Genomic DNA, 57,671 nt, shown 5'->3' with positions numbered 1-57,671 from the left:
TCCGGCCGATAGGCATTGCAGGCAGCCGGGAAAAGCGAATCAGGGTTATTTCACCAAGGGAGAGGAAATCCGTGCTTCGATATATTTTGAAACGCCTGCTCTTCATGATTCCTCTGCTTATCGGGATTTCGATCATCTGTTTTTTCGTGATGCACCTGGCACCCGGCCTGCCCACCGATCTGGAAACCCAGATGAACCCCAGAGCCTCCGCAGAAGCAAGGGAAAGGCTGAAGGCCCTCTACGACCTGGACAAGCCCCTTCATCAGCAATATCTGATCTGGGCGAAAAAGCTCCTCGTCTTCGACCTGGGGACTTCGTTTTCCGCCGATCACCGTCCCGTGGCGGAAAAGATCATGGAACGGCTGCCGATTACCATTACGCTTAATGTCCTGTCCCTGCTTCTGATTTTTGTCATAGCCATCCCGCTCGGCGTGCTTTCCGCAGTCCACCAGGATACGTTGTTCGACCGGATCACCAGCATTTTCGTCTTCGTTGGATTTGCCACACCAACCTTCTGGCTTGCCCTCCTTCTCATGATTTTTTTCGGCATACAACTCGGCTGGCTTCCCGTTTCCGGCATCCGCTCCTTGAACTACGAATACCTTCCGCCGGGTGCGGCGCTCCTGGATTTCGGGAAGCACCTGATTCTTCCGGTCTTTCTTTCCGCCTTCGGCGGCCTTGCCGGTTTGTCCCGGTATATGAGGGCCAACATGCTGGAGGTGATCCGTCAGGATTACATCATGACGGCACGGGCGAAAGGGTTAAGCGAGCGGGCGGTCATCTACAGGCATGCCCTCCGCAACGCCCTTCTACCGGTCATCACGATCCTGGGCCTGTCCGTACCAGGCCTGATCGGCGGCAGTGTAATTTTTGAGACGATTTTCGCCATCCCGGGCATGGGCCAGCTTTTTTACATGTCCGTCATGGCTCGGGATTATCCGACGGTGATGGGGATTCTCTTTAGCGGGGCCATTCTGACGCTGATCGGCAACCTGCTGGCCGACGTCTGTTACGCCCTGGCTGATCCCCGGATTCGCGTGTCCTGAAAGGAATGTTATTCGAATGGGCAAGGATTTCTGGCGCCGATTTCGCAAAAACCGCCTGGCTCTTGCAGGGAGCGTTCTGGTGCTGTTTCTCTTTTTTGTTTCGCTCCTTGCGCCATGGCTGGCACCGTACGACCCCAATGCGATCGACTTGAAGAATATCCTGGCGCCGCCCTCCGCCGAGCACTGGTTCGGTACGGATCAGCTGGGCAGGGATGTGTGCAGCCGGATGATCTGGGGGGCGGGAATCTCCCTTAAGGTCGGCTTTGTGGCCACAGGCATCGCCATTCTGATCGGAACGATCCTGGGGGCTGTTTCCGGTTACTACGGTGGCTGGGTCGACTCTGTCATCATGCGGTTTGTGGACATCATGCTCTGTTTTCCCACGTTTTTCCTGATTCTTGCCGTTATCGCCCTACTTGAGCCCTCCATCTGGAACATCATGATCATCATCGGAATTACCGGCTGGATGGGGATTACACGCCTGGTCCGGGCGGATTTCATTTCGCTGAAAGAGCGCGACTTCATCCTGGCGGCACGGGCCATCGGGGCAAGCGATATGCGGATCATCTTCGGCCACATGCTTCCCAACGCCATGGCCTCCATTCTCGTGACGGCCACCCTTGGCGTTGCCGGGGCGATTCTGACGGAATCGGCCCTGAGCTTCCTGGGCATCGGAGTGCAACCGCCCACTCCAAGCTGGGGAAACATTTTAACCGCCGGAAAGGACAACATCGACATTGCCTGGTGGCTTTCCCTCTATCCCGGCCTGGCCATCCTCCTCACGGTGCTGGGCTACAATCTCCTGGGAGAGGGCATCCGCGATTCCCTCGATCCCCGGCTGCGCCGGCGTTGACACAGGCGGGGCCATCTTCCTGCTCCGGATCGAAGCGCGAAGCGGCCGGGCTCCCAATCGCAGAAGCGACAGGCCGGCGATTGCCGAGAAACAGCGGGCAGCGGCGTCCTGGTACTCCGCCTTGCTTCAGACCCCCGATGCGCTGAAGGTGGCATTGATCAGCACCTGGGCCTCTTCCCTGATCTGCTCAAGGTGCTCTCTGCCCTTGAAGCTTTCCAGGTAGATCTTGTAAATGTCTTCCGTACCTGAAGGTCTGGCGGCAAACCAGCCGTTTTCTGTCACCACTTTTAGACCGTCAATGGGGGCGCCATTTCCGGGAGCCTCCGTCAGGGTGGCAATGATGGGTTCTCCCGCCAGTTGGGAAGCGGACACCCGGGAGGGGGAAAGCTTCTTGAGAACAGCCTTCCGGGCGGGCGACGCGGCGACGTCCATGCGGTCGTAGAGGGAGATGCCAAAACGCCCGGTCAGTTCGGCATAGATTTCACCAGGATCGCGTTGCGTTCGAGCGAGGATTTCCGCCGCCAGAAGATCCATGATAAATCCGTCCTTATCCGTTGTCCAAACCGTGCCGTCCTTTCGAAGGAAGGTCGCACCGGCGCTTTCCTCTCCTCCAAAGCCGAATTCGCCGGAAAGCAATCCGGGAACGAACCATTTGAATCCCACGGGAACTTCAGACAGCCTGCGCTTGAGAGACGCGGCGATCCGGTCGATCATTCCGCTGGACACAAGGGTTTTGCCGATGGCGACCTTGCGGTCCCATTGCGGACGGTTCGAAAAGAGGTACCAGATGGCCACGGAAAGAAAGGCATTTGGATTCAGGAGGCCGGCGCTGCGGGTGACGATCCCGTGGCGGTCGAAATCCGGATCGTTTCCGAAGGCGATGTCGAAGCGGTCCTTCAGTTCGATCAGCCTGGCCATGGCATAGGGAGAGGAGCAATCCATCCGGATCTTGCCGTCCTTGTCCAGGGTCATAAAGGAAAAGGTGGGGTCCACGCGCGGATTGACCACCTCGATATCGAGACGATAGCGATCGGCGATGCGAGCCCAGAAGGACACCCCGGAGCCGCCCATGGGATCCGACCCGATCCTGAGGCCGGCGGCCGCGATAGCGTCCATGTCGAGGACATTGTTCAGGTCGTCGACGTAGGGCTGGATGTAATCATGTTGACGAACCGTTTCGCTCTTCAGGGCCTTGTTCAGGGAAATTCGTCGGATGGACCTGAGGCCGTCGCTCAGAAGGCCATTGGCCCGCTTTTCGATATCCGCGGTGACAGTCGTGTCGGCAGGCCCGCCATGCGGCGGATTGTATTTGATGCCCCCGTCGACAGGGGGATTATGGGAGGGCGTAATGACGATGCCGTCGGCAACATCCGAAGTGCGGCCCCTGTTCCAGGTCAGAATGGCATGGGAAATGACGGGAGTCGGCGTATAGCCACCATCCGCCTGGATACACACCAGGACCCCGTTGGCGGACAGGACTTCCAGGGCCGTGGCGAAGGCCGGCTCTGACAGGGCGTGTGTATCCATGCCGAGATAAAGCGGGCCGGTCAGCCCGATTTCCTTCCGGTAATCACAGATGGCCTGGCAAACGGCCAGGATATGATCCTCGTTAAAGCTCCCGTTTCGAGGCGTCCCGCGGTGGCCGGACGTTCCGAAAGCGACCCTCTGTTCCGCCTGGGACACATCGGGATGGTTTGTATAATACAAGGATACGAGCTTGGGAATATTGGCCAGCAGTGAAGGTGGGACCGGCTTTCCGGCCAAGGGATGAAGAGACATAAGGCACCTCCTGAGTAGTCGTTCTTTTTAAAACATATTAACTCACTTGACAGGGAGTCGCCAGATAAATTAGAGAGACTGCGACGTATTATGGAACGTTAGAGGAATAAGTTGCGGAAATGTAAAAAATATTATAGAAAACAGCCGAAAATACGGGCTCAGGATGGCTGATGACGGAGGTTTTGTACATGGAAAAAAGGTTGGAAGGCGTTCGGGGAGAGATTGACCGGAGAATTCTGGACAAAATGCTGATGCACAGGGATATTTCTCCCGAGGAACTCAGGGCATACACGGATTCTCTTCCCGATGTATCGGATAACATGGAAGAGATCATCGTGGAGATTACAGAGGAGTCGGAAAACGAGCGACATGATGATTGACTCTCATGCTCACCTTGAGATGAAGGACTTTGATGACGACCGGAAGGACGTCATCGCCCGGGCGAAGGAAGCCGGGGTTGCCGCCATTGTCACCATTGGAACGGATCTTGACGACGCTTGCAAAGCGGTGGAAATCGCCTCGCAGTACGAGTGCGTCTACGCAGCGGTGGGAATTCATCCCCATGAAGTCAAGAGGATTGACCCGAAGACGTATGACCGCATGCTCGATTTGGCGGCGAGACCCAAGGTCGTCGCCTACGGCGAAATCGGATTGGATTTTTTCAAGAATCGTTCTCCGAGAGAGGTGCAGATCCGTCGGTTCGGGGAGCAGCTGGAACTGGCGGAAGACTTGAACCTTCCCGTTGTGATTCACGATCGGGAGGCCCATCGGGAAACGATGGAGCTCCTGTCCGCGTGGAAGGGCTCCGGGAGAGGCGTCATCCACTGCTTTTCCGGCGACTATGCCATGGCCCGGAAATGCCTGGATCTGGGTTTTTATATCTCCATTCCGGGAACGGTCACCTTTCCCAAATCAGACACCCTGCGCGATGTCGTCCGCCGTGTCCCCGCCGAATCGCTTCTGGTTGAAACGGACGCCCCGTTTCTGACGCCGGAACCCCATCGGGGAAAACGAAATGAATCCGCCTTTGTGAAATACACGGCGATGAGGGTGGCGGAGCTCAAGAACATGCCCTTTGAGGCGCTGGCACAGATGACGGCGCAAAACGCCTGCAGGATTTTCAAGATCGATCTTGAATCGACAACGGGAAGGGACAGGAACGTAGAGTCTTCGAAAAAGTGACGTGTCTTACCCGCACGAAGAGGAAACATGAAAAAGAGAGCCGCGGTGATTTGTGGCGGTCAGATTCGCGATTATTCCTGGTTCCGGGAGAGGATTTCCGATCTGGATCCATGCAGGATCATCTGTGCCGACGTGGGGGCCGCACACTGCCTGAGGATCGACGTGGATCCGGAAGTGGTGATCGGCGACATGGATTCCCTTGATCCAGAGACGGCGGAGGATCTTGTCCGGCGGGGAACGAGAATATCCGGTTATCCCCCGGAAAAGGATGAGACAGACACACAGCTTGCGCTGCAGTACGCCCTGTCCCTGGAACCCGAGGAGATCCGGATTTTCGGCGCAATGGGTGGCCGGATCGATCACACCCTGGCCAACCTGTCCATTCTTAAAATCGCCCTGGATCAGGGGGTCCCCACACGGCTTGTTGACGAATGGTGCGAGATTCTCATGATTCGCGATTCCTGCGTCCTGGAAGGAGAAGCAGGCCAGACCGTGTCCCTTTTTCCTTTTTCTTCGGCGGTGACGGGGATCACCCTGAGAGGCTTTGCCTACCCCCTGGAAAACAACGCCATGGAAATCGGCCGTCCCTACGGGATCAGCAATGTTCTGACAGACCAGCGGGGATTCATTTCACTGGCCGATGGAATTCTTCTTGTCATCCATTATTACCGCAAGGGGCATTTCCCGGAAGGAGCCTGAGAAGACGATGGAAAGAAAACCGGCCCGCGTCCTTACCATCGCAGGATCGGACTCCGGCGGAGGGGCGGGCATTCAGGCGGACCTGAAGACCATTACCGTACTGGGCGGTTTCGGGATGAGTGTCATCACGGCCTTGACGGCACAGAACACCCTGGGCGTTCAGGGCATCTTCGAAGTGCCGATCCCCTTCATCGAACAGCAGTTTGATTCCGTTGCAACCGACATCGGCGTTGATGCCGCCAAGACAGGCATGCTGGTCAACTCCGCCGTCATTCGCGCCGTTGCAGCGAAAATCCGCCGATACGGAATTGAACGGCTGGTCGTCGATCCGGTCATGGTGGCCAAGGGCGGAGTGCGGCTTATCAGGGATGAAGCCCTGGACAGCCTGGTTTCGGAACTTATTCCCCTCGCGCTCGTCGTGACGCCCAACGTGCCGGAAGCTGAGGTTCTCGCCGGCATGGCCATCGGCTCCGTCGAGGACATGAAGAAAGCAGCCCGGAACATCCGGGAACTGGGTGTTCCCAACGTGATCGTCAAGGGAGGCCATCTGACTGGCCCGGCCACTGATATTCTTTTTGACGGCAGCAGGTTCTACGAATTCACGTCCGAGCGCATAGCCACAACGGACTGCCACGGGACTGGCTGCACATATTCCGCTGCCATTGCCACCGCCCTTGCGCGGGGAACATCACTGCTCGAATCGATCCGGGAAGCGAAGGCCTATATCTCCAAGGTGATCCGCTTTGCCTGGCATATCGGGCAGGGACACGGACCCACGAATCATGCCGCCCCCTTTTTGATGCCCTCGACCCGCTTCTTCCATTTATCGATCAAAGATGATATTCCGTGAGGAACGGCGGGCGCGGCAACGGTCGTTGGGGAAGCCATGACGTTTGTAATCGATGGCAGCGACGGAATACATTCGTGCAGACCGGGCATAGGAGAGATTCGATTCCGTGCTGGAAATCGATGATGCGTTTTTTTAAGGAGGAAAGAAGGAAACGATGACGCAGTTGGAAGCGGCCAGGCTGGGGATAGCCACCGAGGAAATGAAATTGTGTGCGGATAAGGAAGGGGTTACACCGGAAGTTATCCGACGGGGGGTCGAGGAGGGGAGCATTGTCGTCATCCGCAACAACCTCCACAACAGTATTGTTCCTCTGGCCGTGGGCAGGGGGCTTCGCACAAAAATCAACGCCAATATCGGAACGTCTCAGGATCATGCAGACGTAGCTCTTGAGCTGAAGAAAGTTGAGGCCTGTACGGCGTCGGGCGCAGACGCCCTGATGGATCTTTCCACGGGTGGAGATATCCGGTCGATGCGCCAGGCCATCATGAAAGCCTCCCCCATGGCGGTGGGAACGGTTCCCATCTACTCGGCGGCGGCGAATGCCATGAATCGCCGCAAGTCCATCATGGAAATGACGGCGGATGATCTGTTCCAGGCCATTGAAGAAAACGGCGAGGACGGCGTGGATTTCATTACCGTTCATTGCGGGGTGACACGCGAAAGCGTGGGGCGGATCGAGGCCCAGGGCCGCCTGCTGGGCATCGTCAGCCGGGGCGGTTCCATTACGGCTCGCTGGATGGATTACAACGATTCCGAAAATCCCCTTTACGCCCAATACGACCGTCTGTTGGAAATAGCACGCCGCTACGACATGGTCCTCAGCCTGGGTGACGGTCTCCGTCCTGGATGCCTGGCCGACGCGACGGACCGGGGCCAGGTACAGGAACTCATCGTTCTCGGGGAACTGTGCCGAAGGGCGCGCATGCAGGATGTTCAGGTCATGATTGAGGGTCCGGGACACGTTCCCTATTACCAGATTGAAGCGAACATCTCCCTGCAGAAAAGCCTCTGCGAAGGAGCCCCGTTTTATGTTCTGGGGCCTCTGCCGACGGACATCGCCCCGGGATACGACCACATTACCGCGGCAATAGGCGGAGCCCTTGCCGGGGCTGCCGGGGCGGATTTCCTCTGCTATGTGACCCCTTCGGAGCATCTGCGTCTTCCGAACCTGGAAGACGTCCACGAAGGGATCATGGCCTCCCGGATTGCCGCTCATATTGCGGATATCGCCAAGGGCTACCCCGGAGCCATGGAGAAGGATGCTCTGATGGCGAAGCATCGCAGCGAATTCAACTGGGAAGGTCAGATCGAACTTTCCATCGATCCCGGACGCAGCCGGTCATGGCTGGAACGGAGCGAAAGCGCGAAGGAGGAGGGCTGCACCATGTGCGGTGAGTTCTGCGCCATCAAGCTTGGGAAAAAGGATGCCCATCGCCAGTGAAAAAGGATATTCCGCTCCAAGCCTCGAAGGGGCGTCCGGCATTGTCCGCCGACTGAAGAGCGCCGGGTATGAGGCCTGGCTGGTGGGCGGCTGTGTCCGCGATTTTCTGCGCGGCGAGGAAGCGGTTGACTACGACATCGTGACCTCCGCCTCTCCGGAAGCCATGCGGAATCTCTTTTCCCATACGGCCGCCGTGGGGATTCGATTCGGCGTTCTCCTGGTTATTGAAAGGGGGAACACCTATCAGGTGGCAACCTACCGATCCCCTCACGGTTATCGGGAAGACGTCCGCAGAAGGGACTTTACGGTCAATGCCCTGCTGATGGATCCGGAAACGGGTCGGATTGTCGATGAGGTGGGGGGCCGGGACGACCTGAAGCGGAGACTGATCCGTGCCGTGGGCAGTCCCGAAGACCGCTTTGCCGAAGATCCGCTGAGGATGCTCCGGGCCGTGCGATTTGCCTCCAATCTCGGCTTTGCCATCGAAGAGAACACATGGCAGGCCATTTCGGATCATGCTGCCGAAATCCTGACCGTAAGCGCCGAACGTATTGCAGATGAACTGACCTTCCTACTGACCCGGGGCGGGGCGGGTTATGGCATGCGGCTGCTCGCGGACTGCAGCCTGCTTGCGCAGGTTCTGCCTGAAGTGGATGCCCTGCGGGGGGTGCGGCAGCCTCCGAAGCATCATCCCGAAGGGGATGTCTGGACCCACACGGTAACAATGCTCGATCTGATGCGTTGCCCCGCCGATGCCCGCCTCGCCTGGGGAGTTCTCCTGCATGACGTAGGCAAGGCGGATACGCAGACAGAAGACGACAGCGGCATTCATTTCTTCGGCCACGCCAGGCAGGGATGTGTTCTCGGGGAGAGCATCCTGCACCGTCTGAGATTTTCCCGGGCGGACAGGGAAACGATCCTGGATCTCATCCGCTTTCATATGAATTTCATGAATGTGCAGAATATGCGTCCCAGCCGGTTGAAGCGTTTTCTGCTGAAAACCGGTTTTGATCTCCATCTTGAACTTCATCGCCTGGATTGTCTGGCAAGCCATGGGAGCTTGGAATCCTATGAATATTGCCGGAAAAAGCAGGCGGAATGGGCCGATGAGCTGAGAACGCTTCCTCGGCTGCTTTCCGGGAAGGATCTCCTGGAGATGGGCCTTCCTCAGGGAGCCCTCATCGGGAAGGTGCTGCGCATCGTGGAGGAGGCTCAGCTCAACGGATCGATCAAAACCCCGGAGGAGGCCCACCGATTTGTAATTGACCACTGGTCCTCTGTTCCGACCAGGAAGGATGACTCATGTTTTCCCGACGATTGAAGTCCCTGACCCCTTATGTCCCGGGCGAACAGCCACGGGACCGCTCGTATCTGAAGCTCAACACCAACGAGAGCCCTTATCCCCCGTCTCCGCGCATCGAGGCTTTTCTGCGGGAATTCGACCCGGCGCTGCTACGCCTCTATCCAGATCCCTGGTCGCTGAACCTGCGCCGGAAAATGGCCGGGAAGTATGGACTGTCCGAGGATCACATTTTTGTGGGAAACGGTTCCGACGAAGTCCTGAGCTTTGTCTGGTACGCCTTTTTCGACGGCCGGTACGGCAGGCTTCTCTTTCCGGAATTCACGTACAGTTTTTTCCCCGTTTACTGTGACTTTTATGAAGTTCCCTACCGGAGGATTCCCCTCCGTCCGGATTTTTCCGTGGATCTTGAGGCCATGATCGAAAACGGTGGGGAGCCTTCCTGCGGGATCATCTTTCCCAATCCCAACGCGCCCACAGGCGTTGCCCTTGAACTGGACAGGATAAAGGCGCTGATGGATCGCTATCCTTCCGACCGGGTTGTCGTCATCGACGAGGCTTATGTCGATTTCGGAGCTCAAAGCGCCATTGGAATGATTGCCGATTACGAAAACCTCATCGTCACAAGGACGTGCTCCAAAAGCTTTTCACTGGCAGGTCTGAGGCTCGGATACGCTTTCGGGAATCCGGATCTGATCCGGGCCCTTTTCACGACGAAGGATTCCTTCAACTCCTACACGGTCGGCCGACTGACACAGTCCATCGGCGAGATCGCCATGGAGGACGAAGAGTGGATTGCAGAAAAAACATCCCGGATCGTTGAGACCCGGACTTTTTTCTCGGATGCGCTTCATGCGCAGGGCTGGGAGGTTCTGCCTTCCAGGGCGAATTTTGTCTTTGCCCGCAAAACAGGGCTTTCGGGACAGTATATTTACGAGACTCTCAAGAATCGAGGGATTCTGGTCCGCTATTTCAACGTGGAGGGAATCCGAGATTTTGTCCGCATCACCATCGGAACGAAGGAGGACATGACCCGTCTGCTGGAAGAGACGCCAAGGCTTTGTTGCACGGAAACCTGAGAATCGTGAAGCCTGTTGGTCAGCGCTACGCGGGCATCCGAAAGGCCTTCAGCACGATTGTTGAAGGCAGGCGGGCGATCGTCTGAAGAAAAATCCAGTGGGCATCTCCTGCAGGGAAGGGCTGGAAACGGACCGGACATGTGCCCGTGCCCGCGCAGCCCTTTACGCGATGGGGATTCTCCGGATGGACGATATGCCGCGATGGCACTTATCGCCCCCCCGTCCTTAAAAGCTCCAGTTCGCCTTGTTTCAGCGGGCCTGACTGGAGCGCGCGCCATTCGTTGTTCCTTCCGCTAAAGCATCTGTTCCTTGAGGGACGCCTGGGAATAGGAGCCGGCCTTGTATCCGCCGGTCTCCGGGCTTCTGGCCCTGCGGGATGAAGAGGCCGACGCTCCCGTTTTCTTCCTCCGATCCATGCGGTGAATCGTCTCGTCATCCACTTCCAGGTACCAGCCTGCTCCCCGGTAGCTTGTCACCGTCGTGAGGCGGAGGATCTCTTCGGCAAAGCGCTTCGTGAAACGGCCGCTGATCCACTCCAGGCTTTCCACCCGGATTTTCTTATCGCGGTCGCACATGATTTTTCTCTTTGGCACCTGAAGGAAAACACGCCTGCCGCAAAGGGGCAGATCCTGAACAGTCATGCTTCCCATGCTGTGAACCGCTGCGCTGTGGGTGGATCCACAACCGGAGCAGACCGGCGTTCCCGGATCGATCGGCTCAACCTGCATGTGGATGGATCGTGAATTGATCTGAATAATCCTGGCCACCTTGTAATTGGGAATGTTAAGAAGCTTTGCTATGGTTTCTAAGTCCATGGGTCCCATCCTTTCGGTTAATCGTTTTGACGTTCAGTGTTCTGCAGTCCCTCTGCCGTGCTATTTGTTGCCTCTGTCAACTTTTGGTCCGATTATACGGATCGCAAAAAAACCAACAATCAGGAAAGATCTTAATTACATTATTAAAATACACTGAGCTGCTCCTAAGGGTTAAGCCTTAGGACTGAGGGTAATCTTATAAAGAGAAGGGGGCGTCCGCAGGTCAACAGCGAACAGGCAGATCAGACGGAATAACTTAAAAATAGACATGAATTGAAGAGAATCAATTTCTGCCGTCAGAAAATTCGGGCACGTCAGGCGTAAGAGAAAAAGCTGGCCGAATCGGGACATTCACCTGAATCAAGACAAACCATGAAACGGCTGTATCGTGTCGGCGGTTCATTTACGGGGGCTCTGGGGGTATGAGAACCGTTGACAATTAACTTGAGCATGATTTGACAATCTGTTAGCTTTTGACCCAGACAAAGATCATTTTAAAAAAAGTAGGCGATGAAGGAAAAGGCGAACAGGAAGTCTGTTTTGGAAGTTGAAATGCGCCGAAGAAGGGCTCTTGGGGTCTTTTTCATCCTTCTTTTCTGCATTTCCTTTCTTGCCTCCTGCGGAGGACGCTCAGCGGCTCCTTCCCGGCCGGAGGTGCGGCCATGGCCTGCGGCAAAGAAAAAGGCGGCCTATCTGGGCTTCACCATTCAGGCCGGAGCCTTTTCCAATGTGGCAAACGCCGCCAGGATGACGGACAGCCTCCGCCTTCAAGGCCTGGACGCCTACTACTTCGTATCCTCCGCCGGTCTTTACAAGGTGCGCTTCGGAAACTTCGCCACCAAGCGTGCCGCCCTGCAGAAAGCGGAAACGCTCAGGACGGCCGGTGTCATCGAGGAATTCTACATCGTCAGCCCCGAGGAATATGCCGTTGCCAGGCGCACCTCTCTGGGAGACGACTATCTTCGTGAACAGCTGATCAAAACGGCGGGAGAGTTCATCGGGGTTCCCTATCTCTGGGGAGGCACGACCCCCGAAGAAGGTTTCGATTGCAGCGGGCTGGTCATGGCGGTTTATCAGCTCAACGGACTCGATCTTCCCCGCACGTCGCGGGAACAATATGCCGTCGGGGAGCCGGCGAACAGGAACTCCCTGCAGAAGGGCGATCTCGTTTTTTTCGCCAACGGGAAAAAGCATCCCATCTCTCACGTGGGGATCTACATCGGGAAGGGAAAGTTCATCCACGCTCCCGGACGGGGAAAAACCATCAGAGTCGACACCCTTTCCAGCCGATTCTACGAAAGCCGGTATATGGGCGGGCGCACCTATCTTTAGGACGCGTTTTGTGTTCGGACCGTCCAGGCTTCTGAGGGCCTCGTTTTCTCCGAAGGCGCCTTGTTTCCTCAACCGCCTTTCCGGAGTCCTGTAAGAAAGAGCTGCATGAGGGCCCTGCAGGGCATAACGGTTTTGTCTGTTGACTTTGAGGAATTTTTCAATAAGATAGAACCAACTGTGTCATGAACCTCGCATTTTAAATATCTTTTCAGGATAACGAAAGGTTGCCTGCCATGCTGGAACTCCGGAATTTGCACTTTGCGGTGGATGGGGATGACGGACCCGAAGGGGGGGAAAAACGGGAGATCATCAGGGGGATCAATTTCACGTTCGAGAAGGGAAAGTTCTACGCCATTACCGGCCCGAACGGGAGCGGAAAGACCACTCTCGCCAAACTGATCATGGGAATCAATCCAGCCTCTTCGGGATCCATTCTCTTTGATGGCCAGGATATCACCAATCTTTCCATTACGGACCGGGCCAAGGCCGGGATCGCATACAGCTTTCAGCATCCGGCCCGCTTCAAGGGAATCACCTTTCGGGAGCTCCTGAACCTGGCAACGGGCATCGAGGAGGAAGAACAGCTCGTTTCACTGCTCATGCGGGTAGGGATCTGTCCCCTGGACTTTCTCGACAAGATTGTGGACGCAAAACTTTCCGGAGGAGAGATCAAGAAGATCGAACTTGCCACCACCATTGCGCGCAATCCGAAACTGGCCATCTACGATGAACCGGATACGGGGATTGATCTGTGGACGATCGGGCCAATGGTGGATCTTCTGAAGCGGGAACAGAAGAACTACGGGACGACAACCATTGTCGTCAGCCACAACAAGGTCTTTCTGGAAGCTGCCGACGAGATCCTCATCATCAACGGAGGCCGGATTGTTTTTAAAGGGGTTCTGGGTGAAGCGATGAACCTGCTGAACGACATGAGTATCTGTAATTTCAAAAGCTGCTGCGAAGGAGACGACCAGAATGCTAGATGCTTTAGATAAGGAACTTTTAAAAGCCGTCGCCGATCTGGAGGATATCCCGAAGGGCGCCTATAATATCCGTAAAAACGGGAAACTGCTGACGCGGGCTAACAGCGCCAACATATCGATCGACAGCAACGCCGACGGCACAGGGATCGTCGTCGCGATCGCCCCGGGAACCGTCAACGAATCCGTGCATATTCCGGTGATCCTGAGCCAGGCCGGGCTCTATGATGTGGTATACAACTCTTTCCTCATCGGGGAAAATGCGGACGTCACCATCGTGGCCGGCTGCGGAATCCACTGCGGGACGGAAAGCCCCGAGGGGCATGCGGGCATTCATGAATTCCGGGTAGGTCGTGGGGCCAGGGTGAAGTATGTCGAGAAGCATTACGCGGCGGGAAAGGGATCTGGAAAGCGTTCCCTCAACCCCACGACAAAAGTATTTCTCGAGGAAGGCGCCCAGGTGGAAATGGAACTTACCCAGATCGGAGGCGTAGATGAGGCCGACCGCCTCAATGAGGCCACTCTTGAGGCCTCCAGCATGTTGATGATCATGGAAAGGGTCCTGACGGAGAAGGGCCAGACGGCCATTTCGAGAAACGACATCAAACTGGCAGGAACCGACAGCAGGGCGAATATGATCTCCCGCTCCGTTATCAAAGGCGATTCAAAGCAGAATTTCTACGCAACCATTGAAGCCCTGGCGAAGTGCTTCGGACACATCGAATGCGACGCCATAATCATGGACAACGGCACCAATGAAACCATCCCCGCTCTGAAGGCCATGCATCCGGACGCCGAGCTGACCCACGAAGCCTCCATCGGCAAGATCGCCAACGAACAGCTCATGAAGCTCATGAGCCTTGGGCTGAGCTATGACGACGCCGTGAACCGTATCATCCAGGGGTTCCTGAAGTAACGGTCTCTCTGGAAGATGTAGGGATAGAGGGGCTTCCGCGCTGCTACCGAACAGCCGGTGGATGAACAAAAAGGAAAAAAGGGGGAAGAGAATGGATGCCTTTCCAAACGAGCCAATGGGCTTTCGGGGAATCCTCTGGGGGCAGCGACTGGAAAGCCTGACCGGCCGGAACTTTACGAAAATCAGCGATGACGGGGACGTCAGCGCCTACCGCCTGGACAATGACCGCCTGAAGATGGCTCACGTGGAGGTAGACGATATCATATATTATTTTTTTCGGCATCGCCTGTACCGAGTCCATGTCCAGATCGAGTCCCATGAAAATTTCGCCAAGCTGAAAGAAATCTTTTTCGAAAGTTATGGCGAGGGCGTATCGGTAAGCCGGGATGAAACGGAAACCTATTACTGGGCCGGTGCGGAACTGGACCTTTCCCTGGAATACAATGAAGCGTCACGCGGCAGGATTGAATATTCCTTTCGCCCAATTCACAAGCAGGAAGAGAAAAAAGCCAAGCTGAAGGTCATACGCGAGTGGGATGAGGCGTAGTTGCCGTTAGGGCATTCGCGAAGTGTCCTCTCTCCTGCCTGGCGGGTAGCTCGTCTTTCAGCGGATGCCTTACGTCCACCTTCCAGGCGCCCTGCCGCCTGACGAGGATCAGGGTCAAACAACCATCGACCGCAACGCCGATCTACTGCTCCAGCCAGTTTGCAATCCGGGGAGACTCCAAAGAGAGCCAGCGGGGAGAAAGGCGGATTTCCAGAAATACCCTGAACAGGGAAACCATGATTTTCGTTGCCCCTTCCACCAGATAGATGCGTTCCAGAACCGCACCGTCCCTGTCTTCCGAGTCCTCCATCCGGTCGGTCATAACGGGAAGTTTCAGGGACTGAAAGTGGAAGCGGTCCGCCTTCAGAGTGAATTCCCAGGCATCCCCGTCCTTTTCGAGCTTGATCCTGGCTTCCTTGATTTTCTTCCCCTGCCGCAGGGCCTCTCTGCCCTCCGTGAGATCCGCATGCATCCCCTGACAGACCACCGTTTCGGCATATTCCCCGTCGCCCGACTCCAGGACCAGCCGGCGAACGAGGATCAGTTCCACATCGCCCGTTCCCGGAACGTAGACCGATCCGTTTCTTTCCTCACTTTTAAACCAGAGCCAGGTAAGGAATTCACGACCCATGGAGGTCCGGTCGACGGCCTGCAGGCCCGCCGTTTCAGGGGCATCAGCGAGGGCGGCCCGTTCCGCCAGGGAAAGCCGATTTGCCGACTCTTCATCGAGCCAGAGCGGATCCCAGGGTGTGTAGGGATAGACAGACAGGGAGAAGGTCTGTTTGAAAAAATCCTGGAAATCGTCGATCACCTTCTCCGAAAGGCTGCACAGAATCAGCGATTTCTGTGACACGGACCAGCAGAATTCATAAAAGGCGGGAACCGGCTGGGCCTTGCTGAAAAGTTCGAGATGAACCCTCTCCCGGAGGTCTTCCCGCTGCTCACGGTAAATTCTCTTCTGCCCCGTTTCAGAAAGGAAATCCTGCTCCGCTTCCAGAAGACGGATTCTTTGGAGGGAAGGGGGGACGGTTTTCCTGTCGATGCGAAGCGTCAGCATCAGGTAATCTCCCCAGATATATTTTGCGCCTTCGAAGTCCGTATCGAGGACATTTTCAAGACTGGTCCAGCCAATGGCCTTCTCTTCCGAGGCCGGGGCGCTGGAGCGGAAGGCGAAGGCCTTCAGCTGCTGATGAATAAATTCGTCCGCCGATGCCGGCAACGATCCTTCCAGACGGTAAAGAGAAAAGGAAACGGTTCCTTTGAGCAGTCCCATAAGCCACCATGGCGGCAGTCATCTCATCCTCTCAGAAGTTCTATTTATGTGGATTCAAAGGCCACCGGTCGAACAGCCCCCCGAGGCCGCTTTTCCTGTGTTCCGCCCTGTTGAAACCATCCTGGTTTCGGAAAAGAAGATGCCGCAAAAGAGAATAGGGGAACCTATCGTATCGGAAGGAGCCTTGTCAAGGAGAATAGCCTGTATAATTATGTCGTGGACACTCCCGGCAATTTGTGTTAGGCAAATATCGTTTTTTGCAGCCCCATATCCATGCGCCCACCGCACCGGCGGACTTGTTGCCGACCGTCTGCCCTTGACATCCGGACGTTGAAAGGTCAGGAACCCGAGACGCAGCGTGGAGCTGGAAATGGGAAGGCCATCAAAGTGAGGCGGAGAAATGCCGGGCGGCAAGCGGATTAATAAAGTCGGGATCATCGCCAATATTCGAAAAGAAACGGCTCTGGGATGTTCGTCCGGCCTGAAGAAGTGGCTGCAGGAGCAGGGAATCGAGGTATTTCTCGATTCTGAAATCGCAGCGGCCCTGGGAGAGACCTGCGGACTGGAGCGGCAGAAGCTTGCCGCCCTGGTGGACCTGCTGGTTGTTCTGGGGGGAGATGGCGCGATGCTGCGGGCAGCCCGGTCCGTCCGGCAGTTCACGATCCCCATCGTGGGCATCAACCTGGGAACCTTCGGCTATCTCACGGAGATCAACCTCAATGAGATGTACCCTTCGCTGGAGCGCATTCTCCGGGGGGAATACGCTACGGAAGACCGGATGATGCTCGACATGGAGGTGGTGCGGGACGGAAAGACCTCCTGTGAATATACCGTGCTCAACGATGTGGTCATCACCAGGGGAAACCTCACCCGGATCATCGATATGGAGACCGCGATAGACGGTTCCTATCTGACGACTTTCCGGGCAGACGGCCTCATTGTCAGTACTCCGACGGGTTCGACGGCCTATTCCCTCTCCGCCGGCGGTCCCATCGTCTTTCCTTCACAGAACGTCATCATTGTCAATCCCATCTGTCCCCACACCCTGACCAACCGGCCGATCATCCTCCCCAGCAGCATCACCATCAGCGTAAAAGTCTGGTCGGAAGAGGAAGGGGTGAGCGTAGATCTGGACGGGCAGGAGTCCGTTACCCTGAAATCAGGGGATACGTTGATCGTCCGCAAATCCCGTTACGTTACCACCCTGGTTTCCTCCGCGAACAGGAATTACCTGGAGATTCTCAGGTCCAAGCTGGGATGGGGCCGGCTGCCCTCCATAAGCCGGTAAGCAGACAGGATGCTGGTGCAACTGAACATCCGCAATTTTGCCCTCATTGATGCCCTGCAAATTTCCTTTGGCGACGGCCTCAACATTCTGACCGGGGAAACCGGCGCCGGAAAGTCCATTGTTGTCGGGGCCATTGGACTTCTTCTGGGTGACAGGGCCTCGACGCTGAGCATTCGTTCAGGGGCCGATACAGCAGAGGTTGAGGCCCTCTTTGAGCTGGAACAGGGAAGCTCCGTCCAGGAAATGCTTGTGGCGGCCGGTCTTGACGTGGACAGCGAACTCGTCATCCGAAGAGTGATTTCGCACACCGGGAAAAACAGGGTTTATCTCAATGGCACGTTGTCGACACTGAATCTCCTGAACAGAATTGGTGAATCGCTGATGAACATCTGCAGTCAGCGAGAACACTCCATCCTGCTGAATTCCGATTGCCACCTGGATCTGCTTGACGCCTTTGGCGGACTCGATCCCCTCCGTCATGAATACGGCAGGATGTTCAGAAGCTGTAAGGATCTTCAGCTGAGGATTTCGAAACGGACCGAAGCGAAAAAAAGGCGATCGGAACAGGAGGAACTCGCACGGTATCAGCTTGCAGAAATCCGTCAGGCCGGGATAGCCTCCGGGGAGGACGATCGGCTGTCTGCCCAGAGGCAGGCGCTCCTTTCCGTTCAGAAACTTTTGAGCATCTCGGGCCATGCCTATGGGCTGCTCTATGACCGGGAAGACTCCGTCCTGTCAACCCTGAAGGACGTGATGGCCTGTGTCCGGGAAATCCAAAGGATCGACCCCTCTCTGAAGATTTCTGAACCGGATCTGGAGGCGGTTTATTATTCCCTGGAGGAAGCGGCCTCTGCCCTGCGGAACTACGCCCAGGGCCTGTCGCCCGATCCGAAGTCGCTCGCAGGGATCGAAGAGAGGCTTGAGGTATTGAGCCGCCTGAAGAGAAAGTACGGTGGCAGCCTCGAAGGCGTGCTGACAAGGCAGGACGAGTTGGAGAAAAGCCTGGCGGATCTGTTCTCCCTGGAAGAGGACCTGGAGAAGGAGAATGCGACCCTTCGGGAATTGGAGCTCCGAATGGATGAGAAGGCACGGGAGCTTTCTTCGGCGCGACGGAGCACGGCGGAGGTTCTCTCGAACGCCGTCGTCGAGGAGCTGCAGAGCCTGCACATGGAGGGCGCGGTCTTTGAAGTTGTCTTCCATGAGGCGGGTGGGGATTTCCGTTCTTCCTTTGACGAACGGGGAATCGATCGGGTCGAATTCTACCTTACCGCCAATATCGGCGAAGAACCGAAGCCTCTGAGCAGAATCGCTTCCGGAGGGGAGCTTTCGCGGATCGTGCTGGCCATGAAGAAGGTTCTTGCTCAGGTGGGCTCCGTCGGCGTCATTGTCTTTGATGAAGTGGACAGCGGCATTGGCGGGGAAACAGCGGACCTTGTAGGGAGCAAACTGCGGGATGTCGCCCGGAATCACCAGGTGCTCTGCATTACCCATCTCCCCCAGATCGCCTGCTATGGTGACCGGCATTACCGTGTGGTCAAGACCGAGGAGGATTCCAGGGCGATAACGCGGATCGAAGTGCTTTCCGAGGAGAAGCGGTCTGAGGAAATCGCACGGATGCTGGGGGGACGGGAACTGACGGAAACAACGATACGGCATGCCCGGGAAATGCTTGAACGTGTGTCGGGGAGGTAGGAAATGTTACGGAAAGCTCGAATCGGCGATGTCAAGACGATTCACCGGATGATCAACATCTCTTCCGGAAAGGGGGAGATCCTGCCCCGTTCCCTCATGGATATTTACGGCAACCTGCGGGACTTTTTCGTCTATATCGATGAAGAGCACAATTCGCTGGTCGGGATATGTGCCATGAGCATCATCTGGGAAAATCTCGCGGAAATCCGTTCCCTCTTTGTCGAAGAGTCGAGGCGTAAAGAGGGGATCGGCCGTCGCCTCGTAGAGGCCTGCATTTCTGAAGCCATTACCTTGGATCTGTATCGCGTCTTTACCTTGACCTTCCAGGTGGAGTTCTTTTCGAGGATGGGATTCAAGATCGTTGACCGTTCAACCCTTTCAGAAAAAATATGGACGGATTGCTTCCGCTGTTCCAAATACCCGGACTATTGCGACGAAGTCGCCATGGTCCTCGACCTGTAATTTCCGAACCACGTCGAATATCGAGGGGGACATGAACAAACAACGATACGGCATTCTTCTCCTGGGACTTTTCCTCTGTCTGTCCGTCCTGGGAGGCTGTGCCTCTCATCAAAAGCCACGGGACGAGGAGCCCAAACCGCCGACTGCAATCAAGCCCGCCATTCCGGCCCCGCAGCCGGAACCCGTGCAGAAGCCGAAACCGGCAGCGCCGACGCCCCCGGCCCGGGAGATGAAGCCCTCGTTTCCTGAGATCCTTCAGCCCGATCCCTCGTCCATGACGCTCCTGGCACCGGAAGATATCCCCCTGCTTACGGATGACCTATCGAGAGATTCCCTGCTGGCGGCGGTTGAACAGAGCCTTCTGTTCTACAGCCGCATTCCGCGGGACAGCCGCCACCCGATGGGTCCCGTCGCCTGCACGGCCGATGAGTTGAAAGAGACCCTCTTGTTGTTCCAGAAAATTCTTCAGGACTCCTCTTCCGAAGATGAGCTGAAAGAGAAGATCGCCGCCAGCTTTGATTTCTATCAGGCAGCCGGCCGTGACAAGAAGGGAACGGTTCTGTTTACCGGATATTTTGAACCGATCATCAAGGGCTCCCTCGAACGGTCTGAGGCCTTTTCTTTCCCCATTTACAGACCTCCGGAAGAAACGGTGGTGATCAACCTGGGGAGATTTAAAAGCCGGTACATGGGCGAAACGCTGACGGGCCGCCTTTACGGCGGAGAGGTGATCCCTCATTACACGCGGGAAGAGATTGACGGTAAAGGCATCCTTTCGGGCCGGGACCTGGAAATTGCCTGGGCGGAAGATTCCGTTGAGCTGTTTTTCCTCCATATCCAGGGATCGGGCATCATGGAGCTCCCGGACGGGCAGTCGATCCGTGTCGGTTATGCCCGGTCGAACGGCCACCCCTTTCGAGGCCTGGCAAAGGTCTTGTTCGAACAGGGAAAAATAGCTAAAAACGAAATGTCCCACGAGGCGGTCAAGAGATATCTCCAGGAGCATCCCGGAGAGCGCGCCGAACTGATGCACATGAATCCGAGCTATGTCTTTTTCCGGTTGCTCGAAGGAGGAAATGTCGGATCTCACAATGTGAGCCTGACTGCAGGGCGTTCCATCGCCACGGATCCGAAATATTTCCCCCGGGGGGGCCTGGCATTGATTCAGTCGCGGAAGCCTGTATTTACGGAGAACGGCTCTAAAATGCACTGGGTCCCCTTTTCAAGGTTTGTCCTCAATCAGGATGCCGGTGGGGCCATCAAGGGTACGGGAAGAGTCGACCTGTTCTGCGGGACCGGTTCCGACGCAGAACGAGTTGCAGGAAGCCTTAAGGAAAACGGGAACCTTTTTTTCCTTTTAAAGAAAAAGGGACTTCCCGGTAACGAGGCAGCCACGGACTTTTGAGGAAACACAACTTCTGAATTCCTTGCTGAGTCGAATTTCCGACGTTGAAATCGCGGCAAACCCCGAATTATAGTTGAACATGTAAATATTTTATGGTAATTTCTTGCAGATTTAACAAACTGTTTTATTAAAAAATGAAATGGGGGAGAGAAGAGATGACGAAGGCGGAATTGATTTCAGTAATTGCAGAAGAAGCGGGAATTACAAAAGCGTCAGCGTCGAAAGCACTGGCCAGCTATGTTGGCGTAGTGGCCAGGGAACTCAAGAAGAACGGGAAACTGGGGCTTGTCGGCTTTGGAACCTTCTCCGTCGTCAAGAGAAAAGCCCGGGAAGGCAGAAATCCCCAGACAGGCAAAGCCATCAAGATTCCGGCCAAAAAGGTTGTCAAATTCAAGCCGGGAAAGGAATTATCAGATAAAGTAAAATAGTGTTATAGCATTTTTACCTGTTGAGAAGGCCCTCGAGAAATGAATCTCCGGGGCCTTCTTGCCTTTAAGGTTTATCTTTGATAAGTGACGGAAAAACTGAAGGGGAAGCGCTTTGACAACAAAACGAATATTGAGTGGAATGAGGCCCACGGGAAAGCTTCATCTTGGCAACCTGCACGGTGCGCTGAAAAACTGGGTGAATCTTCAGAATGATGATCGTTACGAGTGTTTCTATTTCGTGGCCGACTGGCACGCGCTGACCAGCGATTACAGTGACACCGGGCAGATCCTGGACAATGTCACCGATATGGTCATCGACTGGCTGAGCGTCGGACTCGATCCAGAGAAAAGCACTCTCTTCGTTCAATCCAGGATCATAGAACATGCGGAACTCTTCCTCCTGCTTTCCATGATCACACCCCTTCCCTGGCTGGAGCGGAATCCCACCTACAAGGAGATCAAGGAGGAATTGTCGAACCGGGACCTTTCGACGTTTGGATTTCTGGGTTACCCCGTCCTTCAGGCTGCGGACATTATCATCTACAAGGCCCACGGCGTCCCTGTAGGGGTTGATCAGCTGCCCCACGTGGAGCTCACCCGGGAGATCGCCCGCCGATTCAACTTTCTCTACCGAGAAATCTTTCCAATTCCCGAACCCCTGATTTCGGACGTTCCCAAACTCCTGGGCATAGACGGCCGGAAAATGAGCAAATCCTACGGAAATTCCATTTACATCAGCGATACCGGTAACGAGCTGAACAAAAAAATTCTCTCGATGTTCACGGATCCGCAGCGGCAAAGAAAGTCCGATCCGGGAAGACCCGAGCTCTGCAATGTCTTCAGCTTTCATCAGCTTTATTCCGACGATTCCAGCATCGGGGAAATCGATGTTGAGTGCCGGCGGGCCGGGATCGGCTGTATTGAATGCAAAAAGCGCCTGGCGGCTCGGATCACCGAGGGACTTCAAACCGTTCATGAACGACAGGAATATTATCGCGGCCATATCAAGGAAGTCTTGGAAATCATCGAGAACGGAACGGCTCGGGCCTCCGGAATCGCCCGGGCGACGATGGCTGAAGTACGTGAAGCCGTAAAAATTTGAAGCATGAAACGGGTGCCGTCATGGAAGAAAGGCTGCAGAAAATTATCGCCCGCTCGGGGCTTGCTTCCCGACGGAAAGCCGAGGATATGATTCGGGAAGGGCGGGTCAGCGTTAATTCGGAAACCGTGCGGGAATTGGGCTTCAAGGCCGATATCGGTCGCGACGAGATCCGGGTGGACGGCAAGCTGATCTGTGCGGAGGAAACAAAGATCTATGTCGCACTGAACAAACCCCGTGGATACGTCACGACGCTCAGCGATCCGCAGAAACGTCCCACGGTGATCTCCCTTCTTCCCGAGCTCGGTGCCCGTCTTTTCCCAGTGGGGAGGCTGGATTATGATTCCGAGGGACTTCTGCTGATGACCAATGACGGCCATTTTGCTCAGCAGATTCAACATCCCCGCTTTCGTGTTTCCAAAACCTACAGGGTCAAGATATCCGGCCGACTGACCGGCGCTGAATTCCGCCGGCTACAGAATGGCCTGGATCTTGAAGACGGTACCTTTGTTCCCGATGCTGCAATGATCGATGAAATCAACCCCAAGAGCTCCTGGCTGATCCTGAACATCAGTGAAGGACGAAACCGCGTTATTCGCAGGGCCTTCGAAAAACTGGGCCATCCGGTTTTGAGGCTGATCCGGACGGCCATTGCTGACCTGCAGCTGGGAAATCTTGGCGAAGGCGATTACCGCTTCCTCAAGGGGTGGGAAATCCGTCAGCTTATGTCGCCCAGGCGTCAAAATGAAAGGTTGGGCAAACCATGGGAGAAAACATGATCCGCTGTGGAAGGACTGCCGCATGGGCCGCCGTCATGACACTGGCCGTGCTGCTGATTCCTCTTGGCATGGTCCACGCGACGCCTGTGGAGGTAACCCTTTTCCCCAGCTTTGCCCGGGTAACGGAACGCTCCCGAGTACCGGTCCGGTTGGACGAAAAGGGCAGGGCCACGGCCGTTCTGATCCTTCCCGGACGGGTGCCGCAGGAATCTTTGACCATTTCGCCGGAATCAGAACCCGGTCTCAGAATCACCGGCCTTTCCTGGCGCACGGCCAACCCGCCGGGGAGTGTACAGGCCGTCGCGATGCAGAAGCAGCTTGCGAAACTCAAGGATGAGAGAATGCGGAATTCGGCAATGATCAAGGGGCTCGATGCGGAGATCTCCTTCTGGACGTCCCAGGCCAAGGCAAAGACCAAGACTCTGAGGGATGCCGCCATTTTGTCGACCGCCATTTCACGCAACACAAAAAGGGCCTGGCTGGAAAAGATGACCCTGGAAGGGGAATGCGAAAACCTGGATCAGCGCATCAAGAAACTTTCCGACGAAATGAAGCAGGCCGCTGGAGAGGGTGATGAAAACAGGGAATTGACCCTGATGCTCACCGGCCCAAATCCCGGCCCGGGGATCTTATCCTTCAAGTACACGTATGTCTTGCCGAACTGCGGATGGTCGCCTCGGTACCGCCTCGAAGGGACTTCCAGTCGAGGGCAGGTCGATTTTTTCTGGGATGCCGAAGTATGGCAGAACAGCACGCAGGATTGGAGCGATGTGGAACTGTCCCTCGGCAGTCAGACCGCCGTGCCGGTCCCGGGTACCCCTGAAAAATCGCCGGAATGGAAACTCGACGCCTCAAAGGCTGGAAAGCGTAAAAACATCAGGAAGGAAGAAGGAAACGGACCTTCAGCGCCGCTCAGAACACCCATGGCGATTCCTGTGCGCTCGCTGGGACGACACTCCCTCCCGAAAGGACAGAAACAGATCCTTGGGGTTGACAGCGCGCATTGGCCTGCAACATTCAGCCGCGTCATCCGGCCTTTTTCTCAGCCATCCTCCCTCATCAGAGCGGAAGTGCTCTCAGCGTCACCCATGGAGATTCCCCAAAGTCCGGCTCTGTTTCTAATGGACGGCGAACTGATGGGAATCCGGGACTTCGAATTCTACGGCCTGGGGAAAACGCTCTTTTTCGGCAGCGATCCTTCTGTTTTTTCAGAGGTGAAGATGGTGTCGAAACCACGGGACCCCGGGGAAAATCCTTCCGCGAAGCAGGATCTGGATTGGCACTGGCGAACGCTTATACAAAACAAAGGCAGCCAGGAGGTCAGAGTCGTCGTTGAGGAACCTGTCCCACAAATACGGGATCGACGGATTACGTCGGTTGTCCATGGAGAGCCCGCCTTTTTCAACGGGCAGTCAAACGTCGGCCTCCGTGAGCTTGTGTTGACGCCGGGCGGAAGCCGGACACTGGAAACGTCTGTTCACATTGAAGCCCCCCGTGACATCGAACTGGAAATGAGCTGGTCGCCCTGAAACGCTCTTCCTCGAGAGTCCTTTTTTAAAACCTCACGGATTCGCCTTTCGCCCGCGTCGGTTTCGCCGCCTTGCGGTCCGCCGGTGCTTACGCAGCCTTCACCTTCTCTTCGCCGTTTCGGCATCCTTCTTGACCGGTGCCCGGACGATCACACGAGAGGCTTGCCCCCATTGAGCTTTTCATAGATCCGCATGTACTGGGCAATCATGCCCTGGAGGTCGTACTTTTCCCGCGATTCCTTCATGATCCGCCGAATCTGGGCCTCTTTGACGTGCAAAGGCTTTCTGTGGAAAAACATGCTTTTTTCCAGCCCGTACCACAACCCGCCGGGATCGTAGTCGCGGAAGAGAAATCCGTTGCCGACATCCTGGGGTGCTCCGTCAATTTTAAGGCGCAATTCTGAAATCTTGTCGTGATAGCCGCCCGTATCCCGGTTGGTGGCTGTCGCTCCGAACAGATTTCCCACCTGGTCGATCTGACCGCAGGGTTCGTAAAGGGATGCGCCGAAGACGTCGCTTGCCGCAGCAAAGCCCAGCATGGAAAGCCCTTCATCGAAGTGGTGATAGGCGATCCGTCCCTGGGAGGCGTAGGCAATCTGTCCCAGAATATCCACATGGGTGCGGTCGCTCCCGATGCCATCCCCCACGATGGCCATCTGGGCGCTGGGATAGGCTGAAATGAATCGATGGGCAATGGCTTCAAGAAGCTCAACCCCCTTCTGGACGGGATCCAGTCGCGAGGGCCAGAAAAAGAGGATGGCATCCGGATCGACGTTCAATCCGGTTCTTTTCTGGAACTCCACAAGGTTTTCCCTTTTCGCCTCCATGATGGGATCTTCCACCCCGTACGTGCGGACCAGAAATGGGCAGTTTTCAGGGTACATGACGGAAGCCGGCGCATTGATGATCGCCCGGGCCGCATCGCTGTAATACTTGGCCTTGACTTCACTTCGAACGCTGGGTGGAACCAGCGGGCGGTCGAGGAAAAAGTCGTTCACCACTTCACGAAGAAACCGCTCTCCCACAAAATTAATCAGGGTGGCATTTTTGATGGCCGTGGCCTGACAATCGACACAGGATTGCCCATAGGCCTCGGAGTAATAGATCTCCTCGCCGATGCCCTGGAGATTGACTCCTTCCAGAAGGCTGAGAGGCAGGTTTTCCGTAAAGACATTGTGAACCGTGTGCAGAACCGGGACATTGGTGGATTTGGCATAGGCGGTAATAACGCCGCCGGCCATCCAGTCGTGGCTGTGGATAATCAGCCTTCCGTCGTGCATTGAACGGACGTTTTTGATGACGTTGTTGACGATCTCGCGCTGAAATGTGGCGGCGGTCCGCAGGGGATCTCCGGAGTAGGCGCTGAGATTGTCGGCGAAGATGGAGGAACTGACCAGGTGAATGTTTTCCGCTTCGATCTTGTAGCGGACTTCCCGCCACTGGCTTTCGGTCATTTGAGATTCCAGCTGAAAGCGCTTCTTCAGATTCAACGTGGCCAGATGGACATCGATGCCCCTCTCCAGAAGCCCTTCACACAGGGCTGCGACGACCTCTCCCTGCCCCCCGCTCTTGCCCGAGATGTACTTGGCAAGGGTCCCCATATCATGGGGCAGCCTGCCCGTTTCAGGGGTAATCAGCATAATGGGCGTTCTTGCGGGCTTTTTCAGGATTTCAAACCGTTGGATGAACCCTTCCAGGTAATCGATTTTCCTGGTGAGAATTTGAGTGGCGCGGACCGGCGACGAATCGTAAGGATTGTTGTAACGGCAAAGGGACTGCCTGGCATCGATCCTGTTGTTCAGATAGTACAGCTGATCCGAGGTCGTCAGATTGCGCCAGCGCGTCAGAAACTCGCTTCCGGCCCTGCGCGCGGACCCTTCCATATTTTCCAGATCCTTGAAAAGCACATACTGCGTCGGGCTTTCCATCCACCCGAAGGTGTCCCTGACGATATCCATCCAGGTGGAAGAGGACGAATTCTGCAGGTCCAGGGAGGGACAGGTCTCATATTTGTAGCGCGCCGCGACGTTTGTTGGTGTTTCAATGCGGACGTCGGGATATTTTTCCAGGGCGGCGGGCATGCCTCTCCAGAAGTCGAAGATGCCTTCATCTTCACGGATGTAGCCGCCGATATGCTCCAGATCGTAGCCCAGCAGAACCACGGTTCCGTCGACCGAGGCGATTGAGCCTGCATACTGCTCCGGCGTCAAGTACCGCTGTGAAAAACCGTAAGCCAGTTGATTGCTCAGAACGCGATTGCGGGGTATCACAATCAGGTTCGTTCCCCTTGCGCGGTACACCGAATTGGTCTGCATCGGATCTGCTTCCGAGGCATCTTCCGAATGCCACCGCGGTTCGCAGAGAATGGAAAGATAACCCATGTCGGCAACAATATCCGCCAGTGCGTTGTTGTAGATCAGCTCCGTGTTTCGAAACGAGAGGGGAAATATGCCGAAGAGTTTGCGGATACATTCCCGGTGTCCCGTTACCTGCTCGCGAAACTCCTCTTTATGCGGATCAGAGAAGAGGGAGGTCAGAGAGTGGAAATACGTTTCATTGAGAAATTCAACCTGCTGACTGCCCCTTCCGACATCAAGGAGGGATCTCAAGGCATTGATCACCCTGGGTTCGTATAGAGTCGCCTGCTCCAGAAAGGTTCCGGACATGCTCAAGGTTATCCGGAAGCCCGGATGTCGCCGGACCAGGTCTGTAAGCATTCCCAGAGCCGGGAGATACGATCTTTCAGAAGTGGTAAGGAAAATCTCTTTGTTTTCATCATCCCAGAGGAATTTATCCCGATCCGGATGAAGACGGAAAGGCTGGTGCAACTGGAAATAAAATATAACGGACGGCATATCTCACCTACGTATGGAATCAAACGGCTGCTGAAAAGATTCTGTTGACGTTTTATGGAACGATTTATCTAGTCTTTAAGATAAGATGCGACCAGGCGCTTTGTTTCTTCGAGAATCTTGTCGCCATGGCGGCTGTTTCGCGGACTGTAATAAAACTTTTCTATATCATAGGGGTTCTTTGAAAGATTTTCAAGGAAGGAAATAACGCGCCCCGGGCGGGGAAAGGAATGGATGTAGAGTTCTCCCCAGTTGTTCAGAGTGAGAATGCGAAGAGAGGCAAGCGAGCGAGTGTCCGGGTCCTCGGCAAAATTGCTGACAAGAAGCATTTTTTCCGTATGTTCCGGCTGAAGAAAATTCTGAAACTCGATGGAGCTGACATCATAGGTCCCGAAGGTTTTCTTGATCTTTTTGCTGAGAGTGATCATTTCAGGCATCGTGGCAAAGGTGCGATTGGGAAGCATGCGTATCAGCTCCGGGAAATAGAGGCCGTTCCAGACGAGATAGGCAAGGCAGTAGGTGAGATCGGACTTCTCGCAGATGATCGTCTCGGATTCATTTCCGGGAAAGATCTGCCAGCCCCCCTCACAGAAACGAACCGTCAGCGATGGAAGGTTATGCGTGTCCAGAGGCCTGAGAAGAATGGGAATTTTGTTGGGTTTCTTTTTCAGGGAAGAGGAGAGCTTGCGGCCGAGAATCGTCAAATCCTGGGGAGCGACATCCCCCGCCACATTGCGGGCCAGCTCGCTTATGTCCTTGTATATCTGAACGAGAAGCATGAAAATGGTTTTTCCGAACTGGACCTGCGCTGAATAGCTCCAGTCGGTAAAGCGGTTGAGATCGTAGATCGTTTTCCTGTCCAGGTCGTATGTCTTGAAAAGAGGAAGGGTCTTTTCCTCCCTCAAGGTTATCCGCCGGGAATAAAGCTTCACCTCATACCTCAGGTAAAAGCATTGCATGATCAGGTGGTACGTATCCCTGTCCAGGTTCCGTGTATGATCCAGGACGGCAATGAGCGTAAAAATGCTCGGATCGACAAAGTCATAAGGCTTTCTGTCCTGGCTGAGAATCCGGCTGCGGAACCGGTGGCAGAGAAGGTCGCCTTCAGGAGATTCGAGGAACATCTTCAACAGCAGCATTTTTATGATGGACTTGAGCGGGTGGGTCAGGGACTTGTTCAACTGCCAGAGGGCTGCACCGAAGGATTCCTCCTTGTCGATGAAATCAAGATCTCCCATGTCGATGAGATCGTAGTAAACGGAGGGAGATGACTGGAATTCCTCGGCGACGCCATCATAGGTCAAAGGGGAATGCGGATCGTAGGAAGCCCACCAGAGGGGAACCTTGCCGGCGATGAGAATGGTGGTGCGGTAAAACTCTTCCTTGAGGACCTTCTTCTGCGTGCTTCCGCAGCTTTCACAGTCCACATCCCCAAAACTGCATCGCCTGATATCTTCAATATCGCTCACAAAGAAGTGGACAGGCATTTTCAGGTTGTCATCCATCCAGTTCTGGATTCGATGAACCTTTTTAAGAAACTGGGCATAGGACGCGCTGTCATAATCGGCTCTGTTGATGCAGATCCAGATGTCGCAGTCCGAAGAAGGGGTCTGGCTGATCGTCCCGGCGCTCCCGATGGTGTAAATGCCCTCTATGAGCAGGTCATTGCTCGTCATGGTCAGGATGGGCGCAGCACTCTGGATATTGAAGTATTTTTTAAACATGGGTTCTTTATTCCGGATTTCATGATCTGTTTCAATGTTGAAAACACGGAAATTATGCTTTATAGAATCCATGTAGCCTGGGACGGATTCGTGATTGACACTGATCATCCAGGGAAGAAGATAGAGAATGGACTCGCTGTCTCTCGGGGCGAGCTGGGAAAATATTTTTTTCCGGAACCTGTTGTATTCCAGAAAGATATTTTTGTTGCTGGTGATAATTCTGTATAAGGCCACTCGATGCCTCGTCATGCAGAGCGGTTCAGAGACTCTGTCATCATGCGGTTACTCTTTGCAGGAATACAAGAGACGTCTGCCGGAGCAATCTCGATAAAATAATTCAGCGAAAGACTTGCAAAAAACGATCACACGAAAAAGGACCAGGACAGAAATTTATTCGGACAGGAAGAGCGCCCGGCTGAAAAACCGCCCCGAAGTGACGTACCCGGCGGACTTGCCGATCTGTTCCCGGAAGGACGATATCGTCCAGGCCATTGTCCGCCATCCGGTGGTGATTATCACGGGAGAAACCGGGTCCGGCAAGACGACACAACTTCCCAAGATGTGCCTGGAGGCGGGAAGGGGCATGTCCGGCATCATTGGCTGTACGCAGCCCAGGCGGGTGGCTGCGGTAACCGTGGCGGAGCGGATTGCCGAGGAACTCGGACAGACCGTCGGGCAGGCGGTAGGCTACAAGATTCGTTTTGAAGATCGTTCCGGCCCGTCACCTTTCATCCGGCTCATGACCGACGGAATTCTCCTCATGGAAAGCCAGAGGGATCCGCTTCTGCGAGCCTACGATACCATCATCGTCGATGAAGCCCACGAGCGGAATCTGAATATCGACTTCCTGCTCGGATATCTCAAAACCCTTCTGCAAAGAAGACGTGATCTCAAAATCGTCATTACCTCGGCAACAATCGATACGGAGAAATTTTCGTCTGCTTTCGGCGGAGCGCCGGTCGTTGAGGTTACAGGCCGGGTTTACCCCGTGGAAGTCCTTTACCGGCCCATTGAGCCCGAGGATGAAGATTCGGAGGACCTTTCCCCCGTCGACGCCGCCGTCCGTGCCGTCGATGAACTGCGAACAGGGCAGTACCATCGCGGGGACATCCTGATCTTTATGCCCACGGAACAGGATATCCGTGATACCTGCGAACTCCTGGAAGGGCGGAGCTACGATAACCTGGTAGTCCTCCCCCTGTTCGCACGCCTTTCCTGGTCCGAGCAGAGGCGTGTTTTTTCGCCGGCAAACGCCCGGAAAATTGTCGTAGCCACCAACATTGCAGAAACCTCGCTCACCATTCCCGGAATCCGCTATGTCATCGACAGCGGTACCGCGCGAATTTCCCGCTACAATCCCAGAACAAGGACGATCAGCCTGGCCGTTCAGGCGATATCCCGAAGCAGCGCCGATCAGCGCAAGGGGCGATGCGGGCGCGTACAGAACGGCGTCTGCATCCGCCTTTATTCGGAGGAGGATTATCTCCGGCGCCCCTTGTACACCGTGCCGGAAATCCTGAGATCCAATCTGGCGGAAGTCATTCTGCGCATGCTGAAGCTGGGCCTCGGCCACCCGTCTTCCTTCCCATTCATTGACGCCCCGAATCTCAAAAGCATCCGCGATGGTTTTGATGTCCTCAAGGAACTCGGCGCCGTAACGATCGAAAAAAAAAGGAAAGGCGACAACACGGAGGATGAAGGATTCGGAGTCGGACTTACGGAAAAGGGCCGTCGCATGGCCCGCATGCCGATGGACCCGCGGATTTCCAGGATTCTTTTAGAAGCGAAAAAAGAGGGGTGCCTCAAGGAGGCAACGATTATCGCATCGGGACTCTGTGTCCAGGATCCAAGGGAACGGCCTGCTGACGATGAAGGTCGCGCAGATCTGGCTCATCGCCGCTTTGTCGATCCGGCCTCTGATTTTTTGACGCTGCTGCGCATCTGGCAAGCCTATGAGAACAATCTGGAACGTCTCAAAAGCAGCACGAAGATGCGCAAATTTTGCCGCACTCACTATCTTTCCTGGAGAAGAATGCGCGAGTGGAAGGAGATCTACGAACAGGTCCGTACCATCCTCAAGGAGGGAGGTGAAGAAAAGGGCGAAAACGAAATCGACGTGGAGTCCGGACAGAAAGATCTCTACGCCGCTCTTCATCGCTCCATCCTCAGCGGCTATCTCTCAGGCATTGCCTGCCGGCGCGAAAAAAATTTTTATGCGGCGACCCGGGGACGGGAGGTTATGCTCTATCCGGGCTCGGGTCTGTTCCATCATGGAGGCGACTGGATTGTCGCCGCCGAAATGGTGGAAACATCCCGGCTATTTGCCCGCACCGCCGCAAATATCGACAGCTCATGGATTGAGCAGATTGCCGGAGAGCTCTGCACCTCCACCTATTCCGAACCGCACTGGGAGAAGCGCCGCGAAGAGGTGGTCGCCTTCGAACAGGTTTCCCTGTTCGGCCTGGTGATTGTCCCTCGGCGCAGGGTTTCCTACGCTGCCGTCGATCCGGAGGAATCGAACAGAATTTTCATCCGCAGTGCCCTTGTAGACGGCGAGCTGAAAACGCTCCCTCCCTTTCTTCATGCCAACTGCCAGCTCATTGCCGAGGTCATGCAGATGGAGGATAAGATTCGCCGCCGGAATCTTCTTCAAGACGATGCGGTGCTGGAGAGCTTCTATGCATCGCGGCTCCCGGGAGTCTGTGATATGCGAACCCTCAAGAGCAGGATCCGTGATCAGGGCGGGGACGCGTTCCTCAGGATGAGCCTTGCGGACGTCCTGTCCCAGGTGCCCGACGAGGACGAACTGTCCCTCTATCCGGACCAGGTGGATGTAGAGGGCCGCAAGTACCGTTGTGTGTACCGCTTTGATCCGGGAAGAGAGGATGACGGGGTGACCATCCAGATCCCCGATGCCCTTCTGCCGGGCATTCCCCCTGGTTCAGCCGACTGGATGATCCCGGGAATGCTGAAAAATCGCGTACTGGCCCTGCTTCGGGGGCTTCCGAAGGAATACCGGAAAAAGCTGCATCCCCTTGGACCGACGGCGGACAGTCTCATCCGAAATCTGACCGAACCATCCGGCCCTCTCATTCCCGAACTGGCCGGTTTGATCCGCACAACGCTTTCGCTGGACATTCCCGCCGCGGCCTGGTCGAAATCGGAAGTGCCCGATTACCTGCGGGTCCGCTTTGCCGTACTGGACGGCAAGAATCATGAAAAAGCTTCCGGACGCGATCTTGCCGTGCTTCAGCAGAGCGTCAATGCCGGGCAGGATTCGAAAGCCCTTGAACGGACCCGCCGAATCTGGGAAAAAACCGGTTTCACCGCCTGGAACTTCGGCGATCTGCCGGATTCCGTCGAGGTCTCCCACGATGGATCGCCCGCAGGCCTTGCCTGGCCTGCGCTGACGCCCGCGGAAGGCTGCGTCGATCTCTGCCTTTACAAAACCCGAAAAGAGGCGGCAATGGTCCACCCGAAAGGCGTAGCGGCCCTCTACTCGATTTATTTTTCCCGGGAGCTTAAGGATCTCCGGAAGGCTCTTCAACTGCCGAAACCGCTGAAAAGCTGGGCTGAGGATTTCGGGGGAGCCCGGAAGGTGGAAAGCCTGTTCCTGGATAAAGTGAAAAAAGATCTCTTCGAGCTGGAAATAAGGAAGGAAGGAGAGTTTCTCGACCATGCTCGGAAGATCCGGGAGAAACTCCTCATGTACGGCCAGGAATTGATCAAGGCGGTGGAACCGCTGCTGAAGGCCTATTCCGAAACGGCCGCTGATCTGCGCCAACTGGAGCTTTCGGTGCGGGGAAACCGCGAAGGACAGGCATTTCTGAAGCAGCTCCGTTGTGAACTGGAGGAGCTGCTTCCCGGGGATTTTCTCCTCCGCTGGGAAGAAAAGCGGTTGAAGCACATACCCCGCTACCTCAAAGCGCTTAAAATACGTGCAGACCGTGGTTTTCTGAACCGGGAGAAGGACCGCCGCAGGGAGGAAGAACTGCAGCCCTTTATCCACCGGCTGAAGGAAGCGTTAGACGGGCTTTCGGAGCATGCATCGGACAAAAAGAGGCAGGCCCTGGACGATTTTTCCCAGATGGTTGAAGAGTACAAAGTTTCGCTTTTTGCCCAGGAGCTTAAAACGGCGTTCCCCGTATCCGCCCGTCGCCTCGAGGAAAAGCTGAACGAAATCGACCGTATGTTTTAATTCTTATCCCGGACATCCGCTGTTTCTTCTCAGGTGTTCGCGAATGTACCGTTCGACCTCCTCCCAGGGCTGATAGATGCCGAAATGGCCCTCACAGAGCAGATCCGCCCTGAGATCGAGGAGTTTTTCCATGGATCGTCGCCAGGCCGCAAGATCTGCACCAAGCCTGGGAAAGAAAGGACCGTGGATATCCTGTCCGAAGAGGATGCGACGCCCGTCGCGATCCAGATAAAGGGACAGGGAACCCGGCGTATGGCCCGGGGTGTGCAGAAGAGACAGAGATTCCCCGCCGAACAACAGGGTTCCACCATCGCCTGAAATGCGGATATCGACGGGAGTGGGGGGAAAGGCTGTCTGGTACCAGTCGGCCACGGTCTGGACGCGGTCACCCGTCTCAACGGCCTCTGCGTCATCTTCATGCATGAGAATCCGGCATCCGAATTGTTTGCGGAAATACGGGGCCCCGCCGATATGGTCAATATGCCTGTGGGTCAGGATCAGCGTGGAGATGCCCCGGGGATCGAGGCCCAAATCCAGAATGTTCCGCTCCAGGCGCTCCGCAGACCCACCGGCGCCCGAATCGATCATGACCTGTTCCTTCCCGAAATCGATCAGATAGGCGGCCGCGTCTTCCGACCGGGTAATGTCAGGCCCCCCGATGAGATAAACTCCCTCGACGATGGTTACCGCGCGTCCCATAAGTCCTCCGAATTTTATCCCAGGCGTATTCTGGCATCCAGAACGACGAGGCGTTCCGGTTGCGCCAGCAGCGGGTTGATGTCCACCTCCTGGATGGTGGGAAAATCCGTTACGAGCGCTGAGAAGGACTGGATCGCCTTGACAAGTCCCGAAATGTCTGCCGCGGGCACGTTGCGGTAGCCCTTCAGAATCCGGCTGACCTTCGTTTCGTCGATCATTGCCAGGATTTCATCCCTGTCCAGGGGCGGTATCCTCAGCGCGATGTCCGCGTAGATTTCCGTAAAGACCCCACCACTGCCGAAGGCAATGACGGGACCAAACTGGCTGTCCCTCTTGCACCCCAGAAGGAGTTCCGTCCCCCCGTTGAGGTGCTCCTGAACGAGGAACCCTTCCAGGCGCGCCATCGGGCATTGCTTTCCTGCCGAGGCAAGCATCTCTTCGCAGGCTTTTTTCAATGCGTCCGCGTTTGGAATATTCAGCCGAATCCCTCCCACATCGGACTTGTGGATGATGTCCGGACTGGAAATCTTCAGGACAACGGGATAGCCGATCCTTTCCGCCGCAGCGACGGCGGCTTCCGCATTCTCAGCTTTTTCCCGCCTGGCCCCGGCAAGGCCATAGGCCTCCAGAAGGGCAAGGGCGCGCTCCTGGCTCATAAATCCAGGGGATGACGCGGCAACCAGGCGTTCCCCCTCTTTCTGCGCCGCAGGGAGTGAAAAGGGGGGGGTGAACGAAGACGATTCCGAGAGGAACTTCACGGCGCGAGGCTGGAGAATGTGACCGTAGCGGTACAGGGCAGCCAGAGATGCGGCGGCCCGGTCGAGGGAAGAAAAGGCCACGACATTCTTTTCTTTTTCCAGCTCGGCAATGTACTCCAGCCAGCGGCCTCCGTAAGTCCAGGCCACGATGGGCTTTTCGGGATGCTCGGCGGCGGCGGCGTGAAGAATGCCGGTGACATCGAGGAAGTCCTTTTCCTTTTCCAGGAAAGAGCCGGTGACGCAGACCACGGCATCCACCCCGGGGTCATTCATCATGGCCGCCAAGGTCCTCCGGTAGACTTCCGGGTATCCGTATTTCATGGCGGCTGGCCAGACGTCAATGGGGTTGTGCACACGAAACCAGCCTGGAGACAGTTCAGCAATCGTATTCCTGGTCTCCTCGCTCAGCTCCGCCACCTGGAGGCCGCATCGGGCGAAGGCATCGACGGCATTGATGCCGGCACCGCCTGAAATGGTCATGACCCCGATCCGGTTTCCCCCGATTCCCTTGAAGGTCTGGAACGTCCTGTTCAAATCCATCACGTCATCCGTCGTCTCAGCCCGGATGAGGCCGCTCTGCCGGAAAGCTGCCTCATAGATCCGATCCTCGCCGGTCATGGAGCCGGTATGCGATCCGGCGGCAAGCGCGCCTGCCGGACTGGATCCGATCTTGAAAATGACCACCGGCTTATGGGCAACGGCATCCCGGGCGGCCTCCATGAAGCGGGCCCCGTCCCGCACGCCTTCCATGTAGATGTTGATGACGGAAAGTTTCGGATCCCGGGCCATATGCCCGATCAGTTCCGCATATTCCACATCGGCGGTATTGCCGGTATCGATGCACAGGCCCGTACCGCCCATCAAGCCGGCATTGCCCACCACGTAAATGCCGGACTGGCCGAGGATCCCTACCGGGGCAAGGGGATTGATGAAACGCATGAAGGAGGTGCAGAAGGAGTTGAAATTGTTTACGACACCCAGGGTGTTCGGACCGATGATGCGGATGCCTTTTTCACCGGCCAGTTTCATGATTTCATTGTGCATCGCCACCCCGTCTCCATCGCCGTCCGTAAAGCCCTGAGCCACGATAATCACGATGCGGACCCCTTTTTCCGCGCACTGACGGAAAAATTCCGGCACCGTGTCTCTCGGGGAGCAGATGACGGCAAGGTCGGGAACCTCCGGGGCGTCCAGCAGTGAGGTATAGGCGGGATAGCCCAGGATTTCACCCCCTGCAATATTGACGGGATAAATCTTTCCCCGATACCCCCATTCCAGGAGAACCTCCAGTGGGTTGTTGCTGCCTTTTCCTGTGCGGCGAGTGACTCCCAGGAGGGCAACCGATTCGGGGGCAGTCAACTTTCGATAATCCCCCTCCGGCAGCATAAAGTGAGGAGGTGTCAGATTTTGTGCAGTCCTATTGGCTTTGGTATCGTCCACTTTCGGAAATTCTCCTTCAAAATGAAAATTGTCTGATTAATTACTTCAAGGTCTCTCGAGGGTTCCGATCAGGTCCCCGATATCGGAAATGGAATGCTCACGAAGATACGTTTCGATTCCCTCCAGAATGTTCATGGTGGCATGGGGATTCAGAAAACTGGCCGTTCCCACCTCAACGGCCCTTGCCCCGACAATGAGAAATTCCAGGGCATCGTTCGGGCACATGATGCCGCCCAGACCGATGACCGGAATGTTCACCCTGTTTACGACCTGCCAGACCATCCGCAGAGCGACCGGTTTGATGGCCGGCCCTGAAAGACCGCCGGTCACATTGTACAGGACGGGCTTGCGATGTTCCACGTCCACAGCCATCCCGGCCAGGGTGTTGATGAGCGACACGGCATCGGCACCGGCGGACTCCACACTTTCCGCAATGTGTGAAATGTCGGTCACATTGGGTGACAGCTTCATGATCACGGGAAGATCCGTTGCCTCCCGGACTCTTTTTGTCACCTCGGCGGCCATTTCGGGAGATGACCCGAAAGCAATCCCCCCCTTCTTGACATTGGGGCAGGAGATGTTCACTTCCAATGCGGACAGGCCGTCGGCCATCCCGAGAATTTCCGCGACCTTTCCGTACTCATCGACGGTTTCGCCGAAGATGTTGGCGATAATCGCCGTTGAATATTCCTTCAAAAAGGGAAGCTTTTCCTTGACGAAAGCCTTGACGCCGATATTCTGCAACCCGACGGCGTTGAGCAGGCCCGACGGCGTTTCGGCCAGGCGCGGGGGAGGGTTTCCTGCCCTCGGCTCAAGGGACAATCCCTTGACGATCAGTGCCCCCAGGCGGTTCAAGTCGACAAAGGGAGCGTATTCCTCACCATATCCGAAGGTCCCGGATGCCGTCATAACGGGATTCCGGAGGGAAAGCGGACCAATGTCGACACTCAGCGAGGGTTGTAAAGAAGATGGCCGCACTCAATTCTCCTTTCCATTCTGCAGGAGCTTCCGGTATGGGGTGCCGTTGTCACGGCACCCCATACCAGCCATGATGGTCATAATGGGCAATCCTTCCTGAAGACAAGTGGTCATGACGCTCCGTGATGGAACACTCCCGGTACCTTCGGCCCAAAGTGTCTTCCGCTTCATCCCGTTCCGGTTGGATCACCAGTCGATCCGGCGGATATCGAAAACGGGTCCATCCTTGCATGCCCGCATGAACGCCACGTCTCCCCCCGGCGTTCGCACGGCTACGGCACAGCCCAGGCAGGCGCCAAGGCCGCAGGCCATCCTTTCCTCGACGGATACCTGACAGGGAAGGGGATGCTTCTCCAGCAGCTCCGCGAGGCGCTTCATCATGGCGCGGGGTCCACAGGCATAGACAGCGCAGCCCTGCGGGTCGAAAGCGTCAAGCTCCCGTTCGAAAAGCTCGGTGACTCTCCCGCCATATCCCATACTGCCATCATCGGTACAGATCCTTATGTCCGGGCATACCGCCGAAAGTCGATCCAGTCCAGCCAGGGCCTCTTTGCGCTGCGCCCCGACATAGGCCGTCATCTCGACGGGGAAAGGCTCCCGGATAGGGCTCAGGGAGGCGGCAAGAAACGTCAGAGGAGAAATGCCGATCCCGCCCGCAATGAGGATAGCGCGTCTGGCCTCCTGGTTTCCTGAAAAACCATTTCCCAGCGGGCCGAGAAGAGAGAGCTCGTCGCCTGGTTTGAGACCTGAGAGAATCCTTGTACCAGCACCGGCCACCCGGTAGAAAATTTCCAGGACCGAGTGCCCCGCTCCTTTTTCAAAGGCGTAAATGCTCATCGGTCGCGCAAGCAGAGGCGTCTGCGATTCCGTGACCCGGATCATGACGAACTGACCCGGCACGGGGTGATGAAAGGCCGGCGGAAGCTTCAGCCGAAGAAGAAAATGTCCGCGGACAGCTTCCAGGTTATCGAGAATCCTGCCCTTTATAAACAATGGAACGGGGTGCATGATGGCGGCCGTCATCCTCCCTGATGGTGAACTTCATGTCCAGGCGCTGAAAAAAAGCCGGTTTTCAGTCAGGCCCCTCCTCAGATATCCGGAGATATCCGGGCTTCATCCCGCCAGCGCCTCTTCAGCCTGGCGTTGCATAGCATTTTTGCGGCGAAATTGGAATACGATCTCCTGCAAAATTTCTTCGCACCGTCAACATTCCTTCAGATCCGCTCCCATGATCAGGGCGTCCTCTCCTTCCTCGGGATAGTAGGAACTCCGGATGCCCTTTACGGTAAGTCCGAACTTCTCATAGAGCTTCCGTGCCGCCGTATTCGACCGGCGCACTTCCAGGATAACGGTCCGGCACCGCTCTTCACGCGCTGTTTGCAGCAGCGCCTTCATCAAGCAGTCTGCCGCATGTCGGCGCCGGCATTCAGGTCTTACGGCAATCTTCTGGAGGTGCGCCTCCTGTGCAAACATCCAGTAAATCATATAGCCCGCAAGCCTCATGCCTTCCCCCTCCGGATCCCGGAGGGTAACGCATCTCGAGATGGGTGTCGAAAGCTCCTGGAGAAACATGGCCCTTGTCCAAGGGGCTTGAAAGCTGGCCTTTTCGACGGCCATGACCTCGTCCAGATCTTCCTGATCCATCGCGCGGAGAATGCCGTGATCGCCCCTGCGGAAATCAGAGAACATGCCCGATCTCCAAGATCATGCTGGCCAGAAGAAAAATGCAGCAGAAGACGGGAACCATGCCCCTCAGGTGGATCGTGTTCAACGCGACGGCAATCCCCAGGAGGGGAAAGAAAAAAAAGATGATATTCAGGGCTTCTAATACGGACGGGGAAAATAGAGGAAAGAGAAAAGCGGTTGCGGCGATTCCCGGCCACAGAAAGAAGAAAAGGAAGCAAACGGACAGGCACAGATAGATGAGAAGAGACAGAAGGTGCAGGGCCTGGACCCCATGAAGATCGGCTTTTTCGGCGCTTCGAAGAGCTGCCCTGGCCAGGCGGTCATTCAGGGAAACGAAAAAGACGTCCATCTTCTGGCCGATATAACCGCAGGGGAGATAGATCAGGAGGGAAAAGGCCATGATCTGCCGTGACGAATGGCCGACAAGCCCGCTGGAAATGATGCAGGACGCCGTCACCAGAATCGCCGCCAGAGAATCGTTGGGAGGAATCAGGGTGCCGATGGGCAATCGATCTATCCAGAACAACTCGATGACAGCGCCGATCATCAGGCCGGTGTAAGGATCGCCTAAAAAAAAGCCCATAAGTGGAGCCGCCACGACAGGCCTGGCGATCATGCTTTGAATCACGATTCTGTCAAGGCAGATCACTCCCCCAAGCAGTGAAATCATAAGGCATTGGAGAACCATCGGGAAGCCAGTCCATTCCTTGAAATCTTTAAGGCCTCTGCGCCGTTAAGAAATTTTTGAAATCGAAGGATCTCTCCCTTGGAACGCGCTGTACTTGGATGGTGACATTGTCTCTGACAAGATCCTTCAGGAAATCCATATCCTGAGAACCCAAGAGAACGGAAGGGGAACAGATCCTTTCTCCGTTCTCGTTATAGACGTTGCCTATATTGAGCTGTGAAAAACGGAAGCCGGATTCATAGGCACGTACCGCGTCGGAAATGCATGAAAAAAGAACGAGCGTCCGTTTGCCGTTTTCGGGTTTGCAGCGATAATTTCCCGACAAGTCATTTATGGATCGGAAAAGGACTTCCGTTTCATTGGGAACCGCCATTCTCATCACCGTTTCGCGAAAAAAATCAGCGGCTACCCCGTCATCGGCCACAATGATGCATGAGGCCTTTAAAAAGGGGAGCCATGCTTCAAGGATTTGTCCATGAATAAGGCGGTCATCCACTCGCACAAGGACTATGTCATAATCGTTCTGCATGGTCTTATTCGGCAATTTTCTTGTCTAATACCTCGCTGGCCAGGTAGATGTTCTTTCTGCCGTATTCCGTCACATGGGCGGCAAAATCTCGAAGACTCATATCCTGGCGAATGTCGGATACCTTCAGTAGCATCGGGAGATTCACTCCCGTCACCACTTCCACCCTGTCCTTTTTCAAAAATGAAAGAGACAGGTTGGATGGCGTTCCGCCGAAAAGATCTGTGAGAATCAACACGCCTTGACCCGCATCGATCTTTTTGATGGATGAGCTGATTTCTTTCTTCAGGGATTCAACGCTGTTGAACGTGTCGACAGATACGTGAAGAAGGGATTTCAAGGGGCCTTTGATAATCTCCGCCGCCTTGATTAACTCACCGCCGACATTCCCGTGTGTTACAATTAAAACCCCAATCATACTTGTGTTCCTCCCTGGTACAACACCACATGGCAGGGTGACGCTAATAAATTCATCAAGAGATGTCAAGAATTATGAGAAAACCATCCTTTCTTGAGCAACGGAACACACGGATCTCCGGTTGAAGGGAAGAAACTTCCAGCTCATGAATAACGGGACGGGAGGATTGGGAACAAATTTCCCCAATTCTGCCCCATTGCAGGGAGATAAGTTGGTATCTTATTGTAATATCTGGTTTATTTATATGGCATGGTCTCTGCTAACACGATGATAAAACGGAGACATGAGGTAAACATCATGCATGCAATAGCGTCCAGAATTCTACTGTCTGGCGGAAAGAAGACGCTGACGGACGGCGTTCGTCAGGAAAACAGGTCATCGCCTTCTTCGGACATCCGGGACACAATGAGGAGGAAGCCTTCAGATGACAACCAATGTTCCGACTTGCCGGGGCTTTCTTTTAATAAAACCCTTGAAGAGGTAAAGAAAGGAGAAGAGGTCGTTTCTCAGGATCGAAAAGGGATATTCGATTCTTCTTCAAAGGAGGAAAGGGATCTTGACCCTGGAAAGCCTGGGAATGACGCAGCATCTGCGGATTCGATTCAGATCGAAGCGGGCTCTTCTGAAGGAGAGCGCTCATACGCTGCGGTGATGAATGCGGAAGAATATCCCGCCGTAGATCCAGACGACAGTCTTATCCCTGTCATCACGGCCGGTATCGATACGGATGTCCCGGAGAGTTCGGAACTCCCGTATATGGCGTCATCTGCACCCCGCCTATCCGCATCGGGTGGCGGATTTCAAAATACTCCGCCAGCCTCTTTTTTGAGTGTCGACCGGGACGGAGAAGTTCATCCCTTTCCTTCAAGCCGAAGCCCTTCCATCGTTCCACGAGGCGGAATCACCCCTTCCAGCGGAACGGCATCTGAAGGATATGCACCGGAGCATGCTGCACAACATCCTGGAGATGCCCCGGATCTCACCGTGGATTCCCCTTCCGGGGCGGCGAAGATTCCTGTTCAAGGAGGGATCGAGGAGCCCCTGGGCAAAGCGGGGGCGGAAACGCCCTTGAACGGACCATGGAAGCCATCAACATCAGATAAGGTTTCGACACCATCGTCTCAAGATTCAAACGGTCATGCAGGCTATGGTCATACGTCGGAACGGGAGGGAGTGGCACCAACCGGACACCAGGGAAAAAACCTGGATCACAATGCGTTCGGTTCCAAATCAGGATACACGGAAGCGTCACTTGAACAGCTTGCGGAAAAATCCTCCACACCGACGGGCGATTCCGGGAATGCCATGGAAGCCATGGTTCGCCAGGACAGGATTTCCCCCTTGGAAGGTTCAAGCCATGGGCCCATCGAGATCGTTCGAAACCCTCACGGTGATTCGACTACATGGACTCGGATGCCGGGAGAACCACGAGGCCTTTCTCCTCAAACGCTCATCAATACGATTATCGAAGAGAATTCACAGATTTTCATCAAGGGCGGACGGGTGAAAATGACCCTCAATCCTCCGCATCTCGGTTCCCTTGACCTGGACATCCGGATCAGGAACAACAAAGTAAACGTCCTTTTTGTGGCGGATTCTCCTGAAGTTCAACAGTCGCTTCAGGCAGGGACGGATCTTCTGAAGACGGCGTTGTCCCAGCAGGGATACAAGATGGATGGATACAGCGTTCTTCTCCAGGGAAATACGGATTCAAACATGGAGTATTTTTCGGGAGACGGCGGTCCATGGCGCCATACAAGAAACGAATACGATCACGGTCAGACGGATCGTGAGGAGCCGATCCAGTTAAATCTCACGCCGGATGCAGAAGGGGGAAATCAGAAAGGAGCCGTCCGCTCCAATTCGATCAGTGTGTTCGTTTGACAGATGGCCGCACAGGGACTGTTCCAGGCGTTTCCTTTCCCTGAAGCCGGGAAAGATGTGCCGATAACTTGACACCCACGCCCTGGATTGCAGTGCTCAAGACGGGGCATTCGACGGTATCCCGGAACCTGCACAAAAGACAATCTTTACAGAAACCGATCATTATTCGAGGGGATGGAGAAAAACCATCCCCGTTTTTGTTTGTGCAAGGACATTCCATGGGGAAATTCGATGAAAAGAAATGTGAATTTCTTCACTGGTGCGCAAATTGCTAAGTCCTGAGAAAAGATGGGCAGGATCAAGACTCGCTTTCGGTCTGATACATCTCGAAAGCGTGTATTTGGAGGAACGCTCCAGCTTTACCTGGAAGAAGGGGGTATCGGATGGCAAAGGAGGAACAGTCTCAGCAGGATGTCACAGAAGTGACCAAGAAAAAAAAGGGGCCATTCATGAAATGGCTGATAATAGGCGTTGCCGGAGTCATCGTTATCGGCGGGTGCATTGCCGGGGGCTTCTTTTATTTCAAGCACGCCGGATCGGGAAAGGAACATCAAAAAAGCGAAAAGGCCACAGCGGGAATGTTGTGGGCAATGGATCCATTCATCGTGAACCTGGCGGATAACTCGAGTGAAAGATATTTAAAGGTGGCGATGCAGTTTGAAGTGGCCGGCCAGAATGACCCCAAGGCCCTTGACGAACTCAAGCCGAAACTCAGAGACTCCATCCTCGATATCCTTACAGCCAAGTCTTCGGGAGAACTGATGGACATCAACGGTAAGCAGCGGCTGCGTGACGACATCGCCACCAAGCTGAATTCCCTTCTCTCGACAGGCAAGGTAAAACGGGTTTACTTCACGGAATTTGTCATTCAGTAAGAGAACGTCATGTCACAGGTTTTAACACAGGAAGAAGTTGACGCGCTGTTGCGCGGAATTTCAGGCGGCCAGATCGAGACGGAAATTGAGGAGGACATAGATCCTTCCGGCGTCGTCCGCTATGACCTTGCCAGCCAGGACCGGATTATCCGGGGCAGGATGCCCACCCTGGAAATGACGAACGAGAAATTCGCCCGCATGTTCCGGGCCACTCTGTCTTCCATGCTGCGAAAAGTTGTGACGGTGAATTCCATGTCGGTCGATATGATTAAATTCGGGGAGTTTCTGAAGACGCTTCCCGTTCCGACCAGCCTGCACATATTCCGGATGGAGCCGCTGAGGGGAAATGCCATTTTTGTCATGGAGTCGAAAGTCATTTTTACCCTCGTGGATGTCCTCTTTGGCGGGGCGGGGAAGGAACTCTTCAAGGTTGAAGGGCGTGAATTCACGGCCATAGAAACAAATCTGATCAAGAAGGTCATCCTCAGCGCCCTGTGTGATCTCGAAAAAGCCTGGAAGCCTCTTCACGACGTTCAGGTTGTCTATCAGCGCTCCGAAATCAATCCGCAATTTGCACAGATCGTCCCCCCTACCGACCTGGTCTTTGTCATCGATTTTGAAATCGAGGTTGAGTACATCACGGGCATCCTGAAGCTCTGCATCCCCTATTCAACCGTGGAGCCCATTAGAGAAAAATTGCAGGCTGGATTTCAAAGCGAACAGATGGAAGTGGATAAAGTGTGGATGAACCGTTTTCGCAGCAACCTGATGTTCGCGGGTCTGGATCTCTTGATTGAACTTGGAAACACGCGCATATCCGCCAAGGACGTCGTGAATCTCAAGGTGGGCGATGTGATAACCCTGGATCAGTATTCCACGGATCCCGTTAAAGTTTTTGTGGAAGGCGTCTTGAAGTTCAAGGGCCATCCGGGAAACTTTAAAGGAAATCAGGCAGTCAAAATAACAGCGATACTTCAGGATAAATTGGGGATTGACCATGGAACAGAATGAGATTGATGAACTGCTCAAAGGAATTGATTTAAACGATAAATCCGATTCGAACCTGGATCCGGTCGAAGATGAAAATCTGGGCTGGGACGACGTCCAGGAAGAGCTGATGCAATCACAGGCGCCACCGAAAAAGGTTGAGGTCAGTCCGGTAAATTTTGACGAAATGCCATCGGCTCCTTCCGTTGATGCCCAGCTCAACCTCGATTTCATTCTCGACATACCGCTGACTCTGAGCGTCGAACTGGGACGCTGCCAGATGCTGATCAGCGAACTGCTTCAACTGGGGCAGGGTTCCATCATCGAGCTTGCCAAGCTGGCGGGAGAACCGATGGATGTTTATGTCAATCAGCGTTTGATCGCCCGCGGCGAGGTTGTCGTGGTGAACGAAAAATTCGGAATCAGGCTGACCGATATTGTTTCCCAGGCGGAACGGGTGAAAAAGCTGAGATGATGTCCTAACAGGACAGGAATGTTATCACAATGGTCAGGATGGGACTGTGGAAACCGTTTCTTTTTTTCCTTCTCTGATAAAAATGATTTTTTCCCTGGCGCTGGTTCTGGGGCTGATGATCGGGGCCATGTATCTAACCAGGAAAATTCTGCATGCGACCACTCCGGCCATGGATCGGGGATCCCTGATCCGGATTCTTGCCAGCCGCTATATGGGCCCCAAGAGCAGTATCCTCGTGGTAGACATTGCCGGGGAAATTATTGCGGTGGGGATTTCCAATTCACAAATAACCATGTTGACGAAAATATCCGACAGGGAGGCTCTGGACACGCTCCGGAACCTGAAGATTCACGAGGAGCCCCCCTCATTTCCCGGCACGCGTCAGTTTGCCCGGTATAAGAAAATCATTGCTTCCGCCATGGATGATATCCGAAGATGAAATATTACAGAACCTCCGCCGATTGGAAGACGCTGCTCGTGAAGGCCTTTCCTCTGGCGCTTCTTTTTGTCCTGGGATTGACGAACCTATCCTGGGGCGAGCCTCTTTCTCTGCCGAACATCAGTTTAAGCATCGGAGGAAAAGCCGACCAGCCGGACAAGGTGGCGACAGTCATTCAGCTGCTGTTTCTTCTGACGGTTCTGTCCTTGGCGCCTGCCATCCTGTTGATGCTGACCTCCTTTACCCGGATTGTCGTTGTTCTGTCCCTGCTGAGACAGGCCATCGGCAGTCAGCAGATGCCGTCCAATCAGATCATCATCGGATTGTCCCTTTTTCTGACCTTTTTCGTCATGTCCCCCGTCTGGCAGAACATTTCCACACAAGCCATCAAGCCTTACTACGATGAGGAGATATCGGGGGATCAAGCCGTTGAAAAGGCCATCGTTCCCATCAAAGCCTTCATGCTCAAGCAGACCCGGGAAAAGGACATCGCGCTTTTTGTCAAGATATCCAAGGCGAAAAGGCCGGAGCGGCCGGACGACCTGTCTCTCTCCGTTCTGGTTCCGGCATTCGTCATCAGTGAATTGAAAACGGCCTTTCAGATCGGATTTCTTCTTTTTCTGCCCTTTATAATTATCGATATGGTTGTTGCAAGCGTTCTGCTGTCCATGGGGATGATGATGCTTCCCCCGATCATGATGAGCCTGCCTTTCAAGCTGCTCTTGTTCGTCCTGGTGGACGGCTGGTATTTGATTATCGGATCTCTGGTGCAGAGCTTCCATTGAGAAGGGTTTTGGAGTGAGGAGAATATGAGCACGGCACTTGTTGTTGGAATCATGGCGGAAGCCATCAAGGTGATTTTGTTTGTTTCCGGACCGGTTTTAATCGTCGCTCTTGTGGTCGGTGTGGCGATCAGCTTGTTTCAGGCCGTCACACAGGTACAGGAGATGACCCTGTCCTTTGTCCCCAAGATCGTAGCCGTTCTTGTTGCACTGGTGGCCTCACTGCCCTGGATGATCAATGTCCTCCTCAATTTTACCTCTAACCTCTATTCCAATATTCCGAATTACGTCCGATAGGATGCGGGCCGTAAAAAAAGCCTTCGTAGATGCCGGGATTATCCTATGAACCTGCCTGTCATAACACAGGAACAGATCGACACTCTCATTTTCATCTTTCTGAGAGTCAGTGCCATGATAGCCGTGATGCCCGTCTTTGGAGGGGACAGGGCTGTCCCTGTCCTGGTCAAGGGAGGACTGTCTCTCCTCATCACGCTTTTATTGTTTCCCTTCGTGAAAATCAGCCTCGGTGCCACTTCTGCAGGTCTCTTTCCAATGGCGGCCGCCATGGTCGGCGAAATTCTTATTGGCTGCGTGATTGGCTTTGTCGCCCGCTTCCTCTTCGCAGGAATTCAGTTTGCCGGGGAACTGATCGGTTTTGAAATGGGGTTTTCCATGGCCAATGTCATCGATCCCGTAACAAGCACCCAGATACCCTTGATATCCCAGTTTCAGTACATAATCGCCATCGTGATCTTCCTGACCCTGAATGCCCATCACGTATTCTTTTCAGCCATGGCGGAAAGTTTCGAACGGATAGCCCCTTTGCAGTTTCATCTTTCGGGGCAACTCACTCAAACTCTCTGCCTCTACTCGAAGGACGTATTTCTCATTGCCGTAAAGGTCAGCGCCCCGGTGGTCGCCGTCCTCATCTTTACAAACATTGCCCTGGGCATCGTGGCCAGGACGGTACCTCAATTCAACATTTTCATCATCGGATTTCCGCTTCAGATCGCATTGGGGTTTATTTTTCTCGGTTTGACCGCCCCCATGTTTGTCAGTTTTACCTCAGGCCTTTTCTTGAATCTGGAGAAACAGATCCATGTGCTTCTCAGAATGATGTGATGTTCATCGATGTGGGAATCTTATGGCTGAACAGGATAAAGACCAGGAACGAACCGAAGAAGCTACCCCAAAGCGCAGAGAAGACGCCCGCAAGGAAGGTCAGGTCGCCAGAAGCCGTGATCTGGCCTCGGTGGCCATACTGGGGTCATGCCTGATCTATTTCTATTTCGGCTCCGGACACTTCGTCTCTTCGTTGATGGATCTGATGAAAAACTCCTTTTCTCATATGGATTCCCGCATTGTCACCGTCGAAAACATTCAGCCCATTTTTTTTTCGGCCTTTTTCAAATCGATTTCTTTAATGGCGCCGTTTCTGCTGACGGTCTGCATCGCCGCCTTTTTGGCCAATGTCATGCAGGTCGGCTTGAAGATTTCAACAAAAGCAATTCAGCCGAAATGGTCGAAAATAGACCCTCTTAAAGGGTTTGCAAGACTCTTTTCCATGCAATCCCTTGTTGAATTTGTCAAGAGTGTCCTGAAAATGGCCATCGTTGGATTCATAGCCTATCTGACCGTCAGGAATGAACTGACGGAAATCCTCCCGCTGGCCCACCAGAGCGTTTGGGCCATTGTCGTTTACATCGGCAAAACGTCCTTCAAGATACTTCTGACAACCTGCTGGGTTTTGATCGTCCTTGCCCTGATGGATTATCTGTATCAGCGGTGGGAGTTTGAAAGGAACCTGAAAATGACGCGCCAGGAGATCAAGGAAGAAAACAAATCGACGGAAGGGGATCCGATCATCAAGGCCAGGATTAGAAGGCTTCAACGGGAAATGGCGAAAAAGCGCATGATGGCGAATGTGCCCAAAGCCGATGTAATCATTACCAATCCCACCCATCTTGCCATTGCCCTGAAATATGATCAGAGCTCGATGGCTGCGCCGGCAGTCGTCGCCAAGGGAGCAGGATATGTCGCTGAAAAGATTAAAGATATAGCTATGGAACATGGAATACCGACCTTTGAGAACAAGCCGGTGGCACAGGTATTGTATAAAACGGTAGAGCTCAATGGAACGATTCCCGACAGCTTATACAGGGCCGTAGCTGAAATTCTGGCCTATGTCTATTCGTTGAAACAGCAATAACTCATCAGGATTGAAATTCATGACTCTATCCGGCGGCAAAGGAATCCTCTCGGAAATGGCTGGGAGCAGCAGCGCAATGATGGCCCTGGGCGTCATCGGGATTCTCATGGTCATGATGATCCCATTGCCGACGTTTCTTCTGGATATTCTGCTGTCTTTGAGCATCACCATTTCGATCATCATCCTTCTCATGGCGATGTATGTCCTGAAACCGTTGGATTTCTCGATTTTTCCTTCCGTTCTTCTCATTGTCACCCTGTTGAGACTTTCCCTCAATGTCGCCTCGACCCGCATGATTCTTCTGCACGGCAATGAAGGAACGACAGCGGCCGGACAGGTGATCCACGCCTTTGGAACCTTCGTGGTTGGGGGAAATTACGTGGTCGGCTTCATCGTATTCGCGGTACTTGTGCTGATCAATTTCATCGTCATCACGAAAGGATCCACAAGGATCGCCGAAGTTGCCGCCCGATTCACCCTTGACGCCATGCCGGGCAAACAGATGAGCATTGACGCCGACCTCAATGCCGGATTGATTTCAGACGCCGAAGCCCGGAGCAGGAGAAGCGACCTCGAAAAAGAAACCAACTTTTACGGAGCCATGGATGGCGCCAGCAAATTCGTCCGGGGAGATGCCGTAGCGGGAATTGTCATAACGCTCATCAATGTCATCGGCGGACTCATCGTCGGTGTGATGCAAAAGGGGATGCCTGCCATGGACGCCGCCAGAAATTATACCCTGCTGACGGTGGGAGACGGCCTGGTGACTCAGATCCCGGCGCTCATCGTTTCCACCGCGGCCGGTATGCTGGTGACGAGATCAGCGGCCTCTTCAGACCTCGGTGAGGAATTGCGTCATCAACTGAAGGTGCAGCCGAAAGCCATCGCAACGGCGGCAAGCATCATCCTGGTGTTCGCGCTCATTCCCGGCATGCCTAAGATTTCCTTTTTGCTGGTATCGGCGCTGATTGGTTACCTGGCCTATACGTTTTACCGGTCTGCGGAGACATCCCAGGAAAGCGATGATGACCTGCTGCCCGCCGTTCCCGCGGAGGAGGAGCCGGAAGACCTGCTGACTCCCCTGGATCTCCTGGCGCTTGAAGTGGGCTACGGCCTGATTCCCCTGGTAGACACGAACCAGGGAGGAGAACTGCTGGGAAGAATCAAGACGATGCGAAAACAGCTGGCCCTTGAGTTGGGGTTCATCGTGCCATCGATCCACATAAGAGACAATCTGCAATTGAACGCCAACCATTATTCCTTCATTCTCAAGGGCGTCGAAATTGCACGTGGTGAACTGATGCTGGGCCATTTCATGGCCATCAAGACGGATGATCAAAACGTCAAGATCAAGGGAATTGAAACGAAAGAGCCGGCGTTCGGCCTTCCTGCGGTGTGGATATCCGACCGGGAAAAGGAAAGCGTCACCTCAAGGGGCTACGTCGTCGTCGATTCTCCGACGGTAATCACCACACACCTAATGGAAATCATCAAGACGCACGCCGACGAATTGATGGGAAGGAAAGAAGTGCAGGCCCTTGTTGAAAATCTGAGCAAGTCATACCCCAAGGTCATCGATGATCTCGTACCGAAAACCGTCCCCTACGGAATCCTCCAGAAAGTGATTCAACGGCTGCTCAAGGAGCGGGTTTCCATTCGGGATCTTTATACCATTGTTGAAACATTGGCAGATTATGTGCCGATGACCAAGAATGTGGACCTCCTGACCGGCTATGTCCGCCAGGCTTTAGCCAGGACCATCACCAGGCAGTATCTGGATCAGAATGGCGGGCTGACGGTCTTGATGCTTTCTCCGGATATTGAAGATACGATCAGCCAGGCCGTTCAGCACACGGAACATGAATCTTACATCAATCCAGATCCGGTCATGATCCGGAAGCTTGTGAACAACGTGCAGAAGCTGATCAGCCCCTTCACGACAAAAGGGCTTCAGCCGATTATTCTCTGCTCGCCTTCGATAAGAATCCATCTCAGGAACATCATGGACAAATTCTTCCCGAATATCGTTGTTATCGCGCATAACGAAGTGATGCGCGAAACATCCATCAAATCCTTAGGCATGGTGGAGCTGTAAGATGCAGATTAAACGTTATGAGGTCCCCAGCGTTCAGGAAGCCATTGCCAGGATCAAAAAGGACCTCGGCCCAGATGCCATTATCCTGTCGACAAAAAAGATAAAATCGGCCTGCGGACCCATGATGGAAGTTCTGGCGGCAAGAGAACTGGACGTTACCGAGGCGGCTGCCGATTCTCGTTCCGCTGAAGCCCCAAAAGACATACATATGGTTTCAGGAAGTCCGTCTTTCCGCCCTTCCCTTGACCTTGAAAAGAACGTTGAGGAGCTAAAAGGGCTTATCCGGGAGTTGAAAAATACTCGAGACTTACGAGCTGAAATTGAAGAGGTCAAAGACTCCATAAACACATTTTTTGATGTGCTCGGATTAAAGAGGAGCAAGACAGGCCAAAATGGAACGGACGCAGTTTATTACACTTTGATTTCAAAGGGTATTTCCAAAGATAAAGCCTGGAGAGCCGTTGAGCGGATCAAAGAGGAATCCTCAAGTGGAACCATGGTCAATGAAGAGGCCTGCTTGGCGGCCGTCGAAAACTTTATTCAAAATTCGCTTCCGGCTGCAGATAATTCCGACAACGGCCAGCGAGTCAAGGTTCTCATTGGACCTACTGGTGTTGGAAAAACGACGACCCTGGCCAAGCTGTCCGCTTATCACGCCCTCAGCGAAAAGAAGTCTGTCGGGTTGATCACGACCGATACCTATCGGATCGCGGCGGTCGATCAGTTGAAAACTTACGCCAGAATCATCGGTATTCCTCTCGAGATCGCATCAGGAAGCAGGGAGTTCAAAAATTCTCTCAGCCGGCTTGCCGACAAAGACGTGATCTTTGTCGATACGCCGGGAACCAGCAGGAACGACATGGTCAATTTGAAAAAGCTCCGTGAAACACTGGGCTCGGAAACCCCCTTCGAGCCAAACCTTCTCATAAGCCTGACATCCAGCAAGGATTGCATGCTGGACGTCGCATCGCGTTACAGAATGTTTGATTACAGCCGGATTATTTTGACCAGGGCAGATGAGTGCATGCGCATCGGATTTCTTTGGGACATTCTTGATCGAATCGCCAGGCCGGTTTCCTACATCACAAATGGGCAGAATGTCCCTGAGGATATTGAAGAAGCAGATCCCCGGAAAATTGCACGATTGATCGTGGGCAGCGATTTGCATTAACGATTTCTAACTCGCGGACGGGAAATAAAGATTGAACAGAACCCCGAAGGGTAACTATTCTGAAAAAATTGAAACGTCAAAGGTTGTGAGAGGTATCTAGTGGATCAGGCTGAATCTCTTAGAGAGTTGATGCGAGAGAAGAGTGCGGCAGAAGCCGCAACGCCTTCGGAAATCGCATCTACGAAAATGTTCTTCAGGAGAATAATTTCCGAGCGCGTCAGGACCATTGCCATCACAAGCGGCAAAGGCGGGGTGGGCAAAACGAACATCACGGCGAATCTTGCATGCACCCTGGCTGGAATGAACAAAAAAACCCTTGTTCTTGATGCAGATGCCGGATTGGCCAATATTGACGTTGTCCTGGGGCTTACCCCCAAATATAACCTCTACCACGTCCTGTCTGGAGAGCGTTCCTTGTCTGAAGTCCTCGTCTCCGGCCCCTGCGGCGTTAAGATATTGCCGGCCTCTTCCGGCATACAGGAAATGACGGATCTGTCGCGTGGCCAGAAGTTAACACTGCTGGAAGACCTGGATTCCATTGAAGAAAAACACGATTTCATGCTGATTGACACAGCGGCCGGGATTGCAAACAACGTCATGTACTTCAACATGGCGGCGCGGGAGATCATCGTTGTCGCCACTCCTGAACCTACCTCTCTGACGGATGCCTATGCCTTGATAAAAGTTCTCCAGCAGAGGTATGCGAAAAAGCGGTTCCGAATAGTGATCAACATGGTCAGCAGTGCCGCGGAAGCCCGGAGTGTCTATCTGCGGTTGAGCCATGCAACGGAGCATTTCCTGAATGTCACCATCGAATATCTGGGATACATTCTTTACGATAAACGACTCCAGGAGGCTGTAAGGATGCAGAGGGCCTTTGTGGAACTTTATCCCCGCTCCGCGGCGAGCCTCTGCATAAAAAAGGTGGCTGAAAAGATCTGTAGCGAAAATCCTGAATACGACGAAAACGGAAACATCAGTTTTTTCGGAGATAAAAGTTTAGGAAATGAACGTAGAGCAAAAAGAACGTGACGCCTTGATACTGAAATATCTTCCCTTCGCCAAAGCGGTGGTGGGGAGAATCGTATCGAGGCTGCCCATTGATGCCGGGGACAAGGAAGATCTGTTCAATGTGGGGATCATGGGACTCATGTCCGCCATAGAACATTTTGATGACGAGAGAAATGTCCGATTTGAGACCTATGCCGGCATTAGAATTCGAGGCGCCGTTCTGGACGAATTGCGGGCAAGAGACTGGGTCCCCAGGAATGTGCGTAGCAGGGATCATGAAATAGCAAGGGCAATCTCAGAATTGCAGAAGAAGTTGGGACGCCATCCGGAAGATCAGGAAATATCGGATCATATGGGGCTATCTCTAGAGGAATACTTTAAATATCTGGATGAATCACGTTGTCTTTCCCTGATCAGCAGCGAGGATTTGCCGGGGGATTATCTGGAGAAGTATTCCCGTTCCGATGTCATGAGAGCAGTCGATCAAGGCAGCGTTCTTGATTTAATCACAGATCGGGAATTTAAAATCCAACTTAAGGAAGCCATCGAAAAGCTTCCGAATAAAGAACGCGTCGTCTTGACTTTGTATTATTACGAAGAGCTGACGATGAAGGAGATCGGCAGCGTCCTTGAATTAACGGAATCGAGGGTCTGCCAGCTTCATTCTCAGGCCATAATCCGGCTTAAGGCGGCGGTCAAAAAAATAAGCGGGTGAAGGCATGGCCCGGTCAGTCCCGGATCCTCTGTACAACGCCATGGAACAGGGACAGGGGATGCCATGAACGTTTATCCTGATGCAGTCACATGAAACAGAAAGTTCAAATCGACGTTCTTGATGTAAGCCTCTTTGAGAGGGCAAACGATCTGGATTCCACCGGCGAATCCCCCTCCGGGGATCCGCCGGAGGGGAGCCCCGGAGGGAAGTGGCCAACATCGAAGAAGATCCTGATCGGCCTTTGCCTGATCCTAGTTTCTGCATCCCTGACGGCGGCGTTGTTTATTTTCGCATGGCCTACAAAAAAGCCGGATGGCCATGCCATCGGAAGGCAGGCCCTTTCGACTCAACAGGATCGCGAGCGATCCGCGGCGCTGCAGGACATGATCATCAGCTTCAAAGACCACAGCGGAAAGGACAGACTGTTGGTCTGCTCTCTGGTGCTCGATGCGGGCTCTGACGACAGGTTTTTATCTCGGCAGCAGGTTGTCGATTTGAGAAAATTTGTTTATAAAATAGTTCTTGAGAAGCAAACAAAAGATCCGGCGGCGATGAGAGACAAAAACAGATTGAAGGATCACATAGTCCAGGAAATGAATCAGCGATTCGGCAACAGGTTCTTATCCGGGATTTATTTTACTAAATTTGTTATTTTGTAAGACGCAAGCAGCAAGCTGGATTTTTTGTCAAACTGAACAAGAACTATGACCGTGGGGGAATCGATTTTGAGCAACGAAAAAACGAAGCTGGAAGTTGCCCGCCAAGCGCTGCAAAGAGAATTTGAGTCTACCTTCATCAATGACCTGATGCCGGGCATTCTGCATAATTTTGCAAACCCTCTCAATGGAATCATGGGGCGATCGAGGCTGCTGGAAAGAAGGCTCAATGACTATCTCAAGAAAACAAATCCGCACGATCCGGAATGGATGGATCCGCTTGGGGCCGAGCAGACGAGACTGTTAAGCGACATCGCTTCCATCTGTAAGGAATCCGACCGTTTTTTTTATATGTTCCAGGATCTGGCATCAAAGTTCTATGCCGTTGCGGACAGAAGACTTGATCAGATTAACCTGGAAGATCTTATAAGAAACGAGATTCGCTTTCTGGATTTTTATCTGGATTTCAAACATGAAGTAAAAAAAACCGTTAAGCCTGCAGGCGATCTGCCATTCGTATATGGGGTTTTGTCGGACTATTCCTATTGTTTTTCCGCCCTGTTCCGGGATGCCATGGGCAGGATGAAAAGGGGAGACAGAAAGGAATTGTCCATTGAAATGGTCCATACCAATCCCTTGATTTCAGTGTCGATTGAGGATACCGGTGCAGGGATCGACAATCCTGCGGACGATGCCGATTCCGCTCCGAGCTCAATGCCCCGACGTTCGGATGGAAATTTTGCATACATTAAAACCATCTTCGATGAATATGGAATAAACTGCCTTTTTGAAGGCATGGAGGACAGGAACAGGATAACGATTGAATTCCCTGTGACAAAAAAATAGCTTACTGAACAGGGGACTGCCTTTTCCTGATTCCAATGAATCTCCAGGGCCGTTTCTGGCTTTGAGCGCCTCTTGGACCACGGGAGCCTTTCCATGGTAAGACCCATTGATATCCAGCAAATCGTATCGCAAGTGGAGGCCATTGAAAAGATCCATCATGTCCAAAAACAGCAATCCAGCATCCAGCAAAACTACATCGAGACGCAGCTTAAGGAAGAGCAGAAGCTGGCCAGAGAGAAGGTCCAGGACTCTTCAAAAACAGAAAGGGCCCTGATCCGGGATAGAGAAGAGTCAACGAAACACAATATGCCCCAGCGGAAGAGCCCCAGGACCCAAAAACAGGATGAGGATACGGAAAACGAAGAAGACGGGAAATCGGCAGGGAAGGGGAAGTTCGTTAATATCAAGATTTAACGCCGGGATTTAACATGAATATCCAGTATTTGTTCGGATTCCAGATCGCAACGGACATCATGATATGCGCGGGGATCCTTGTGTTGTTGTTCAGGTTCCGTAAATACTTCAAGCCGGGTTCCACGGGGCTCTCTGAAGACTCCATCAGTGAATTAAAGCAAATGCTTGCTGAGTCAAAACGGTTTTCCGATCAGTTTCTTCAGGAACTGGAGCGGGGGAAGCGTGAAATGAAAGAACTCGCTTCATCGTTGGAGGAAAGGGAAAAAAAGCTGGATGATCTTCTGAAACAGGCCATGCGTTTCGACCATCTATCCATCACAGGGAATGCAAAAAAAACAGACCATAAAGAGAACGGAGATTGTTCTTCTGAGGAGCCCTATCGTAAAATTCTTGATCTGGCAGGACAAGGTTTGAATGAAGGGCAGATATCTCAGCAACTGGGACTTCCGGAAGGTGAAATCGAGCTGATCCTCAGTCTTTCCCGTGCCAGAAGCCGATAAGGTCCATGTATCCAATTCACAAGCTGCCCCCAGGCAGTCCCGACTCTCCGGTCTTGACTCATTCGAGGCAAGCAGCAGATGAGACACTCTCCCTGTCGAAGGGGGACGTCTTCCGGGCCCAGGTCGTACGAAAATTAAGCAGTCACGAAATCCTCATCGAGACCGGCAGGGGGATGTTGTCTGCCCAATCCAACCATTCCTTTAACCGGGGAGACAGCATGCTTCTTAAAGTGGAAGAACTCCAGCCACAGATTCTGCTGAGCCTGGTTCAATCCTCCGAAGAGGCCTTCCACCCTGCCAAAAGCAACCTGGCAATGTTCCGATCCAGCCCCGATTCCCTGTTCAACGTGATAAGAAATGGCCTTGCGTTATGCGACGGCGATTTGCATTCCCTCCTCCCCTTCCTTGAAAAAGCAGAAGCGGACTCTCTTCAACGAATGCTTTCTTCTCTTGTGTATTCAGAGAAAAGCCTGAACGACCCCCTTTTTATCAAGCAGTTTATCATCAACCTGGGCTTCCTGGTTGAGAAATCCCTGAGAAGATTCTCATCCGGTTACACGGAAAAGGAGGATGACCTCCGGAATTCTTCGGCAAAAACCTTAAAAGACCTTTTGTCTCGCCTTTCTGTAAGAATGCGCCCGCTTCTGTCCGGCGCAACGGGTTCCGAGTTGAATCCCGGCCTCCTGAAGGCCCTTGAAAATCTGGTCACCTATGCCGACGATGCGCTGGAGGCAATTTACAACCACCAGGTGATCAATGTCATTGGCCAGGAGGAGGAACAGGGCTATTACTTCCAGATTCCCGTAAAATCTTCGGAGCATTTGACCATGGCCGATCTGTTCGTAGACCTGAAGGGTCAAAAATCAAAGAACCTTCCTGATCGGTTTCGCTTTGTCGTGTTCGTGACCATGGACGCATTAGGCGACCTGATGGTGGATGTCAACTGCAGGCAGAAAAAGGTATGGGGCACCTTTAAATGCAGCCATGTCGATTCGGATCGTTTTCTACAAAAGTCTTTGGAGATTCTGAACGACCGGATGACCTCTGCGGGATACAGTCAGGCTAACTTTACGGTCTGCCGATGCAGCCATCTTGCTGAAGAGAAACTCGATTTTATCAACAATCGGGTCATCTATTCAAAAAAAATCATTAACTGTTTTGCCTGATCCAATGGAAGAAACAAAAAAAAGAAGGGTTGCCGCAGCGATAAGATATGACGGTTCCCGTGATGCGGCGCCACGAGTAACGGCCAGGGGGCAGGGGATAATCGCCGATAACATCATAGAATTGGCTATGAAAAACGGCGTTCCCATCAAAAATGACCCCGAGCTTGTTCAGATCCTCAGCAAGCTGGACATTGATGAACAAATCCCGGAAGAATTGTATCGAGCCGTAGCAGAAATTCTTTCGTTCATCTATGCGGTAAACTCCGATTATCGTGATCATTCCCAAGGGTTATCCTAAGGGGAAAATATTTCCAGGCTATCCCCCAAAAAAGGGAGAAAATCTTTCACCTCTTTCCCCTCCAGATCCAAATCTGCTATCCAGGTGATCCATCCGCTTCCAGAACCGCAAAATCGTGCAGAATTCACATCGTAATAACCATTTATTATAAGCTACTTAGCGAGTTACCGCCCATGGATTCGCCCTGTTAATTCTATCTGGTTCACATATTGCAATTCTCCATCGAAAACAGTTACGGAGCGGGGCTTATGACCTCTTATGATGTTTCTGATGTAGGAAAAGCATGTGTCCGAACCCTGGCAAAACTGGATCACTCTTCCAACAATGTGGCCAATGTCGCCACCCCGGGGTTCAAGGCCGAATATTTGAGCTATATCATGAATACGCCAGCTCCAGACCTTCGA

The 57,671-nt window shown here is 53.9% G+C and carries 55 protein-coding genes (1 of these 55 running past the window's edge); 42 read left to right on the top strand and 13 right to left on the bottom strand.

All coding sequences use genetic code 11. From position 1 onward, the window contains the following. Positions 1-71: 71 nt before the first annotated feature. Positions 72-1,046 (top strand): ABC transporter permease, encoded by a 975-nt coding sequence (locus AB3175_RS01925; protein WP_367359247.1) that lies wholly within the window; start codon positions 72-74, stop codon positions 1,044-1,046. A gap of 16 nt (positions 1,047-1,062) precedes the next feature. Then, positions 1,063-1,899 (top strand): oligopeptide ABC transporter permease, encoded by an 837-nt coding sequence (opp4C, locus tag AB3175_RS01920; RefSeq protein WP_367359246.1) that lies wholly within the window; start codon positions 1,063-1,065, stop codon positions 1,897-1,899. Positions 1,900-2,025: 126 nt separating this feature from the next. Here the strand turns inward: opp4C and pgm are convergent, their stop codons facing one another. Continuing rightward, complete coding sequence (gene pgm, locus AB3175_RS01915) at positions 2,026-3,678, bottom strand: phosphoglucomutase (alpha-D-glucose-1,6-bisphosphate-dependent) (RefSeq protein ID WP_367359245.1); 1,653 nt, start codon at positions 3,676-3,678, stop codon at positions 2,026-2,028. A 188-nt stretch (positions 3,679-3,866) separates the two neighbouring features. Between pgm and AB3175_RS01910 the strand changes: the two genes are divergently transcribed. The 7 genes from AB3175_RS01910 to hisC all read left to right on the top strand — a co-directional run bounded on the left by AB3175_RS01910 (position 3,867) and on the right by hisC (position 10,229). Then, positions 3,867-4,058, top strand: a complete 192-nt coding sequence (locus AB3175_RS01910; RefSeq protein ID WP_367359244.1) for a hypothetical protein — start codon at positions 3,867-3,869, stop codon at positions 4,056-4,058. Further along, positions 4,048-4,860, top strand: a complete 813-nt coding sequence (locus AB3175_RS01905; RefSeq protein ID WP_367359243.1) for a TatD family hydrolase — start codon at positions 4,048-4,050, stop codon at positions 4,858-4,860. The genes AB3175_RS01910 and AB3175_RS01905 overlap by 11 nt, the downstream gene beginning before the upstream one ends. A gap of 27 nt (positions 4,861-4,887) precedes the next feature. Then, positions 4,888-5,559: a thiamine diphosphokinase gene (locus AB3175_RS01900; protein ID WP_367359242.1), complete on the top strand. Its 672-nt coding sequence runs from the start codon at positions 4,888-4,890 to the stop codon at positions 5,557-5,559. Positions 5,560-5,566: 7 nt separating this feature from the next. Next, positions 5,567-6,409 (top strand): bifunctional hydroxymethylpyrimidine kinase/phosphomethylpyrimidine kinase, encoded by an 843-nt coding sequence (gene thiD, locus AB3175_RS01895; RefSeq protein WP_367359241.1) that lies wholly within the window; start codon positions 5,567-5,569, stop codon positions 6,407-6,409. A gap of 154 nt (positions 6,410-6,563) precedes the next feature. Further along, complete coding sequence (gene thiC / locus AB3175_RS01890; RefSeq protein ID WP_367359240.1) at positions 6,564-7,850, top strand: phosphomethylpyrimidine synthase ThiC; 1,287 nt, start codon at positions 6,564-6,566, stop codon at positions 7,848-7,850. Beyond that, positions 7,834-9,171: a CCA tRNA nucleotidyltransferase gene (locus tag AB3175_RS01885; protein WP_367359239.1), complete on the top strand. Its 1,338-nt coding sequence runs from the start codon at positions 7,834-7,836 to the stop codon at positions 9,169-9,171. The genes thiC and AB3175_RS01885 overlap by 17 nt, the downstream gene beginning before the upstream one ends. Beyond that, positions 9,153-10,229, top strand: coding sequence for a histidinol-phosphate transaminase (gene hisC / locus AB3175_RS01880; RefSeq protein ID WP_367359238.1), 1,077 nt, complete (start codon positions 9,153-9,155; stop codon positions 10,227-10,229). The genes AB3175_RS01885 and hisC overlap by 19 nt, the downstream gene beginning before the upstream one ends. 293 nt (positions 10,230-10,522) lie before the next feature. Here the strand turns inward: hisC and AB3175_RS01875 are convergent, their stop codons facing one another. Continuing rightward, on the bottom strand, positions 10,523-11,044 hold the full coding sequence (locus tag AB3175_RS01875) for a transposase family protein (RefSeq protein ID WP_367359237.1): 522 nt from the start codon (positions 11,042-11,044) through the stop codon (positions 10,523-10,525). 552 nt (positions 11,045-11,596) lie between these two features. On the opposite strand from AB3175_RS01875, the gene AB3175_RS01870 reads away from it, so the two are divergent. The 4 genes from AB3175_RS01870 (at position 11,597) to AB3175_RS01855 (ending at position 14,822) form a co-directional block, all read left to right on the top strand. Further along, on the top strand, positions 11,597-12,376 hold the full coding sequence (locus tag AB3175_RS01870; protein WP_367359236.1) for a C40 family peptidase: 780 nt from the start codon (positions 11,597-11,599) through the stop codon (positions 12,374-12,376). Between the two features lie 233 nt (positions 12,377-12,609). Then, positions 12,610-13,374, top strand: a complete 765-nt coding sequence (locus AB3175_RS01865) for an ABC transporter ATP-binding protein (protein ID WP_367359235.1) — start codon at positions 12,610-12,612, stop codon at positions 13,372-13,374. Then, entirely contained in the window at positions 13,355-14,275 is a 921-nt protein-coding gene (locus AB3175_RS01860; protein ID WP_367359234.1) for a SufD family Fe-S cluster assembly protein, read from the top strand. Before AB3175_RS01865 ends, AB3175_RS01860 begins: the two co-directional genes overlap by 20 nt. 91 nt (positions 14,276-14,366) lie before the next feature. Then, a complete protein-coding gene (locus tag AB3175_RS01855; RefSeq protein ID WP_367359233.1) occupies positions 14,367-14,822 on the top strand; it encodes a hypothetical protein in 456 nt (151 codons plus the stop codon). Between the two features lie 142 nt (positions 14,823-14,964). On the opposite strand, the gene rdgC is transcribed toward AB3175_RS01855, so the two are convergent. Further along, the gene (gene rdgC / locus AB3175_RS01850; protein WP_367359232.1) at positions 14,965-16,095 is read right to left on the bottom strand and encodes a recombination-associated protein RdgC; all 1,131 of its coding nucleotides are present in this window, start codon (positions 16,093-16,095) and stop codon (positions 14,965-14,967) included. Between the two features lie 400 nt (positions 16,096-16,495). Here rdgC and AB3175_RS01845 point away from each other — a divergent pair, with 400 nt between their 5' ends. The 8 genes from AB3175_RS01845 (at position 16,496) to AB3175_RS01810 (ending at position 24,777) form a co-directional block, all read left to right on the top strand. Beyond that, positions 16,496-17,383, top strand: a complete 888-nt coding sequence (locus AB3175_RS01845) for an NAD(+)/NADH kinase (protein WP_367359231.1) — start codon at positions 16,496-16,498, stop codon at positions 17,381-17,383. A gap of 9 nt (positions 17,384-17,392) precedes the next feature. Then, a complete protein-coding gene (recN, locus tag AB3175_RS01840) occupies positions 17,393-19,075 on the top strand; it encodes a DNA repair protein RecN (protein WP_367359230.1) in 1,683 nt (560 codons plus the stop codon). A 3-nt stretch (positions 19,076-19,078) separates the two neighbouring features. Next, complete coding sequence (locus AB3175_RS01835; protein ID WP_367359229.1) at positions 19,079-19,537, top strand: N-acetyltransferase; 459 nt, start codon at positions 19,079-19,081, stop codon at positions 19,535-19,537. A gap of 31 nt (positions 19,538-19,568) precedes the next feature. After that, positions 19,569-20,942, top strand: coding sequence for a murein transglycosylase A (locus AB3175_RS01830; RefSeq protein WP_367359228.1), 1,374 nt, complete (start codon positions 19,569-19,571; stop codon positions 20,940-20,942). A 155-nt stretch (positions 20,943-21,097) separates the two neighbouring features. Beyond that, positions 21,098-21,370: an HU family DNA-binding protein gene (locus AB3175_RS01825; RefSeq protein ID WP_093883399.1), complete on the top strand. Its 273-nt coding sequence runs from the start codon at positions 21,098-21,100 to the stop codon at positions 21,368-21,370. 112 nt (positions 21,371-21,482) lie between these two features. Continuing rightward, on the top strand, positions 21,483-22,472 hold the full coding sequence (gene trpS / locus AB3175_RS01820; RefSeq protein ID WP_367359227.1) for a tryptophan--tRNA ligase: 990 nt from the start codon (positions 21,483-21,485) through the stop codon (positions 22,470-22,472). A gap of 20 nt (positions 22,473-22,492) precedes the next feature. Then, on the top strand, positions 22,493-23,248 hold the full coding sequence (locus tag AB3175_RS01815) for a pseudouridine synthase (RefSeq protein ID WP_367359226.1): 756 nt from the start codon (positions 22,493-22,495) through the stop codon (positions 23,246-23,248). Further along, on the top strand, positions 23,245-24,777 hold the full coding sequence (locus tag AB3175_RS01810; protein ID WP_367359225.1) for a DUF4139 domain-containing protein: 1,533 nt from the start codon (positions 23,245-23,247) through the stop codon (positions 24,775-24,777). The genes AB3175_RS01815 and AB3175_RS01810 overlap by 4 nt, the downstream gene beginning before the upstream one ends. A gap of 149 nt (positions 24,778-24,926) precedes the next feature. Here AB3175_RS01810 and AB3175_RS01805 read toward each other — a convergent pair whose 3' ends face one another. Beyond that, positions 24,927-27,632 carry a glycogen/starch synthase gene (locus AB3175_RS01805; RefSeq protein ID WP_367359224.1) on the bottom strand — a complete coding sequence of 902 codons (2,706 nt, stop codon included), beginning with the start codon at positions 27,630-27,632 and terminating at the stop codon, positions 24,927-24,929. Between the two features lie 68 nt (positions 27,633-27,700). Continuing rightward, positions 27,701-29,587: a class I adenylate cyclase gene (locus AB3175_RS01800; RefSeq protein ID WP_367359223.1), complete on the bottom strand. Its 1,887-nt coding sequence runs from the start codon at positions 29,585-29,587 to the stop codon at positions 27,701-27,703. A gap of 115 nt (positions 29,588-29,702) precedes the next feature. Here AB3175_RS01800 and hrpA point away from each other — a divergent pair, with 115 nt between their 5' ends. Further along, the gene (hrpA, locus tag AB3175_RS01795) at positions 29,703-33,551 is read left to right on the top strand and encodes an ATP-dependent RNA helicase HrpA (protein WP_367359222.1); all 3,849 of its coding nucleotides are present in this window, start codon (positions 29,703-29,705) and stop codon (positions 33,549-33,551) included. Between the two features lie 3 nt (positions 33,552-33,554). Here the strand turns inward: hrpA and AB3175_RS01790 are convergent, their stop codons facing one another. The 8 genes from AB3175_RS01790 to AB3175_RS01755 all read right to left on the bottom strand — a co-directional run bounded on the left by AB3175_RS01790 (position 33,555) and on the right by AB3175_RS01755 (position 40,744). Next, positions 33,555-34,250, bottom strand: a complete 696-nt coding sequence (locus tag AB3175_RS01790; protein ID WP_367359221.1) for an MBL fold metallo-hydrolase — start codon at positions 34,248-34,250, stop codon at positions 33,555-33,557. Between the two features lie 14 nt (positions 34,251-34,264). After that, entirely contained in the window at positions 34,265-36,367 is a 2,103-nt protein-coding gene (locus AB3175_RS01785) for an acetate--CoA ligase family protein (RefSeq protein WP_367359220.1), read from the bottom strand. A gap of 126 nt (positions 36,368-36,493) precedes the next feature. Then, a complete protein-coding gene (locus AB3175_RS01780) occupies positions 36,494-37,426 on the bottom strand; it encodes a dihydroorotate dehydrogenase (protein WP_367359219.1) in 933 nt (310 codons plus the stop codon). A 186-nt stretch (positions 37,427-37,612) separates the two neighbouring features. Further along, the gene (locus AB3175_RS01775; RefSeq protein ID WP_367359218.1) at positions 37,613-38,434 is read right to left on the bottom strand and encodes a dihydroorotate dehydrogenase electron transfer subunit; all 822 of its coding nucleotides are present in this window, start codon (positions 38,432-38,434) and stop codon (positions 37,613-37,615) included. A 195-nt stretch (positions 38,435-38,629) separates the two neighbouring features. Then, entirely contained in the window at positions 38,630-39,115 is a 486-nt protein-coding gene (gene rimI / locus AB3175_RS01770; RefSeq protein WP_367359217.1) for a ribosomal protein S18-alanine N-acetyltransferase, read from the bottom strand. Further along, positions 39,105-39,782 carry a PTS sugar transporter subunit IIC gene (locus tag AB3175_RS01765; RefSeq protein WP_367359216.1) on the bottom strand — a complete coding sequence of 226 codons (678 nt, stop codon included), beginning with the start codon at positions 39,780-39,782 and terminating at the stop codon, positions 39,105-39,107. Before AB3175_RS01765 ends, rimI begins: the two co-directional genes overlap by 11 nt. 46 nt (positions 39,783-39,828) lie before the next feature. Continuing rightward, positions 39,829-40,329 carry a PTS sugar transporter subunit IIB gene (locus tag AB3175_RS01760; RefSeq protein WP_367359215.1) on the bottom strand — a complete coding sequence of 167 codons (501 nt, stop codon included), beginning with the start codon at positions 40,327-40,329 and terminating at the stop codon, positions 39,829-39,831. Between the two features lie 4 nt (positions 40,330-40,333). Further along, positions 40,334-40,744 (bottom strand): PTS sugar transporter subunit IIA, encoded by a 411-nt coding sequence (locus AB3175_RS01755; protein WP_367359214.1) that lies wholly within the window; start codon positions 40,742-40,744, stop codon positions 40,334-40,336. Positions 40,745-41,917: 1,173 nt separating this feature from the next. On the opposite strand from AB3175_RS01755, the gene AB3175_RS01750 reads away from it, so the two are divergent. The 20 genes from AB3175_RS01750 to AB3175_RS01655 form a co-directional block, all read left to right on the top strand. Further along, positions 41,918-42,628, top strand: a complete 711-nt coding sequence (locus tag AB3175_RS01750) for a flagellar hook-length control protein FliK (protein WP_367359213.1) — start codon at positions 41,918-41,920, stop codon at positions 42,626-42,628. A gap of 383 nt (positions 42,629-43,011) precedes the next feature. Continuing rightward, positions 43,012-43,503 carry a flagellar basal body-associated protein FliL gene (gene fliL, locus AB3175_RS01745; RefSeq protein WP_367359212.1) on the top strand — a complete coding sequence of 164 codons (492 nt, stop codon included), beginning with the start codon at positions 43,012-43,014 and terminating at the stop codon, positions 43,501-43,503. A 9-nt stretch (positions 43,504-43,512) separates the two neighbouring features. After that, positions 43,513-44,514, top strand: a complete 1,002-nt coding sequence (gene fliM, locus AB3175_RS01740) for a flagellar motor switch protein FliM (RefSeq protein WP_367359211.1) — start codon at positions 43,513-43,515, stop codon at positions 44,512-44,514. Then, positions 44,501-44,965 (top strand): flagellar motor switch protein FliN, encoded by a 465-nt coding sequence (gene fliN / locus AB3175_RS01735; RefSeq protein WP_367359210.1) that lies wholly within the window; start codon positions 44,501-44,503, stop codon positions 44,963-44,965. Before fliM ends, fliN begins: the two co-directional genes overlap by 14 nt. 46 nt (positions 44,966-45,011) lie before the next feature. Next, positions 45,012-45,404 (top strand): flagellar biosynthetic protein FliO, encoded by a 393-nt coding sequence (fliO, locus tag AB3175_RS01730; RefSeq protein ID WP_367359209.1) that lies wholly within the window; start codon positions 45,012-45,014, stop codon positions 45,402-45,404. Continuing rightward, complete coding sequence (gene fliP, locus AB3175_RS01725; protein WP_367359208.1) at positions 45,401-46,189, top strand: flagellar type III secretion system pore protein FliP; 789 nt, start codon at positions 45,401-45,403, stop codon at positions 46,187-46,189. Before fliO ends, fliP begins: the two co-directional genes overlap by 4 nt. A 24-nt stretch (positions 46,190-46,213) precedes the next feature. Further along, a complete protein-coding gene (gene fliQ, locus AB3175_RS01720) occupies positions 46,214-46,483 on the top strand; it encodes a flagellar biosynthesis protein FliQ (RefSeq protein WP_367359207.1) in 270 nt (89 codons plus the stop codon). Positions 46,484-46,528: 45 nt separating this feature from the next. Further along, positions 46,529-47,308: a flagellar biosynthetic protein FliR gene (gene fliR / locus AB3175_RS01715; protein WP_367359206.1), complete on the top strand. Its 780-nt coding sequence runs from the start codon at positions 46,529-46,531 to the stop codon at positions 47,306-47,308. Between the two features lie 22 nt (positions 47,309-47,330). Further along, entirely contained in the window at positions 47,331-48,395 is a 1,065-nt protein-coding gene (flhB, locus tag AB3175_RS01710; protein WP_367359205.1) for a flagellar biosynthesis protein FlhB, read from the top strand. Between the two features lie 19 nt (positions 48,396-48,414). After that, entirely contained in the window at positions 48,415-50,490 is a 2,076-nt protein-coding gene (gene flhA / locus AB3175_RS01705) for a flagellar biosynthesis protein FlhA (RefSeq protein ID WP_367359204.1), read from the top strand. Position 50,491: 1 nt separating this feature from the next. Beyond that, a complete protein-coding gene (flhF, locus tag AB3175_RS01700; RefSeq protein ID WP_367359203.1) occupies positions 50,492-51,661 on the top strand; it encodes a flagellar biosynthesis protein FlhF in 1,170 nt (389 codons plus the stop codon). Positions 51,662-51,760: 99 nt separating this feature from the next. Further along, entirely contained in the window at positions 51,761-52,693 is a 933-nt protein-coding gene (locus AB3175_RS01695) for a MinD/ParA family protein (RefSeq protein WP_367359202.1), read from the top strand. Continuing rightward, complete coding sequence (locus AB3175_RS01690; RefSeq protein ID WP_367359201.1) at positions 52,668-53,387, top strand: sigma-70 family RNA polymerase sigma factor; 720 nt, start codon at positions 52,668-52,670, stop codon at positions 53,385-53,387. Before AB3175_RS01695 ends, AB3175_RS01690 begins: the two co-directional genes overlap by 26 nt. Positions 53,388-53,476: 89 nt before the next feature. Then, positions 53,477-54,046 (top strand): flagellar basal body-associated protein FliL, encoded by a 570-nt coding sequence (fliL, locus tag AB3175_RS01685; RefSeq protein WP_367359200.1) that lies wholly within the window; start codon positions 53,477-53,479, stop codon positions 54,044-54,046. Between the two features lie 51 nt (positions 54,047-54,097). Beyond that, positions 54,098-54,889 (top strand): hypothetical protein, encoded by a 792-nt coding sequence (locus tag AB3175_RS01680; protein WP_367359199.1) that lies wholly within the window; start codon positions 54,098-54,100, stop codon positions 54,887-54,889. Between the two features lie 93 nt (positions 54,890-54,982). Beyond that, the gene (locus tag AB3175_RS01675) at positions 54,983-55,303 is read left to right on the top strand and encodes a hypothetical protein (protein ID WP_367359198.1); all 321 of its coding nucleotides are present in this window, start codon (positions 54,983-54,985) and stop codon (positions 55,301-55,303) included. Between the two features lie 227 nt (positions 55,304-55,530). Next, positions 55,531-55,803 (top strand): DUF2802 domain-containing protein, encoded by a 273-nt coding sequence (locus AB3175_RS01670; RefSeq protein ID WP_367359197.1) that lies wholly within the window; start codon positions 55,531-55,533, stop codon positions 55,801-55,803. A gap of 218 nt (positions 55,804-56,021) precedes the next feature. Next, positions 56,022-56,969, top strand: coding sequence for a hypothetical protein (locus tag AB3175_RS01665; protein WP_367359196.1), 948 nt, complete (start codon positions 56,022-56,024; stop codon positions 56,967-56,969). Next, a complete protein-coding gene (locus AB3175_RS01660; protein WP_367359195.1) occupies positions 56,896-57,267 on the top strand; it encodes an EscU/YscU/HrcU family type III secretion system export apparatus switch protein in 372 nt (123 codons plus the stop codon). Before AB3175_RS01665 ends, AB3175_RS01660 begins: the two co-directional genes overlap by 74 nt. 248 nt (positions 57,268-57,515) lie before the next feature. Beyond that, a protein-coding gene (locus AB3175_RS01655; protein WP_367359194.1) for a flagellar hook-basal body protein crosses the window boundary here: on the top strand, positions 57,516-57,671 show its 5' portion. Its footprint extends 561 nt past the window's final position; only the first 156 of its 717 coding nucleotides appear in the window; its start codon is at positions 57,516-57,518; its stop codon lies off the right edge, out of view.

Origin of the sequence: Syntrophus sp. (in: bacteria), assembly GCF_040768185.1 — a bacterium.
In the GTDB taxonomy this organism is placed as follows: Bacteria; Desulfobacterota; Syntrophia; order Syntrophales; family Syntrophaceae; genus Syntrophus; species Syntrophus buswellii.
Note: the sequence above shows the minus strand (reverse complement) of the source record. Positions and strands in the feature narration are given on the sequence as shown.

What these genes read in the sequence shown, in the direction of transcription:
- AB3175_RS01875 (WP_367359237.1), bottom strand. Translation starts at nt 11,044, where the DNA reads ATGGACTTAGAAACCATAGCAAAGCTTCTTAACATTCCCAATTACAAG.
- AB3175_RS01690 (WP_367359201.1), top strand. Translation starts at nt 52,668, where the DNA reads ATGAACGTAGAGCAAAAAGAACGTGACGCCTTGATACTGAAATATCTT.
- AB3175_RS01865 (WP_367359235.1), top strand. Translation starts at nt 12,610, where the DNA reads ATGCTGGAACTCCGGAATTTGCACTTTGCGGTGGATGGGGATGACGGA.
- AB3175_RS01765 (WP_367359216.1), bottom strand. Translation starts at nt 39,782, where the DNA reads ATGATTTCACTGCTTGGGGGAGTGATCTGCCTTGACAGAATCGTGATT.
- AB3175_RS01830 (WP_367359228.1), top strand. Translation starts at nt 19,569, where the DNA reads ATGAACAAACAACGATACGGCATTCTTCTCCTGGGACTTTTCCTCTGT.
- AB3175_RS01900 (WP_367359242.1), top strand. Translation starts at nt 4,888, where the DNA reads ATGAAAAAGAGAGCCGCGGTGATTTGTGGCGGTCAGATTCGCGATTAT.
- AB3175_RS01855 (WP_367359233.1), top strand. Translation starts at nt 14,367, where the DNA reads ATGGATGCCTTTCCAAACGAGCCAATGGGCTTTCGGGGAATCCTCTGG.
- AB3175_RS01815 (WP_367359226.1), top strand. Translation starts at nt 22,493, where the DNA reads ATGGAAGAAAGGCTGCAGAAAATTATCGCCCGCTCGGGGCTTGCTTCC.
- fliR (WP_367359206.1), top strand. Translation starts at nt 46,529, where the DNA reads ATGAACCTGCCTGTCATAACACAGGAACAGATCGACACTCTCATTTTC.
- AB3175_RS01675 (WP_367359198.1), top strand. Translation starts at nt 54,983, where the DNA reads ATGGTAAGACCCATTGATATCCAGCAAATCGTATCGCAAGTGGAGGCC.
- AB3175_RS01810 (WP_367359225.1), top strand. Translation starts at nt 23,245, where the DNA reads ATGATCCGCTGTGGAAGGACTGCCGCATGGGCCGCCGTCATGACACTG.
- AB3175_RS01755 (WP_367359214.1), bottom strand. Translation starts at nt 40,744, where the DNA reads ATGATTGGGGTTTTAATTGTAACACACGGGAATGTCGGCGGTGAGTTA.
- AB3175_RS01885 (WP_367359239.1), top strand. Translation starts at nt 7,834, where the DNA reads ATGCCCATCGCCAGTGAAAAAGGATATTCCGCTCCAAGCCTCGAAGGG.
- AB3175_RS01760 (WP_367359215.1), bottom strand. Translation starts at nt 40,329, where the DNA reads ATGCAGAACGATTATGACATAGTCCTTGTGCGAGTGGATGACCGCCTT.
- thiD (WP_367359241.1), top strand. Translation starts at nt 5,567, where the DNA reads ATGGAAAGAAAACCGGCCCGCGTCCTTACCATCGCAGGATCGGACTCC.
- AB3175_RS01805 (WP_367359224.1), bottom strand. Translation starts at nt 27,632, where the DNA reads ATGCCGTCCGTTATATTTTATTTCCAGTTGCACCAGCCTTTCCGTCTT.
- AB3175_RS01825 (WP_093883399.1), top strand. Translation starts at nt 21,098, where the DNA reads ATGACGAAGGCGGAATTGATTTCAGTAATTGCAGAAGAAGCGGGAATT.
- pgm (WP_367359245.1), bottom strand. Translation starts at nt 3,678, where the DNA reads ATGTCTCTTCATCCCTTGGCCGGAAAGCCGGTCCCACCTTCACTGCTG.
- fliM (WP_367359211.1), top strand. Translation starts at nt 43,513, where the DNA reads ATGTCACAGGTTTTAACACAGGAAGAAGTTGACGCGCTGTTGCGCGGA.
- AB3175_RS01790 (WP_367359221.1), bottom strand. Translation starts at nt 34,250, where the DNA reads ATGGGACGCGCGGTAACCATCGTCGAGGGAGTTTATCTCATCGGGGGG.
- AB3175_RS01835 (WP_367359229.1), top strand. Translation starts at nt 19,079, where the DNA reads ATGTTACGGAAAGCTCGAATCGGCGATGTCAAGACGATTCACCGGATG.
- rdgC (WP_367359232.1), bottom strand. Translation starts at nt 16,095, where the DNA reads ATGGGACTGCTCAAAGGAACCGTTTCCTTTTCTCTTTACCGTCTGGAA.
- fliL (WP_367359212.1), top strand. Translation starts at nt 43,012, where the DNA reads ATGGCAAAGGAGGAACAGTCTCAGCAGGATGTCACAGAAGTGACCAAG.
- recN (WP_367359230.1), top strand. Translation starts at nt 17,393, where the DNA reads ATGCTGGTGCAACTGAACATCCGCAATTTTGCCCTCATTGATGCCCTG.
- flhF (WP_367359203.1), top strand. Translation starts at nt 50,492, where the DNA reads ATGCAGATTAAACGTTATGAGGTCCCCAGCGTTCAGGAAGCCATTGCC.
- fliL (WP_367359200.1), top strand. Translation starts at nt 53,477, where the DNA reads ATGAAACAGAAAGTTCAAATCGACGTTCTTGATGTAAGCCTCTTTGAG.
- AB3175_RS01665 (WP_367359196.1), top strand. Translation starts at nt 56,022, where the DNA reads ATGCTTCTTAAAGTGGAAGAACTCCAGCCACAGATTCTGCTGAGCCTG.
- hisC (WP_367359238.1), top strand. Translation starts at nt 9,153, where the DNA reads ATGTTTTCCCGACGATTGAAGTCCCTGACCCCTTATGTCCCGGGCGAA.
- AB3175_RS01905 (WP_367359243.1), top strand. Translation starts at nt 4,048, where the DNA reads ATGATGATTGACTCTCATGCTCACCTTGAGATGAAGGACTTTGATGAC.
- thiC (WP_367359240.1), top strand. Translation starts at nt 6,564, where the DNA reads ATGACGCAGTTGGAAGCGGCCAGGCTGGGGATAGCCACCGAGGAAATG.
- AB3175_RS01670 (WP_367359197.1), top strand. Translation starts at nt 55,531, where the DNA reads ATGAAAGAACTCGCTTCATCGTTGGAGGAAAGGGAAAAAAAGCTGGAT.
- flhA (WP_367359204.1), top strand. Translation starts at nt 48,415, where the DNA reads ATGACTCTATCCGGCGGCAAAGGAATCCTCTCGGAAATGGCTGGGAGC.
- AB3175_RS01910 (WP_367359244.1), top strand. Translation starts at nt 3,867, where the DNA reads ATGGAAAAAAGGTTGGAAGGCGTTCGGGGAGAGATTGACCGGAGAATT.
- AB3175_RS01775 (WP_367359218.1), bottom strand. Translation starts at nt 38,434, where the DNA reads ATGCACCCCGTTCCATTGTTTATAAAGGGCAGGATTCTCGATAACCTG.
- rimI (WP_367359217.1), bottom strand. Translation starts at nt 39,115, where the DNA reads ATGTTCTCTGATTTCCGCAGGGGCGATCACGGCATTCTCCGCGCGATG.
- fliN (WP_367359210.1), top strand. Translation starts at nt 44,501, where the DNA reads ATGGAACAGAATGAGATTGATGAACTGCTCAAAGGAATTGATTTAAAC.
- AB3175_RS01860 (WP_367359234.1), top strand. Translation starts at nt 13,355, where the DNA reads ATGCTAGATGCTTTAGATAAGGAACTTTTAAAAGCCGTCGCCGATCTG.
- flhB (WP_367359205.1), top strand. Translation starts at nt 47,331, where the DNA reads ATGGCTGAACAGGATAAAGACCAGGAACGAACCGAAGAAGCTACCCCA.
- opp4C (WP_367359246.1), top strand. Translation starts at nt 1,063, where the DNA reads ATGGGCAAGGATTTCTGGCGCCGATTTCGCAAAAACCGCCTGGCTCTT.
- fliP (WP_367359208.1), top strand. Translation starts at nt 45,401, where the DNA reads ATGAAATATTACAGAACCTCCGCCGATTGGAAGACGCTGCTCGTGAAG.
- fliQ (WP_367359207.1), top strand. Translation starts at nt 46,214, where the DNA reads ATGAGCACGGCACTTGTTGTTGGAATCATGGCGGAAGCCATCAAGGTG.
- AB3175_RS01870 (WP_367359236.1), top strand. Translation starts at nt 11,597, where the DNA reads ATGCGCCGAAGAAGGGCTCTTGGGGTCTTTTTCATCCTTCTTTTCTGC.
- AB3175_RS01845 (WP_367359231.1), top strand. Translation starts at nt 16,496, where the DNA reads ATGCCGGGCGGCAAGCGGATTAATAAAGTCGGGATCATCGCCAATATT.